The 57,171-nt window shown below is 61.3% G+C and carries 49 protein-coding genes (1 of these 49 only partly in view); 27 read left to right on the plus strand and 22 right to left on the minus strand.

Translation table 11 applies throughout. The annotated features are described in order from the left end of the window. Window positions 1-226 precede the first annotated feature (226 nt). The gene (locus GQX66_RS01355; RefSeq protein WP_240865455.1) at window positions 227-2,077 is read left to right on the plus strand and encodes a hypothetical protein; all 1,851 of its coding nucleotides are present in this window, start codon (window positions 227-229) and stop codon (window positions 2,075-2,077) included. A 91-nt stretch (window positions 2,078-2,168) separates the two neighbouring features. On the opposite strand, the gene GQX66_RS01360 is transcribed toward GQX66_RS01355, so the two are convergent. Both GQX66_RS01360 and GQX66_RS01365 read right to left on the minus strand, forming a co-directional pair. Beyond that, a complete protein-coding gene (locus GQX66_RS01360; protein ID WP_240865462.1) occupies window positions 2,169-3,002 on the minus strand; it encodes an AraC family transcriptional regulator in 834 nt (277 codons plus the stop codon). Between the two features lie 35 nt (window positions 3,003-3,037). Beyond that, on the minus strand, window positions 3,038-3,541 hold the full coding sequence (locus GQX66_RS01365) for a VOC family protein (RefSeq protein ID WP_240865464.1): 504 nt from the start codon (window positions 3,539-3,541) through the stop codon (window positions 3,038-3,040). Window positions 3,542-3,689: 148 nt separating this feature from the next. Here GQX66_RS01365 and GQX66_RS01370 point away from each other — a divergent pair, with 148 nt between their 5' ends. From GQX66_RS01370 to GQX66_RS01380, 3 genes are all read left to right on the plus strand, one after another. Next, window positions 3,690-5,036, plus strand: coding sequence for an FG-GAP repeat protein (locus tag GQX66_RS01370; RefSeq protein WP_129973679.1), 1,347 nt, complete (start codon window positions 3,690-3,692; stop codon window positions 5,034-5,036). A 165-nt stretch (window positions 5,037-5,201) separates the two neighbouring features. Continuing rightward, window positions 5,202-5,450: a transmembrane sensor/regulator PpyR gene (locus GQX66_RS01375; protein ID WP_085748410.1), complete on the plus strand. Its 249-nt coding sequence runs from the start codon at window positions 5,202-5,204 to the stop codon at window positions 5,448-5,450. A 2-nt stretch (window positions 5,451-5,452) separates the two neighbouring features. Next, window positions 5,453-6,607, plus strand: a complete 1,155-nt coding sequence (locus tag GQX66_RS01380) for an NnrS family protein (protein WP_129973680.1) — start codon at window positions 5,453-5,455, stop codon at window positions 6,605-6,607. 5 nt (window positions 6,608-6,612) lie between these two features. Here GQX66_RS01380 and GQX66_RS01385 read toward each other — a convergent pair whose 3' ends face one another. Beyond that, window positions 6,613-7,284 carry a class I SAM-dependent methyltransferase gene (locus GQX66_RS01385; protein WP_085748408.1) on the minus strand — a complete coding sequence of 224 codons (672 nt, stop codon included), beginning with the start codon at window positions 7,282-7,284 and terminating at the stop codon, window positions 6,613-6,615. Window positions 7,285-7,322: 38 nt separating this feature from the next. Beyond that, window positions 7,323-8,471, minus strand: a complete 1,149-nt coding sequence (locus tag GQX66_RS01390; RefSeq protein ID WP_240865467.1) for a GGDEF domain-containing protein — start codon at window positions 8,469-8,471, stop codon at window positions 7,323-7,325. A gap of 109 nt (window positions 8,472-8,580) precedes the next feature. On the opposite strand from GQX66_RS01390, the gene GQX66_RS01395 reads away from it, so the two are divergent. Further along, window positions 8,581-8,973, plus strand: a complete 393-nt coding sequence (locus tag GQX66_RS01395; RefSeq protein ID WP_240865469.1) for a GFA family protein — start codon at window positions 8,581-8,583, stop codon at window positions 8,971-8,973. Between the two features lie 35 nt (window positions 8,974-9,008). Here the strand turns inward: GQX66_RS01395 and GQX66_RS01400 are convergent, their stop codons facing one another. Continuing rightward, window positions 9,009-9,839, minus strand: a complete 831-nt coding sequence (locus tag GQX66_RS01400; protein WP_240865482.1) for an alpha/beta hydrolase — start codon at window positions 9,837-9,839, stop codon at window positions 9,009-9,011. 239 nt (window positions 9,840-10,078) lie between these two features. Here GQX66_RS01400 and GQX66_RS01405 point away from each other — a divergent pair, with 239 nt between their 5' ends. From GQX66_RS01405 to GQX66_RS01420, 4 genes are all read left to right on the plus strand, one after another. Continuing rightward, window positions 10,079-10,534 (plus strand): (2Fe-2S)-binding protein, encoded by a 456-nt coding sequence (locus tag GQX66_RS01405; protein WP_007956954.1) that lies wholly within the window; start codon window positions 10,079-10,081, stop codon window positions 10,532-10,534. Window positions 10,535-10,551: 17 nt separating this feature from the next. Continuing rightward, window positions 10,552-12,714 (plus strand): xanthine dehydrogenase family protein molybdopterin-binding subunit, encoded by a 2,163-nt coding sequence (locus GQX66_RS01410; protein ID WP_085748404.1) that lies wholly within the window; start codon window positions 10,552-10,554, stop codon window positions 12,712-12,714. 1 nt (window position 12,715) lies between these two features. Beyond that, window positions 12,716-13,294 (plus strand): hypothetical protein, encoded by a 579-nt coding sequence (locus GQX66_RS01415; protein WP_085748403.1) that lies wholly within the window; start codon window positions 12,716-12,718, stop codon window positions 13,292-13,294. A 61-nt stretch (window positions 13,295-13,355) separates the two neighbouring features. Next, entirely contained in the window at window positions 13,356-14,321 is a 966-nt protein-coding gene (locus GQX66_RS01420) for a sensor domain-containing diguanylate cyclase (protein WP_085748402.1), read from the plus strand. Between the two features lie 113 nt (window positions 14,322-14,434). Here the strand turns inward: GQX66_RS01420 and fabI are convergent, their stop codons facing one another. From fabI to gloB, 8 genes are all read right to left on the minus strand, one after another. Then, window positions 14,435-15,229, minus strand: a complete 795-nt coding sequence (gene fabI, locus GQX66_RS01425) for an enoyl-ACP reductase FabI (protein ID WP_007956947.1) — start codon at window positions 15,227-15,229, stop codon at window positions 14,435-14,437. 19 nt (window positions 15,230-15,248) lie between these two features. Beyond that, on the minus strand, window positions 15,249-16,859 hold the full coding sequence (locus GQX66_RS01430) for an ABC transporter ATP-binding protein (RefSeq protein ID WP_007956946.1): 1,611 nt from the start codon (window positions 16,857-16,859) through the stop codon (window positions 15,249-15,251). 1 nt (window position 16,860) lies between these two features. Further along, window positions 16,861-17,880, minus strand: a complete 1,020-nt coding sequence (locus tag GQX66_RS01435; protein ID WP_085698849.1) for an ABC transporter permease — start codon at window positions 17,878-17,880, stop codon at window positions 16,861-16,863. 1 nt (window position 17,881) lies between these two features. Then, window positions 17,882-18,955, minus strand: a complete 1,074-nt coding sequence (locus GQX66_RS01440; protein ID WP_007956943.1) for a microcin C ABC transporter permease YejB — start codon at window positions 18,953-18,955, stop codon at window positions 17,882-17,884. Window positions 18,956-18,959: 4 nt separating this feature from the next. Continuing rightward, entirely contained in the window at window positions 18,960-20,801 is a 1,842-nt protein-coding gene (locus GQX66_RS01445; RefSeq protein ID WP_129973682.1) for an extracellular solute-binding protein, read from the minus strand. Beyond that, a complete protein-coding gene (locus GQX66_RS01450; protein WP_102717737.1) occupies window positions 20,798-22,630 on the minus strand; it encodes an extracellular solute-binding protein in 1,833 nt (610 codons plus the stop codon). The genes GQX66_RS01445 and GQX66_RS01450 overlap by 4 nt, the downstream gene beginning before the upstream one ends. 176 nt (window positions 22,631-22,806) lie before the next feature. Next, window positions 22,807-24,285, minus strand: a complete 1,479-nt coding sequence (locus GQX66_RS01455) for a transglycosylase SLT domain-containing protein (RefSeq protein ID WP_102687409.1) — start codon at window positions 24,283-24,285, stop codon at window positions 22,807-22,809. 99 nt (window positions 24,286-24,384) lie between these two features. Continuing rightward, the gene (gloB, locus tag GQX66_RS01460) at window positions 24,385-25,152 is read right to left on the minus strand and encodes a hydroxyacylglutathione hydrolase (RefSeq protein WP_240865491.1); all 768 of its coding nucleotides are present in this window, start codon (window positions 25,150-25,152) and stop codon (window positions 24,385-24,387) included. A 65-nt stretch (window positions 25,153-25,217) separates the two neighbouring features. On the opposite strand from gloB, the gene GQX66_RS01465 reads away from it, so the two are divergent. From GQX66_RS01465 to GQX66_RS01485, 5 genes are all read left to right on the plus strand, one after another. After that, on the plus strand, window positions 25,218-25,976 hold the full coding sequence (locus GQX66_RS01465; RefSeq protein ID WP_102687410.1) for a methyltransferase domain-containing protein: 759 nt from the start codon (window positions 25,218-25,220) through the stop codon (window positions 25,974-25,976). A gap of 91 nt (window positions 25,977-26,067) precedes the next feature. After that, a complete protein-coding gene (rnhA, locus tag GQX66_RS01470) occupies window positions 26,068-26,529 on the plus strand; it encodes a ribonuclease HI (RefSeq protein ID WP_003224162.1) in 462 nt (153 codons plus the stop codon). A gap of 83 nt (window positions 26,530-26,612) precedes the next feature. Next, window positions 26,613-27,371: a DNA polymerase III subunit epsilon gene (gene dnaQ / locus GQX66_RS01475; protein ID WP_102687411.1), complete on the plus strand. Its 759-nt coding sequence runs from the start codon at window positions 26,613-26,615 to the stop codon at window positions 27,369-27,371. A 155-nt stretch (window positions 27,372-27,526) separates the two neighbouring features. After that, complete coding sequence (locus GQX66_RS01480) at window positions 27,527-29,782, plus strand: Orn/Lys/Arg decarboxylase N-terminal domain-containing protein (RefSeq protein ID WP_102717735.1); 2,256 nt, start codon at window positions 27,527-27,529, stop codon at window positions 29,780-29,782. 14 nt (window positions 29,783-29,796) lie between these two features. Further along, complete coding sequence (locus tag GQX66_RS01485) at window positions 29,797-30,411, plus strand: GNAT family N-acetyltransferase (protein WP_102687412.1); 615 nt, start codon at window positions 29,797-29,799, stop codon at window positions 30,409-30,411. On the opposite strand, the gene GQX66_RS01490 is transcribed toward GQX66_RS01485, so the two are convergent. Together GQX66_RS01490 and GQX66_RS01495 are read right to left on the minus strand one after the other, a co-directional pair. Then, window positions 30,377-31,270, minus strand: a complete 894-nt coding sequence (locus GQX66_RS01490) for a LysR family transcriptional regulator (protein ID WP_129973684.1) — start codon at window positions 31,268-31,270, stop codon at window positions 30,377-30,379. The two genes, GQX66_RS01485 and GQX66_RS01490, sit on opposite strands and share 35 nt — an antisense overlap. Window positions 31,271-31,355: 85 nt before the next feature. Next, window positions 31,356-31,592, minus strand: coding sequence for a hypothetical protein (locus GQX66_RS01495; RefSeq protein ID WP_007956926.1), 237 nt, complete (start codon window positions 31,590-31,592; stop codon window positions 31,356-31,358). Between the two features lie 185 nt (window positions 31,593-31,777). Between GQX66_RS01495 and GQX66_RS01500 the strand changes: the two genes are divergently transcribed. Continuing rightward, window positions 31,778-32,335, plus strand: coding sequence for an NADPH-dependent FMN reductase (locus tag GQX66_RS01500; protein ID WP_007956924.1), 558 nt, complete (start codon window positions 31,778-31,780; stop codon window positions 32,333-32,335). Window positions 32,336-32,504: 169 nt separating this feature from the next. Next, on the plus strand, window positions 32,505-33,788 hold the full coding sequence (locus GQX66_RS01505; RefSeq protein WP_102687414.1) for an arsenic transporter: 1,284 nt from the start codon (window positions 32,505-32,507) through the stop codon (window positions 33,786-33,788). Here GQX66_RS01505 and GQX66_RS01510 read toward each other — a convergent pair. Next, window positions 33,785-34,735 carry a DUF1853 family protein gene (locus tag GQX66_RS01510; RefSeq protein ID WP_134022844.1) on the minus strand — a complete coding sequence of 317 codons (951 nt, stop codon included), beginning with the start codon at window positions 34,733-34,735 and terminating at the stop codon, window positions 33,785-33,787. The genes GQX66_RS01505 and GQX66_RS01510 overlap by 4 nt on opposite strands. A gap of 114 nt (window positions 34,736-34,849) precedes the next feature. Here GQX66_RS01510 and GQX66_RS01515 point away from each other — a divergent pair, with 114 nt between their 5' ends. The 6 genes from GQX66_RS01515 to pepN are packed head-to-tail and all read left to right on the plus strand — an operon-like array spanning window position 34,850 to window position 41,363. Beyond that, window positions 34,850-35,740, plus strand: coding sequence for an NAD(+) kinase (locus GQX66_RS01515; RefSeq protein WP_007956919.1), 891 nt, complete (start codon window positions 34,850-34,852; stop codon window positions 35,738-35,740). Then, window positions 35,737-36,711: a metallophosphoesterase gene (locus GQX66_RS01520; RefSeq protein WP_169432621.1), complete on the plus strand. Its 975-nt coding sequence runs from the start codon at window positions 35,737-35,739 to the stop codon at window positions 36,709-36,711. The genes GQX66_RS01515 and GQX66_RS01520 overlap by 4 nt, the downstream gene beginning before the upstream one ends. Then, complete coding sequence (locus GQX66_RS01525) at window positions 36,708-37,577, plus strand: rhomboid family intramembrane serine protease (protein ID WP_240865517.1); 870 nt, start codon at window positions 36,708-36,710, stop codon at window positions 37,575-37,577. The genes GQX66_RS01520 and GQX66_RS01525 overlap by 4 nt, the downstream gene beginning before the upstream one ends. Window positions 37,578-37,607: 30 nt before the next feature. Continuing rightward, window positions 37,608-37,868, plus strand: a complete 261-nt coding sequence (locus GQX66_RS01530; protein ID WP_007956913.1) for a DUF1315 family protein — start codon at window positions 37,608-37,610, stop codon at window positions 37,866-37,868. After that, complete coding sequence (locus tag GQX66_RS01535) at window positions 37,865-38,695, plus strand: DUF2797 domain-containing protein (RefSeq protein WP_240865523.1); 831 nt, start codon at window positions 37,865-37,867, stop codon at window positions 38,693-38,695. The genes GQX66_RS01530 and GQX66_RS01535 overlap by 4 nt, the downstream gene beginning before the upstream one ends. A 10-nt stretch (window positions 38,696-38,705) precedes the next feature. Continuing rightward, the gene (gene pepN / locus GQX66_RS01540) at window positions 38,706-41,363 is read left to right on the plus strand and encodes an aminopeptidase N (protein WP_240865525.1); all 2,658 of its coding nucleotides are present in this window, start codon (window positions 38,706-38,708) and stop codon (window positions 41,361-41,363) included. 322 nt (window positions 41,364-41,685) lie between these two features. Here the strand turns inward: pepN and katG are convergent, their stop codons facing one another. Beyond that, window positions 41,686-43,953 (minus strand): catalase/peroxidase HPI, encoded by a 2,268-nt coding sequence (katG, locus tag GQX66_RS01545; RefSeq protein ID WP_240865529.1) that lies wholly within the window; start codon window positions 43,951-43,953, stop codon window positions 41,686-41,688. A gap of 326 nt (window positions 43,954-44,279) precedes the next feature. Here katG and GQX66_RS01550 point away from each other — a divergent pair, with 326 nt between their 5' ends. Further along, window positions 44,280-46,316, plus strand: coding sequence for a TonB-dependent receptor (locus GQX66_RS01550; RefSeq protein ID WP_240865555.1), 2,037 nt, complete (start codon window positions 44,280-44,282; stop codon window positions 46,314-46,316). A gap of 49 nt (window positions 46,317-46,365) precedes the next feature. Here the strand turns inward: GQX66_RS01550 and GQX66_RS01555 are convergent, their stop codons facing one another. Then, entirely contained in the window at window positions 46,366-48,576 is a 2,211-nt protein-coding gene (locus GQX66_RS01555) for an LTA synthase family protein (protein ID WP_240865558.1), read from the minus strand. Between the two features lie 287 nt (window positions 48,577-48,863). Between GQX66_RS01555 and GQX66_RS01560 the strand changes: the two genes are divergently transcribed. From GQX66_RS01560 to GQX66_RS01570, 3 genes are all read left to right on the plus strand, one after another. Then, the gene (locus GQX66_RS01560; RefSeq protein ID WP_240865573.1) at window positions 48,864-49,895 is read left to right on the plus strand and encodes a sterol desaturase family protein; all 1,032 of its coding nucleotides are present in this window, start codon (window positions 48,864-48,866) and stop codon (window positions 49,893-49,895) included. Between the two features lie 142 nt (window positions 49,896-50,037). Continuing rightward, the gene (locus tag GQX66_RS01565; RefSeq protein WP_240865586.1) at window positions 50,038-51,051 is read left to right on the plus strand and encodes an ABC transporter substrate-binding protein; all 1,014 of its coding nucleotides are present in this window, start codon (window positions 50,038-50,040) and stop codon (window positions 51,049-51,051) included. Window positions 51,052-51,209: 158 nt separating this feature from the next. Further along, entirely contained in the window at window positions 51,210-51,626 is a 417-nt protein-coding gene (locus tag GQX66_RS01570) for an organic hydroperoxide resistance protein (RefSeq protein WP_007956881.1), read from the plus strand. An 83-nt stretch (window positions 51,627-51,709) separates the two neighbouring features. Here the strand turns inward: GQX66_RS01570 and GQX66_RS01575 are convergent, their stop codons facing one another. The 4 genes from GQX66_RS01575 to GQX66_RS01590 form a co-directional block, all read right to left on the minus strand. Beyond that, a complete protein-coding gene (locus tag GQX66_RS01575; RefSeq protein WP_085748386.1) occupies window positions 51,710-52,186 on the minus strand; it encodes a copper chaperone PCu(A)C in 477 nt (158 codons plus the stop codon). Next, window positions 52,186-52,791, minus strand: coding sequence for an SCO family protein (locus GQX66_RS01580; protein ID WP_039770777.1), 606 nt, complete (start codon window positions 52,789-52,791; stop codon window positions 52,186-52,188). The genes GQX66_RS01575 and GQX66_RS01580 overlap by 1 nt, the downstream gene beginning before the upstream one ends. A 151-nt stretch (window positions 52,792-52,942) precedes the next feature. Further along, entirely contained in the window at window positions 52,943-54,361 is a 1,419-nt protein-coding gene (adeC, locus tag GQX66_RS01585) for an AdeC/AdeK/OprM family multidrug efflux complex outer membrane factor (RefSeq protein WP_240865587.1), read from the minus strand. A gap of 62 nt (window positions 54,362-54,423) precedes the next feature. Then, complete coding sequence (locus tag GQX66_RS01590) at window positions 54,424-55,218, minus strand: LuxR C-terminal-related transcriptional regulator (protein WP_240865590.1); 795 nt, start codon at window positions 55,216-55,218, stop codon at window positions 54,424-54,426. Between the two features lie 490 nt (window positions 55,219-55,708). Between GQX66_RS01590 and GQX66_RS01595 the strand changes: the two genes are divergently transcribed. After that, on the plus strand, window positions 55,709-57,171 hold the beginning of the coding sequence (locus tag GQX66_RS01595; protein WP_240865606.1) for a non-ribosomal peptide synthetase. The gene runs 4,948 nt beyond the window's last position; only the first 1,463 of its 6,411 coding nucleotides appear in the window; it begins with the start codon at window positions 55,709-55,711; the stop codon falls past the right edge of the window.

Below are 57,171 nucleotides of genomic sequence, written 5' to 3' on the forward strand. Positions count from 1 at the left end.
GCGCTGGATAATCTTGAGGTGGCGGCTGAGCCGCGCGTCTGAGTGCTGAAACCAAAACGGCCCCTTTACGGGGCCGTTTTTGCGTCTGCAGGAAACCGTTTACCGATGACCATTCGTCTTGAAATCACGCTCACCTGTCAGATCTGACAGGTGACGATGCCCCTCTTTCGCGGTGTCATGAACTTCGTCCCGAAGATGGCTATTTATCGCACGCCAGGAGAGCAACATGAGCATCAACGTCAATTCGACACAGATCACCGCCTTGCTCCAGCTGTATCCGATGGCAATCCCGGGCGCAGAAGAAAACCTGCAACCGCCGAAAACCTACGATCTCGGCATTTCCCAGAGCATTTATTCGCCAACCATCAATCTCTTCATTGTGATCGACGCGGTCAGGTTGTTTTCCACCTCCTTTACAGCAGGTGACTCCGTAAGGCTGTGGGTCAACAGCCTGGCGACATCCGTGATCAAGCTTATCAAGCCGGGCGAAGAGAACGACCGCATTTTTATGGACGCTCCTTGGGGAGTGTTCAAGGATGGCCTCAATACGCTGTACTACGAAGTCACCCGGGTCAGCGGTAATAAAGATCAATCCACCCCGATACTGAATGTGCTGTTCAACAACCCGGTCTCCGGTATCACGGTCAGCCATCCGCCCAGCATTGTTCCGGGGCAGTCGCCTACCGTCACTTTAACCCGGAGCGACCCGCGCCAATTTGACGAAATGGGACTGACCATAGGCTCATGGAGTAAAACCATTCCCTATGTCCATCCTGCCAACCCGGTCACCTACAACCTGACGACCCTTGACCTCCAGCAGATCGGTGACGGTACTCGTACAGTGAGCGCCACCATAAAAGATCAACTGAACAACCTCAGAGTGTCGCCTACGACCTCCATCGTTATCACCGCCAACACACTTGTTTTACTGCCCCCCTCCGTCACGGGGCAGACAGGCAACAACTTCAATCCGACCTTGCAGAATGTCGAGGTAGTGGTGCCTGTGGGCACTTTGCTGCCCAGCGACAGGATCCGTGTCAAATGGGAGGGCGCGATCAGTGCGACCGGGGCCTCATTCAACAGTGCGCAACAGCTGGTCAGTGCGGGCCTGAAGTTTCAGGTACCACGCTCGGTGCTGGCCTACAGTTTGCGTAAAATGGTCAAGGTCACCTATGTAATCGAGCGCAACGGTGTTGAGACCTCATCGCAAGTCTTGCCACTAAATATCCTGCCATTGCCCGCCACGGCGCTGATCCCGCCAAAAATTCTGGAAGCGGATGCGAACAACGTGCTGGACGTTATCGCGCTGGGTACCCAGAACGCCAGGATTCACGCTTTGCTCTGGACACTGATTGCAGACGGCATGCCGTGCTGGCTATCACTGGAAGGCAAGGACCCGAACGGTAATGTGGTTATTCTGCCCTTGTGGAATGGTTTGCCGGCGCGAGTCAATCCGACTTGGGTCAGTCAGGGTTTCTGGCTTCAAACGTTGGTGAACAGCTTCCTCAAGCAACTCGGAAATGCCACCACACTGCTCGTGAAGTTTGCAGTGTCGATGGACATGACCAATGTCAGGGCGACGGCAGAGGAATTTCCGGATAGGGTCTATACGATCAAGGCAGTGGCGCAATCACTTATCGAAGACTTTGAGGCTGTACCGCGACAGTTCATAGGTTTTGGGCAAACGATTCAAACGCCATTAATGACAATCAAGCATATCGGGGGAGCAGGGACTGCGGGTGTGACATCAGTAAGCGATGGTTTTTTGACTATTCCTGGAAAAACAGAAGGGAACGCTTTGCATGTTGGGTATCAAGATGCAGTTGCGCAGCGCATTTCGTTGACCCTTGCATTTCCGTGCGCTCATGTGTCGTTCTGGTATGGGGCTACAAATACCAGCACCAACAAGGTGTACTTTTACGGTCAAAACGGCCTCCTCGGACAGAGAAATCTGCAACTGACCTTGAACAACGTATTCGAGCTTGTTTTCGCTGCAGCGGGAATCATCCGAATTGAGATCGAGAACTCTCCGGGTGACTGGCTTGTGATAGACAACATTTCATTGCGACGGGACTAAAAGGGGACGCATTTATTTACCTGCGGCAAAGCCATGACCAATGGCTTCGCCCATTACCCTCACGGCCCGCAACGATGCGGGCCGTTTTTCTTCACCCCCGATACTGCCCCGGCGTAGCCGCCAGATGCTGCTTGAACGCCCGCTGAAAATGCGCCTGATCGGCAAACCCCGCCTCCAGCGCCACATCCGCAATCAACTGCCCGCGCCTCAGACACTCTCGGGCAAACTGAATGCGCTGGTTGACCAAAAACGCATGGGGCGTCATGCCGAAATGCTGTTTGAAGGCGCGAATCAAATAGGACGGTGACAGCTCGGCGGCGGCGCAAATGTCGTCGAGGCTGAGCAGGTCGGTGCAATGCTGGCGAATGAATTCGGCGGCACGTTCGAGTTTGAAGTTCGGTTCGCGCAACGGTGGTTCGACAGGATTCAGGCGCAGTTGCAGGTCGCTGAAAAACTCCACGGCGGCGCTCTGTTTGCGCAGCACGTCTTGCTGTTCGTCGACCAGCACGCCGTACAACGCATTCAAGTCGCGAAACAGGTGGGCGTCATTCAAATGGGTATCGGCAAACCGCCGAAACTCAAGCTCCGCGCTGAACCCCAGCTGATGCTGCAGATCCGTCAGCCAGGGCGTTTCCACATACAACATCAAATACGACCACGGCTGGTCATCGATCGGGTTGCACGCGTGCACGTCCCCCGGATTTATCAGCACCACGGTGCCGGCCGTCACTTCGAAAGATGATTGCTCATGCACGTAAGTGCTGCGCCCGGCGGTGATCGCGCCGATGGAAAAGTGCGCGTGGGAGTGCCGTGAATAGCAGACCTCGCGCCCATCGGCGATGGCCCGCGCTTCGATGAAGGGCAGGGCGTCGTCGCGCCAGAAGCGCGGGGCTTGTTCGGGGTTCTTGGCGGCAGCGTGTTTCATTGTTGGGGTTCTCGGCAGGCCAGTGCCCGAGTGTATTAGCTCTGGCCGGCGAAGGCTCGCTCGAGTTCGGCGATGTCGATTTTTTTCATCCCGAACATGGCCTGCATCGCCCGTTGGACCTTGGTCTGGTCGGGGTCGGTCATCATGTGCATGAAGGGCACCGGCACGATCTGCCATGACACGCCGAACTTGTCCTTGAGCCAGCCGCATTGCTGGGCTTCCACCGGCCCGCCGGCGCTGAGGTTGCCCCAGAAGTGGTCGACTTCTTCCTGGTTCTGGCAATTGACCTGAAACGAGATCGCCTCATTGAACTTGAACATCGGCCCGCCATTGAGCCCGGTGAAGGTATGGCCGTCGAGTTCGAAACTGACGGTCATCACCGAGCCCTCCGGGCGCCCGTGGAATTCCTGGCCGACCTTGCTGTAGTGGGTGAGGGCGGTGATTTTCGAGTGATCGAAGATCGAGCAGTAAAACTTCGCCGCAGCTTCCGCCTGATCGTCGAACCACAGGCACGGGGTCAGCTTTTGAAAGCGTTGCATGGCAGTCATCCTCGGCAGGTTAGACACGCTGGATTAAAAGCGTAGTCAGTCCGAAGCGGGTCGTAGGCGCCATAGATCGACAAGTGCGCCCAAAAACGTTTGTCGTTAGACTTGCCGCCCCGATTTTGCCGCAAGGACGCTCTGCATCATGGTTGCCTCTCGTACATGGATTTTTTTCTGCCTGTTTGCCGCCGCGTCGGCCAGTGCCGAACCTTTGAGCTGTCAGCTCTTGGATCCGGCAAACAGGTACAGCGTCGATGTGACCATCGAGCATCCACCGACGCAGAACTTCGAACCAGTGGCGGCACAAGTCATCCTGCGCGACAAGTCCAGTGGCGAAGTGTTGCAACGAATCGACACGGCCGATGCCGTCGACCTGGTTCCGCTCAACGATTCAGCCAAGGCCTTGCGATGCGACGAGCAACGTCTGGTGGTGTTTGGCGACTTCAATTTCGATGGACACCAGGATCTGGCGCTCCGTAACGGTAACGACGGTGGCTACGGCGCGGCATCCTACGACGTCTATCTGTTTAAGCCGTCGAGCCCGGTGCTGGTGCCGAACAAGGCTTTGTCGGCGCTGACTCGCGAACCGTATCTGGGGTTGTTTGAAGTCGATGGCGCCGCTCGCCACCTTGTCACACACGCGAAGAGCGGTTGCTGCTGGCGCCAGAGCAGTACCTGGCAGGTGAAGGACAATTCGCCGGTCAAGGTGACCGAAATCATCGAGGTGGCACAGCGGCCGTCGGAAGGCAGCCCGCTGATGCCGGCGGGTTATACCGACGTCACGCAGCGGGAATTGAAGGAAGGCAAATGGCGGGAACAGCGTCGCCTTGAAGGGCCCGTGGGTGAAGCGCCGGTGATGCTGCGGGGCAAGCTCGATGGCAAGATCCCATTCGAGCTGTGGTGGCAGATGCTGGGTGGCGTCTACATTGGCGAGGTTCGTTACACGAAAACGGGCAATGGCCAACCGATCCGACTGGTGGGCGAGACCTACGATGACGGAGCTGTGTTGCTGCATGAGCTGGACGCCCAGGGCCGTGTCACCGGCGACTGGTATGTGGCGGGTGAGCCTGATGAGCACGGTTTCCAGGGCGGGACATGGCACGACGGCGACAAGTCTCTGATCTTCGAAGCGCGACCGACGGCGTTCCGGGTTGCACCGCAAAAGTTTCAGACGCCCACGGGCGATCAGCGTGAAGGACGTTACGTGATGATGGCGCCGGACGAGCGATCGGCGTGGCTGACGATCAAAATCGTGCCGGCCACCGAGAAGGGTGCGGGTGAGCAGGCGTTGATCCAGATGGCCGTGACGCAACCGGGCAAACCACCCCGCCAGGAGACTCGGCAGTGGCCGTTGCAGGCGGGCAATCTGGTGATCGGTCAGGATCAGATCGCCGAGCCACTTTATCGATTGCGACTGCTCGACGGAGCGGTGCAAGTGGAGGGTGCCGGTGAGTTCTCTGATTTCAGAGGGGCTTACGCAAAGCAACCCTGAAGGCGATTGTTGTCTTTATGACTATCACTGAAGTCGATGTGACTCTTTCTGGGTCGAGTCATATTGACTTCTTATGGCTTATCTAGCTGATCTTTAAAGATAAAAAATCTGGCACACGAATTGATACATCAATCGTACAAACTGATCCGCTCAGGAGTACGAAACATGTTCACTTTCTTCGAGAATCCGCTGAACGTTCTGCACCTGTCGAGCAAAGTGCTCGTCGCCGGTCTGGTCATGTTGCTGGCCGGGATCTACGGCGCTTATCTGTATCAGGGCCACATGCCGATTGCGTTGCTGGTGGCGATGCATGCCATGACCATCGTTGGCCCGACGCTGATCAAGATCGGCTATGTGATGCGGCTCCTGTCTCAATATCGGCTGGGCCCACATCACGCCGCCGTGGTGGTTTGAACATGCGCAGACTCGCCGATGCGCCGCTGTTCAGCCTGGGCTTTCGGCCGCTGTTTCTGGCCGGGGCCGGATTCGCCGCGCTGGCGATCCTGATCTGGGGTCTGTGGCTTTACGGACATTGGTTCGATCTGCAACCGGCGGGCGGCATGCTTGCGTGGCATCGACATGAAATGCCCTTCGGTTTCGCGGCGGCGATCGTTGCCGGGTTTCTGCTGACGGCGGTGCCCAACTGGACCGGCATTCCCGGAGTGCGCGGCGGGGCGCTGATCGCTCTGGTGTCGGTCTGGCTGCTCGGACGTGTGGCCTGGTGGCTGCCGTTGCCGACCGGGCTGATTCTTGCGCTGCAATGGGGTTTTCTGCCGCTGCTGGCGGTGATGCTGGCGCGGGACCTGATCGCCGCGCGCAAACGCGACAATTACCCGATTGTGCTGGTGCTCGGGTTGATGGCGGGTTGTCAGGCGCTGACTTTGATTGGCCTGTACAACGACGACGCCGGCCTGCAACGCCAGGGTGTTCTGGGCGCTTTGTGGCTGGTGGCAGCGCTGATGACCGTGATCGGTGGGCGGGTGATTCCGTTCTTCATCCAGCGCGGCTTGAACCGTCCACCGGCGCCGGCCGCCAACCCACTGCCAACCCGCTTGCTGTTGATCGGCAGCCTGCTGACCGCAGTCACTTTTGCGGCAGGCCTCAATGATTCACCCCGGCTGTGGCTGGCAGGCTTGTTTGTGCTGACCGGCAGTTTGCAGTTGATGCGGCTGATCCGCTGGCATGATCGCGGGATGTGGCGGGTGCCGCTGCTCTGGTCGTTGTATCTGGCTTACGGCTGGATGGCGTTGGCAACCTGGGCCATGGCGCTGTGGCATCTGGGTTTGATCGGCCAGCAAAGCCTGGCGACTCATGCGCTGGCGGTCGGCGGGGTGGGTGGGTTGATTCTGGCGATGATCGCGCGGGTCAGCCTTGGGCATACCGGCCGGTTGTTACAGCCTTCCAAAGGCATGGTGTTGGGCTTTGCGCTGGTGCTGATCGCTGCGGGTTGCCGGGTGTTGCTGGTGCCGTTTTCCAGTCTGGGGCTGGGGCTGTCCGTGGTGCTCTGGTGCGCGGGGTTCGCGCTGTTTTTGCGGCATTACACCGGGATCCTGCTTAAGCCGAGGCTCTAGGGTTTTTATCCGCGACGCTCGGCAATCATCAACAACGACTGCGGCATCGGGCTTTGCGGATGCTGCGGCTCGCGCAGGCCGGTCAACTGCAGGCCGGCCATGTCCAGCGCATTCAGCCAACTGGACAAGGTGCGGAAATACCACGGCATCGGTTGCCACTCGCCCTGAAAACCGTCGAAGGTTTCTTCCCGCCATCCATCCTGATAATCACCGGTCGCGACCGACCACGGATGCAGCGTCTGGATCACCAGCGCACCGCCGGGCACGAGCAGGGCATTCATCGCCGCGAGCAGCGGAATGATGTCCTGATGCAGCAGGGAAAAGTTGGCGCAGATCAGGTCGTAGTCGCGGCCAATGTCGACCTTCGCCTCAACCAGATCTTCGTAACTGGCGACATGCACGGGCGATGAACCTGCCACCCGCGCGGCCTCGACCAGCGTCGCATCGCCGTCGACGCCGACCGCATCGAATCCTCGCTCGGCCAGCGCCCGCAATAGCCAGCCTTCGCCGCATCCCAGATCGAGCACGCGCTCCGGCTGGCGCCCCATCACCGCCAGCAGAATGGCCTGATCGGTGACCTGCCGGCGACTCTCGATGGCGCCGCTGCGCACGGCTTCGGTCCAGGCCCGGGCGTTGTGATGCCAGCTCTGGAGGAGGGTGGATTCAGGCGAGGACATGACGGGCTCCGGGATCGCGGGATGCAGGCAAGGATAGGTCAGGTGTAGTCGGCCAGTTGAATCCGGTTGCGACCGCCGCGCTTGGATTCGTAGAGCGCGCTGTCACCTTGCTCGATCAACGCCGCGAGGCTGAGCGGCGGCTGATCGAACACCTTGGCACCGATGCTCAGGGTGACCGCTTGCGGGGTGGTGTAGGTCTGGGAAGTCATCTGCTGAAACTGTTCGCGCAGCGCGCTGCCCAGCACCATGATCTGTGCGTGCGACGCATCGCCCAGCAGCATCACGAATTCGTCACCGCCCAGCCGTGCTGCCAGCGCATCTTTGGGCAGTACCGCGCGGATCATTTCGCTGAGGGCGATGAGCAAGCGGTCGCCGGCGGTGTGGCCGTACAGATCGTTGATCAGTTTGAAGTTGTCGATGTCGATCAGCAGCAGCGCGCCGGGGCGGGCGCTGGACACTTCATCAAGCAGGCGCGGTGCGCGGACTTCCAGGGCGCGGCGGTTGTACAGCGCGGTCAGCGGATCCCGGGCGGCCAGTTCGGCAATCTGCTTTTCACGCCGGTAGCGCTCGGTGCCGGTCATCGACAGCGCGATCAGCATGATCGCCATCGCACCCTCGACCAGGGAAATCTGAATGATTTCGCCGCGCAGCGACGCCAGATCGATCAGCGTGCCGGGAATCACCGCGATGATCGCCTTGGCGAAATAGAACGCGCCGTGGATCAGCAGCACATAACGCAACTGCACTGCGCCGACGCTCAACGATTTGCCGTGCGGACGCAGCAACAGGCTGGCCCGCAGCATCAGCGCGGCCACCAGCAGCGAGTTGGCCATCAGCATGATCTTCGACCACGACGGATCTTCCGGTAGCAGCAGCAACGCCAGCCAGAGCAGGAACATCAAGTACCAGGCGCGTGACAAGCGCTGCTGGGTAAACCGCGCGACCCCAAGCAGAAACAGCCAGTGCGCGACCACCAGCAGGCCGTTGGCGAACCAGATGCCGATCAGCGGATAACCATTGGCGCGCAACAGGGCCAGGCTCGAACCGACGGTGATGGTGGCGAAACCGGCGCTCCAGAACAGCAGGGAAGGTTCGCGGATGCTGCGCCATTCGACCGCCAGATACAGGGCGGCCGCCGCGGCCAGGGCGGTGGAAATGGTGAGCATCGTGAGAGGATCGAGCGCCATGAAAGGACAGGTCTGCCTGGATAGTGTTAATGAGCCACGATTGTAAGCGTTCCCCCAATGGGCTGCTATTTTCACTCACCGGATATTCCATTTTCAGGCGAGGTGTCCCATGGACCGATTGACCGGCGGTTGTCTGTGCGGCGAAGTGCGGATCGAGACGTCGGGGCGACCCTACAGGGTTGGCGTTTGCCATTGTCTGGATTGCCGCAAACACCATGGCGCGCTGTTTGCCGCGTCGGCGATCTTTCCCGAGGACGCGGTGACGATCAGCGGCGAGACCCGTGACTATGCCGGGCGACATTTCTGTCCGCGTTGTGGCTCGTCGGTGTTTGGCCGCAGTGGCGATGAAGTCGAAGTGAATCTGGGCGCGCTGGATGCGCCGGATCAATTCCAGCCCACCTATGAGCTGTGGACGGTGCGTCGCGAGTCGTGGCTGCCGGCCTTCCCATTGGCCCGACACTACGTGCGTGATCGCGAGAGAACGGGGCGAACCGAAGAGTAACCGGGGTCAGGCAGGGCGCCTGACCCCGGCCACTATTAGCCGCGAATGAACGCCAGCAGATCCGCGTTGATCGTCGGCGCCTCGGTGGTCGGCATCCCGTGGGGGAAGCCCGGATAGATCTTCAGCGTGCTGTTTTTCAGCAGCTTCGCCGACAGCACACCGGCGTTTTCATAGGGCACGATCTGGTCGTCGTCGCCGTGCATCACCAGCACCGGGATCGAGATGCTTTTCAGGTCGGCGGTGAAGTCGGTCTGTGAGAAGGCAACGATGCCGTCGTAGTGCGCCTTGGCGCCGCCCATCATGCCCTGACGCCACCAGTTCGCAATGATCCCTTCCGATGGCTTGGCGCCAGGGCGGTTGTAGCCGTAAAACGGCCCACTGGGCACGTCGCGATAGAACTGCGCACGATTGGCCGCCAGTTGCGCCTGAAGATCGTCGAACACTGACTTGGGCAAACCGCCGGGGCTGCTCTCGGTTTTCACCATCAGCGGCGGCACGGCGCTGATGATCGCGGCTTTCGATACCCGATCCTCGCCATGCCGGGCGATGTAGTGAATCACCTCGCCGCCACCGGTGGAGTGGCCGACGTGCACGGCTCTCTGCGTCCCCAGATGATTGACCACCGCCGCCACATCGTCGGCGTAGTGATCCATGTCGTGGCCGTCCCAGACCTGGCTCGAGCGCCCGTGACCCCGTCGGTCATGGGCCACGACCCGGAAGCCCTGCGCGAGGAAGAACAGCATCTGCGCATCCCAGTCGTCCGCGCTGAGCGGCCAGCCGTGGTGGAAGTGGATCACCGGGGCGTCTTTCGGGCCCCAGTCCTTGTAGAAGATTTCGACGCCGTCTTTCGTTGTGACATATCCCATGTTCGCGACTCCTGGAAAGTGTGAAGGGGCAGGTCTTGCGATGACAACCGGATCAACTGTAGGAGCAAAGTCGGCACTTTGATCGAAGAATTCCCGAACGGTGCTGCATGACCGGTGGTCGCAGCGGCTGGTCGTCGGGTCAAAATGCGCTTAGCTGAAAGGGATAAGCCGAGGCGCGCACGGCCATCGAGAGCTGTAGCAGCGCCCTTCAGAACACCGTGAGTCTGAGGAAGTCCCCGATGCTGACCTTGAACATCAATGGCAAGGATCAGGAGCTCGATGTCCCCGCGGACATGCCGTTGCTCTGGGTCCTGCGCGATGTCGCGCACCTGACCGGTACCAAATTCGGATGCGGCATGGCCCAGTGCGGTGCCTGCACCGTGCACGTCGATGGCGCACCGCTGCGCTCCTGCATCACCCCGGCCACGGCCGTCGCCCATGGCCAGAAGATCCTCACCATCGAAGGCCTGTCGAGCGACGGTTCGCACCCGGTGCAGCAGGCCTGGGCCGAACTGGACGTGGTGCAATGCGGCTACTGCCAGTCCGGGCAGATCATGTCCGCCGCCGCGTTGCTGGCGAAAATCCCCAAACCCACCGACAGCGATATCGATCAGGCGCTCTCCGGCAATATCTGCCGCTGCGGCACGTACCCAAGAATCCGCGCGGCGGTCAAACGTGCCGCCGACATCGGCTGAGCGAGGGGAGGTGAGTGATGAACAGTCCTGTATCCCGTCGCGGATTTCTCAAGGGCAGCGCCGTGCTTGGCGGTGGTCTGGTGGTGGCGTTCGTGGTGCCCGGCGGCAATCGCTTTGCCAAGGCAGCCGAGAACGAAGGCAAGGTGTTTGCGCCGAACGCGTTCCTGCGGATTGCAGCGGACAACAGCGTGACCGTGCTGCTCGGCCATTCGGAAATGGGCCAGGGCATCTGGACCGGGCTGACCATGTTGATCGCCGAAGAGCTGGACGCCGACTGGTCGAAGATCCGCGTCGAGCACTCGCCAGCTTCGGCAGCCGATTACGGCATGCCCGGTTTTGGCGGGATGCAGATTACCGGCGGATCGACTTCAACCTGGATGGAGTTCGACCGCTACCGCCTCGCTGGTGCCACCGCGCGGCAGATGCTGATCGAAGCGGCGGCCAAGCGTTTCAACGTGGCACCGTCGACGATCCGCACCGAGTCCGGCGTGGTGATTGCCGGCGACAACCGCGCCACATACGGCGAACTGGCGGACGCCGCCGGGCAACTGCCGGTGCCGGATCCGAAGTCGATCACCTTTAAAGAAGCCAAGGACTGGAAAGTCATCGGCAAACCCACCAAACGCCTCGACACCCCGGAGAAAATCACCGGTCGCGCCAAGTTCGGCATGGACGTGCAGTTCGACGGATTGATGACGGCGATGGTGGCGCGGGCGCCGGCGTTCGGCGCCACGGTAAAATCCTTCGAAGGCGCTGAGGCGTTGGCGATCCCCGGCGTGCACAAAGTGGTGCAAGTGCCGACCGGTGTGGCGGTGGTCGCCGAGCATTACTGGGCGGCAAAACTCGGTCGCGATGCGTTGAAGGTCGATTGGGACCTGGGGCCGAACGCTGATCTGAGCAGTGAAAAGCTGTTGGCGAGTTTCCGCAAACTGGCGGCCACGCCGGGCACTTCGGCGGCGCAGGCCGGCGATGCCAAGGGCAACTTCGGCAAGGCAGCGAAGAAAATCGATGTTGAATACAGCGTGCCATACCTGGCCCACGCGCCGATGGAGCCGCTCAACTGCACGGTGAAGATCAGCGCCGACAAGTGCGAGATCTGGACCGGCACCCAGTTCCAGACGCTGGATCAGATGGTTGCCGGCAAGATCACCGGGCTCAAGCCGGAGCAGGTGGAGATTCACACCGAATTTCTCGGTGGTGGTTTCGGCCGGCGGGCCAACCCGACCTCGGACTTTGTCGCCGAAGCGGTGCAAGTGGCCAAGGCTGCGGCGATGCCGGTGAAAACCGTGTGGTCGCGCGAAGACGATATTCGCGGTGGCTACTACCGCTCGATGTTTCTGCATCAGGCGAAGATCGGCCTCGGCGCCGACGGCCTGCCGCTGGCCTGGCAGCATGTGCTGGTCGGGCAATCGATCATGGCCGGCACCATGCTCGAGAAAACCATGGTCAAGAACGGCGTCGACCAGACGTCGGTCGAAGGCGTTTCGGACAGCCCGTACATCAAGGGCCTGGCCCATCATCAGGTCGATCTGCACTCGCCGACCACCGGGATCAACGTGCTGTGGCTGCGTTCGGTGGGTCATAGCCACACCGCGTTTGTCATGGAGTCGCTGATCGATGAAATGGCCACGGCGGCGGGCAAGGACCCGGTGGAGTACCGAAGAACGCTGCTCAAGGATCATGCCCGGCATCTCGGCGTGTTGAATCTGGCGGTGGAGAAGGCCAACTGGAAAGCCCCGCTGCCGGACGGCCATGCGCTGGGCGTGGCGGTGCACGAATCGTTCGGCAGTTACGTGGCGCAGGTGGCGGAGGTGTCACAGGACAATCTGGCGATCCGCGTGCATCGCGTGGTCTGCGCGGTGGACTGCGGGATTGCGGTCAACCCGCAGAGCATCGCTGCGCAGATGGAATCGTGCATCACCTTCGGCCTGGGCATGGCGCTGCACAGCAAACTGACGCTCAAGGACGGCCATGTCGTGCAGTCCAACTATCACGACTATCAGGTGTTGCGGCTCAATGAAATGCCGCTGGTCGAGGTGCACATCGTGCCCAGCAGCGAGAAACCCGGCGGCATCGGCGAGGCCGGTGTACCGCCCACGGCGCCGGCGGTGGCCAACGCGGTATTCGCCCTGACCGGGCAGCGCCTGCGGGAAATGCCGCTGCAATTGTCGGGGGTGTGAGATGAAACGACATTTGTTGTTGGGCACGGTGATTCTGCTTGGGCTGGGCGGTTACGCGTCGGATCTGTTCGCTGACGATCAGGAAGCCTTGAAGGCCTTCAGCACGGTGCAGAAAGTCTTCCAGAGCCCGCGCTGCCAGAACTGTCACATTCCCGGCGATTCGCCGTTGCAGTTCGACGCCGGCATCCCCCACGCGATGAACGTGGTACGCGGCATGGACGGCAAGGGCGCCGCCGGTTTGCCCTGCGCCACCTGTCACGCCGAAAGCAATCCGCCGGCCAGTTATGGCCCCCATGCGCCACCGGGCGCGCCGCACTGGAGCCTGCCGCCTGCCGCCCACAAGATGGCCTGGATCGGTCTGCCGCCGGATCGCTTGTGCGCAATGATCAAGGACCGCGCCAGCAACGGCGACCGGGACTTCGCCGCGCTGATCAAACACGTCAGCGAGGACAAACTGGTGCTCTGGGGCTGGAGTCCCGGGGCAGGGCGCGCGCCGGTGCCGGTGCCGCACGATATCTTCGTGACCCAGTTCAAACTCTGGGCCGATGCGGGCGGGCCGTGTCCGGTGGCCGGTGGATGAGAAGTTGAGTCATTGCTGATTCGGGCTACGCTCAACTGCATCGACGACAAAGGAGTGTGTGATGCTGGTACCCGGCAAACCCGCTAATGAAGTTGCGCGCATTCAAGCGCTGCAGGACCTGAAGCTGCTCGACACCGCACCGGAGGAGCGCTTCGACCGGCTGACGCGACTGGCCAAGCGTCTGTTCAACGTGCCGATCGCGCTGGTCACGCTGGTGGACAAGGAGCGGCAATGGTTCAAGTCGTGCGTGGGTCTGGACACGGCCGAAACGCCACGCTCTGTTTCATTCTGTGGCCATGCGATTCTCAAGGACGAGCTCATGCTGGTACCTGACGCCCGAGAGGACGAGCGTTTCCACGACAACCCTTTGGTTACCGGGGAGCCGAAAATCCGGTTCTACGCCGGTTATCCGCTGACCGTACCCAGCGGCAACAAGATGGGCACCTTGTGCCTGATCGACACCAAACCCCGCGATCTCGACGACGAGGAGCGCGCCCTGCTGCGCGATCTGGCCGGCATGGCCGAGCAGGAACTGATGGCCGTGCAGATGGCGAGCATGGACGAGCTGACGCTGCTGTCCAATCGTCGCGGCTTCAAGATGCTGGCCCAGCACGCGCTCGACGCCTGCGCACGCCTGGAAAAACCGGCGACGCTGCTGTTTTTCGACCTCAATGATTTCAAGCAGATCAACGACCTTTATGGGCACGCCGAGGGCGACAGCGCGCTCAAGACCTTCGCCGATGTGCTGCGCATCGCCTTTCGCGAGAGCGATGTGGTCGGGCGGCTGGGCGGCGATGAATTCGTGGCGCTGCTGACCGGCTCAAGCCATGTCGAAACCACGGCGATCATGGCGCGACTCAAGGAAATTCTCGAAGAGCGCAATGCCACGTTGCACCGGGGTTACGCGATTCGCTTCAGCGTCGGCCAGATCGAATACAACCCGCAGCGCCATGACACCGTGGACAAGTTACTGGCGGATGCGGATGCAGCGATGTATGAGCACAAGCAAGCGTTGAAGCGTTGTTGATTCTGGCCTTATCGCCAGCAGGCTGGCTCCCACAGAAAAAGACGATGTTAACGAAATCGCAGGCATGAAAAAGCCCGCCTGAATAGGCGGGCTTTTTATCGGCAGCGCGAAGATTACTCTTCGATGTTGCCCATGGCGGTGGTGTTGAAGCCGCCGTCCACGTACATGATTTCACCGCTGATGCCCGACGCCAGGTCGGAGCACAGGAAGGCGCCGGCGTTGCCGACTTCTTCGATGGTGACGTTGCGGCGCAGCGGGGTTTGCGCTTCGTTGGCGGCCAGCATCTTGCGGAAGTTCTTGATGCCCGAAGCTGCCAGGGTACGGATCGGACCGGCCGATACGCAGTTGACGCGGGTGCCGTCCGGGCCCAGGGAGCCGGCCAGGTAACGTACGCCGGCTTCCAGCGAAGCCTTGGCCATGCCCATCACGTTGTAGTTCGGCATGGTGCGCTCGGCGCCCAGGTACGACAGGGTCAGCAGGCTGCCGTTGCGGCCTTTCATCATTTCACGGCCAGCTTTGGCCAGGGCCACGAAGCTGTAGGCGCTGATGTCGTGAGCGATGCGGAAACCGTCACGGGTGGTGGCTTCGGTGAAGTCGCCGTCCAGTTGGTCGCCCGGGGCGAAGCCGACGGAGTGCACGATGCAGTCCAGGCCGTCCCACTTTTTGCTCAGTTCTTCGAAGACCTTGGCGATTTCTTCATCGCTGGCCACGTCGCACGGGAAGCACAGCTCAGGGCTCGAACCCCAGCCCTGTGCGAACTCTTCGACGCGACCTTTCAGTTTGTCGTTCTGATAAGTGAAGGCAAGCTCAGCGCCCTCGCGATGCATGGCGGCAGCGATGCCGGATGCGATGGACAGCTTGCTGGCGACACCGACGATCAGTACGCGCTTACCGGCGAGAAAACCCATGTGTTGCTCCTCTTTCAGGTTATTGCGCAGTGGCTGGTGCCAGGAAAGCGGCCTCCAGCAACTGCTGTGTATACGGATGTTGGGGGGCGGCAAAGATACTTTGCGCGTCTCCCTGTTCGACCACTTGGCCATGTTTGACCACCATCAGTTGGTGGCTCAGCGCTTTGACGACAGCCAGGTCATGGCTGATGAACAAATACGTCAGGTTGTACTTGGCTTGCAGTGAACGCAACAGCTCCACCACTTGCCGCTGCACCGTCCGGTCGAGCGCCGAAGTCGGCTCGTCCAGCAGAATCAGCGCCGGCTTGAGCACCAAGGCCCGGGCTATGGCAATTCGCTGCCGTTGCCCACCGGAAAATTCGTGGGGGTAGCGGTGCCGGGTTTCCGGATCCAGACCTACCTCCTTCAATGCCGCAATAATCGCCGCTTCCTGCTCGGCGGCGGTGCCCATCTTGTGGATCCGCAGGCCTTCGCCAACGATGTCATTCACGCACATCCGCGGGCTCAGGCTGCCAAACGGATCCTGAAACACCACCTGCATCTCCCGGCGCAGCGGCCGGACTTCGCTTTGCGTCAGGCAGTCTAGCTGCTTGCCCTCAAAACGGATCGCACCTTTGCTGCCGATCAACCGCAGGATCGCCAGACCCAGGGTGGATTTGCCGGAACCGCTTTCCCCCACGATCCCCAGAGTCTGACCCTGAGGCAGGCTGAAATTGATGCCGTCCACTGCCTTGACGTGATCCACCGTGCGCTTGAGCAGGCCTTTCTTGATCGGGAACCAGACTTTCAGATCCTCGACTTCAAGCAGCGGCGCCCCGATTTTATTGCTCGCCGGGCCTCCGCTGGGCTCCGCGCCAAGCAGTTCCCGAGTGTACGGATGCTGCGGCGAACGGAACAGCTCTTCGCACGATGCCTGTTCGACGATGCAACCGCGCTGCATGACACATACACGATGCGCAATTCTTCGCACGAGGTTCAAATCGTGACTGATCAGTAACAGCGCCATGCCCAATCGAGCCTGCAATTCCTTGAGCAGGTCGAGGATTTTCAGCTGAACGGTCACGTCCAGCGCAGTGGTCGGTTCGTCGGCGATCAGCAGTTCCGGCTCGTTGGCCAAGGCCATGGCGATCATCACCCGCTGGCGCTGGCCGCCGGACAATTCGTGGGGCAGGGCCTTGAGGCGCTTGTGCGGCTCGGGGATGCCGACCATCTCCAGCAACTCCAGCGTGCGCTTGGTCGCGACCTTGCCGGTCAGGCCCTTGTGGATGCCCAGCACCTCGTTGATCTGCTTCTCGATCGAGTGCAGCGGGTTGAGCGAGGTCATCGGCTCCTGAAAGATCATCGCGATCCGGTTGCCACGAATGTGACGGATGGTCTTTTCGCCCAGCTCCAGCAGGTTCTGCCCGGAATAATTGATGCTGCCGGCCGGATGCCGCGCCAGCGGATAGGGCAGCAGGCGCAGGATCGAATGCGCCGTCACCGACTTGCCCGAGCCTGACTCGCCGACCAGCGCCAGGGTTTCGCCGCGCTTGATGTCGAAACTCACGCCTTCGACCACCCGTTGCACGCGATCACCGATGCCGAACTCGACGGCCAGGTCGCGGATTTCGATCAGATTGTCCTGATTCATGTCACTTCCTCGGGTCGAAGGCATCGCGAGCGGACTCGCCGATGAACACCAGCAAACTCAACATCAGCGCCAGCACCGCAAACGCGCTCATGCCCAGCCACGGCGCCTGCAGGTTGGATTTGCCCTGGGCCACCAGCTCACCCAGCGACGGACTGCCGGCCGGCAAGCCGAAACCGAGGAAGTCCAGGGCGGTGAGGGTGCCGATGGCGCCGGTCAGGATGAACGGCATGAAGGTCATGGTCGAAACCATGGCGTTGGGCAGAATGTGGCGGAACATGATCGCGCCGTTCTGCATGCCCAGCGCCCGGGCTGCGCGCACGTATTCGAGGTTACGCCCGCGCAGGAACTCGGCGCGCACCACGTCCACCAGGCTCATCCACGAGAACAGCAGCATGATCCCCAGCAGCCACCAGAAATTCGGCTGGACGAAACTGGCGAGGATGATCAGCAAGTACAACACCGGCAAGCCCGACCAGATCTCCAGAAAGCGCTGGCCGGCCAGATCGACCCAGCCGCCGTAGAAACCCTGCAAGGCGCCGGCAATGACGCCGATAATCGAGCTGAGCACGGTCAGGGTCAGGGCGAACAGCACGGAGATACGGAAGCCGTAGATCACCCGCGCCAGCACATCGCGGCCCTGATCGTCGGTACCCAGCAGGTTGTCCGCCGATGGCGGGGCGGGGGCCGGGACTTTCAGGTCGTAGTTGATGCTCTGGTAGCTGAACGGAATCGGCGCCCACAGCACCCACGCGTCCTTGGCCTTGAGCAGCTCGCGGATGTACGGGCTCTTGTAGTTGGCTTCCAGCGGAAATTCGCCGCCGAAGGTGGTTTCCGGGTAGCGCTTGATCGCCGGGAAATACCAGTTGTTGTCGTAATGCACCACCAGCGGCTTGTCGTTGGCGATCAGCTCGGCGCCGAGGCTCAGGCCGAACAGGATCAGAAACAGCCACAGCGACCACCAGCCACGCTTGTTGGCCTTGAACAGTTCGAAGCGCCGGCGGTTGAGAGGGGACAGGTTCATCTCAATGCTCCCGGCTGGCAAAGTCGATGCGCGGATCGACAAGGGTGTAGGTGAGGTCGCCGATCAGTTTCACCACCAGCCCCAGCAGGGTGAAGATGAACAGGGTGCCGAACACCACCGGGTAATCGCGGTTGATCGCCGCTTCAAAGCTCATCAGGCCGAGGCCATCGAGGGAGAAGATCACTTCCACCAGCAACGAGCCGGTGAAGAAGATGCCGATGAACGCCGACGGAAACCCGGCAATCACCAGCAGCATCGCATTGCGGAACACATGGCCGTAGAGCACGCGGTGGCGGGTCAGGCCCTTGGCCTTGGCGGTGACCACGTATTGCTTGTTGATCTCGTCGAGGAAGCTGTTTTTGGTCAGCAGGGTCATGGTTGCGAAGTTGCCGATCACCAGCGCCGTCACCGGCAGTGCCAGGTGCCAGAAGTAATCGAGTACCTTGCCGCCCAGGCTCAGCTCATCGAAGTTGTTCGAGGTCAGGCCGCGTAGAGGAAACCAGTCCAGATAACTGCCGCCGGCAAACACCACGATCAGCAGAATCGCAAACAGGAACGCCGGGATCGCATAACCGACGATGATCGCCGAACTGGTCCATACGTCGAAATGACTGCCGTGCCGCGTGGCCTTGGCGATCCCCAGCGGAATCGACACCAGGTACATGATCAACGTGCTCCACAGCCCGAGGGAGATCGACACCGGCATCTTTTCCTTGATCAAGTCGATGACCTTGGCATCGCGGAAAAAACTGTCGCCGAAATCCAGCCGGGCGTAGTTCTTGACCATGATCCACAGACGTTCCGGGGCCGATTTGTCGAACCCGTACATCTTCTCGATTTCCTTGATCAGCGCCGGGTCCAGCCCTTGCGCACCGCGATAGGAGGAGCCGGCCACCGACACTTCGGCACCGCCGCCGGCGATGCGGCTGGTGGCGCCTTCGAAGCCTTCGAGCTTGGCGATCATCTGTTCCACCGGCCCGCCGGGCGCGGCCTGGATGATCACGAAGTTGATCAGCAGAATGCCGAACAGGGTCGGGATGATCAGCAGCAGTCGCCGAAAAATGTACGCCAGCATCTGATTACTCCGTGCCCACAGGGTCGGCTTGCAGTTGGGTTTCGACTTCTACCGCCGGCTTCGCATCGGGTTTGACCCACCAGGTGTTAATGCCGATGTCGTATTTGGGGGAGACTTTCGGGTGGCCGATGTGGTTCCAGTACGCCACGCGCCAGGTCTTGATGTGCCAGTTGGGGATCACGTAGTAGCCCCATTGCAGCACACGGTCGAGGGCACGGGCGTGGGCCACCAGGCTTTTGCGCGAGTCGGCGTTGATCAGGTTCTCCACCAGGTGATCGACCACCGGGTCCTTGAGGCCGATCGAATTTCGGCTGCTGGACTTGTCGGCGGCGGCGCTCATCCAGAATTCGCGCTGCTCGTTGCCGGGCGAGTTGGACTGCGGAAAGCTGCCGACCATCATGTCGAAGTCTCGCGAGCGCACGCGATTGACGTATTGCGAGACGTCGACGCGGCGGATCACCAGGTCGATGCCGAGGTCGCTGAGATTGCGCTTGAACGGCAACAACACGCGTTCGAATTCGGTCTGCGCCAGGAGGAACTCGATGACCACCGGTTTGCCGGTCGCGTCGACCATTTTGTCGTCGACGATTTTCCAGCCAGCCTCTTGCAGCAACTGATACGCCTCGCGCTGCTGCGTGCGGATCATGCCGCTGGCGTCGGTTTTCGGATTTTCGAAGGCTTCGCTGAACACCTGCGCCGGCAGCTGGCTGCGGAACGGATCGAGGATCGCCACCTGTTCTGCATCAGGCAGGCCGGTGGCGGCCATTTCCGAGTTTTCGAAGTAACTGCGGGTGCGCGCATAAGCGCCGTTGAACAATTGCTTGTTGGTCCATTCGAAGTCGAACAGCAGGCCGAGGGCCTGGCGCACCCGCACGTCCTGAAACACCGGGCGGCGCAAATTGAAGACGAAGCCCTGCATGCCGGTCGGATTGCTGTTGGCAATCTGTTCCTTGATCAGGCGCCCTTCGGTCACTGCCGGCACGTTGTAGGCGTTGGCCCAGTTTTTCGCGGCCATTTCCAGCCAGTAATCGAACTGCCCGGCTTTCAACGCTTCCAGCGCGACGGTGTTGTCGCGGTAGTAGTCGGTGGTCATCACGTCGAAGTTGTAGAAGCCACGATTGACCGGCAGATCCTTGCCCCAATAGTCCTTGACCCGCTCGTAACGCACCGAACGCCCGGCCTTCACTTGCGTAACCTTGTACGGGCCGCTGCCCAGCGGGATTTCCAGGTTGCCCTTGTTGAAATCACGCTCGGCCCACCAGTGTTTCGGCAGCACCGGCAACTGACCGAGGATCAGCGGCAATTCGCGGTTGTTGGTGTGCTTGAACTTGAACAGCACCTTGAGCGGATCTTCGGCGATCACTTCCTCGATGTCGGCGTAGTAGCCGCGATACATCGGTGCGCCTTCCTTGGTCAGCGTCTGGAAGCTGAACACCACATCGTCGGCGCGTACCGGGTGGCCGTCGTGAAACTTCGCTTCGGGACGCAGGTAGAAGCGCACCCAGCTGTTGTCCGGGGCCTTTTCGATCTTGCTGGCGATCAGGCCGTATTCGGTGAATGGCTCGTCCAGACCCTGTTTGGCCAGGGTGTCGTAGATCAGGCCGATATCGTCCGCCGGCACGCCTTTGCTGATGAACGGATTGAGGCTGTCGAAGCCGCCGAAGCCGGCCTGGCGGAAGATCCCGCCCTTGGGCGCATCAGGGTTTACATAGTCGAAGTGCTTGAAGTCGGCGGGGTACTTCGGCGGCTCGTTGTACAGGGTCACGGCGTGTTGCGGGGCGGCCAAGGCCAGCCCGGTGAACAACAGACCGCTGGCCTGCACGAGCAGGGCGCGGATAGGCTTCATCGATCTTTCTCCGAAGATTTCAGCCACCACGCGCTCAGGCCCAGGGTGTAGGGCGGCGTGGTGACGAAGGCGAACCGGTTGCGGTACGCCAGACGGTGATAATTGAGGTACCAGTTGGGAATGCTGTAGTGCTGCCAGAGCAGCACGCGGTCCAGTGCCTTGCCGGCAGCGACTTGTTCGTCGCGGGTTTGCGCGGCGAGCAAGTGTTCAAGCAGATGATCAACCACCGGATTGGCGATGCCCGCGTAATTCTTGCTGCCCTTGACCCCGACCTGGCTGGAGTGGAAGTACTGCCACTGTTCCAGCCCCGGGCTGAGGGTCTGGTTGAGGGTCATCAGGATCATGTCGAAATCGAACTGATCCAGACGCTGTTTGTACTGGGCACGATCCACGGTGCGCAGGCGCGCGTCGATGCCGATGCTGTTGAGGTTTTCAATGTACGGCTGGAGGATCCGCTCCAGGTTCGGATTGACCAGCAGCAGCTCGAAACGCAGCGGCTGGCCGGCGGTGTTCTGCAAGCGCTGGCCATTGAGCTTCCAGCCGGCCTCGGCCAGCAGCGCCAGGGCTTTGCGCATTGTTTCCCGAGGGATGCCGCGACCGTCGGTCTGCGGCAGCGTGAACGGTTCGGTGAAGAGGCGCGCCGGCAGTTGATCCTTGTACGGCTTGAGCATCAGCCATTCATGGCCGACCGGCAGGCCGACGGCGCTGAACTCGCTGTTGGGGTAGTAGCTGGTGGTGCGCTTGTAGGCATCGCTGAACAGCGCGCGGTTGGTCCATTCGAAGTCGAACATCAGGCCGAGGGCTTCGCGGGTCTTGACGTCAGCGAAGGTCGCGCGCCGGGTGTTCATGAACAAGCCCTGGCTCTGGGTCGGGATCTGGTGCGGTATCTGCGCCTTTATCACGTCGCCGCGACGGATCGCCGGGAAGTTGTAACCGTTGGCCCAGTTCTTCGCCTGATGCTCGATATAAATGTCGAACTCGCCGGCCTTGAATGCTTCGAAGGCCACATCGCTGTCGCGGTAGAACTCGACTTCCATGCGATCGAAGTTGTATTTGCCGCGGTTGACTGGCAGGTCCTTGCCCCAGTAGTCCTTGACCCGCTCGAAAATCAACTGCCGCCCCGGCGTGACCGAGGTGATGCGGTACGGCCCGCTGCCCAGCGGCGGCTCGAAGGTGGTGGCCTTGAAGTCGCGACCTTTCCAGTAATGCTGGGGCAGTACCGGCAACTCACCCAGACGCAGGATCAGCAACGGATTGCCGCTGCGCTTGAGTACAAAGCGGATGCGCTGCGGGTTGAGGATATCAACCCGCAGCACTTCCTGAAGGGCGGTGCGGTACAGCGGATGACCTTCCTTGAGCAGCAGGCGATAGGAGAACGCCACGTCGTACGCGGTAATCGGCGTGCCGTCGTGGAAGCGCGCTTGCGGGCGCAGATTGAACACCACCCAGCTGCGATCTTCGCTGTACTCCACCGATTGGGCGATCAAGCCGTAACTGGACGCCGGTTCGTCACCGGACGGTGCGTATTGCCCAGTGCCGACCATCAGCGGCTCGTTCAGCTCGTTGATGCCGTATTGCAGGAAATTCGCCGTGGTGACCGGGCTGGTGCCCTTGAAGGTGTAGGGGTTGAGCGTATCGAAGGTGCCAAACGCCATCACCCGCAAGGTGCCGCCCTTGGGCGCTTGCGGGTTGACCCAGTCGAAGTGGGTAAATCTGGCCGGGTACTTGAGCGTGCCGAACTGCGCATAACCGTGGCTTTCGGTGATCGCCGCGCTGACGGGGGAGCTCAAGGCCAGGCTGATCAGGAGCAGGAGGAGGGGACGCTTCAAGTCAGATCCGATCCAGGCGGCTTGGGCTTTGTGGGCCGTACAGTAACAGCTTGTATGGACAGGAAAAAGACAGGTGCTTAATGCGCGGTTAATTGTGGGGGCTGTCTGCGCCGATCTATGGAAATATCAAAAAAATGACAGGCGAAAAAAAGCCCCTGAAATTCAGGGGCTCTTTGTCAGTGCGGCTGGTAGACCGTGAGCATCTGCCCAGGCTTGAGCGCCTTGCCGGCGCCCGGATTCCAGCGCTTGAGATGTTGCATCTCGACGTTGAAGCGCTTGGCCACGACGTACAGCGTGTCGCCACGTTTGACCTTGTATTGGGTCTGCTGCTTGCTGTCGTCCTGGGCTTTAGCTTTGCTGCTGGTCTTGCTGTTGGCAGCGACGACCGTATTGATGCGTCCGCCACTCTTGCGGGTAGGCGTGCGCTGGGTAGTGTCGCGCATGACCAGGGTCTGGCCGACCTTGAGGTTCTTGCCGGTCAGCTTGTTCCAGCGTTGCAGGTCCTTGACCTCGACCTTGTTGGCCTTGGCGATGGAACCGAGGTTGTCGCCACGCTTGACCCGATAAGCGCGCTTGGCCTGTGCGATCTCGCTCGGGTCGGCGCCTTCGAACACCGGTTTCAGCGAACGCGGGCTGATCAGCTCTTCAGGACGCATGGTCTGCAGGCTGGCGGTCAGCAGTTGCGCCTTCGAGGTCGGCACCAGCAGGTGCTGCGGGCCGTCGATGGTGGTGCGCTGCTTGAACGCCGGGTTGAGCTGGAACAGCTCGTCTTCGTCGATGTTGGCCACCGCTGCGACCTTGGACAGGTCCATGCGCTGGTTGATTTCGACGACCTGGAAATACGGTTCGTTGGCGATCGGGTTGAGGTTTACGCCATAAGCTTCAGGCGTCAGTACCACTTGCGAGAGCGCCAGCAGTTTCGGCACGTAAGCCTGGGTTTCCGCCGGCAGCGGCAGGTTCCAGTAGTCGGTCGGCAGGCCGAGCTTTTCGTTGCGCTCGATAGCGCGGCTGACCGTGCCTTCACCGGCGTTGTACGCGGCCAGGGCCAGCAGCCAGTCACCGTTGAACATGTCGTGCAGGCGGGTCAGGTAGTCCATCGCTGCCGTGGTCGAGGCAGTAATGTCGCGACGGCCATCGTAGAAACGGGTCTGGCGCAGGTTGAAGTAGCGCCCGGTGGACGGGATGAACTGCCAGAGGCCCACCGCGTCGGCCCGGGAATAGGCCATCGGGTTGTAGGCGCTTTCGATGACCGGCAGCAGCGCCAGCTCCAGCGGCATGTTGCGTTCTTCGAGGCGCTCGACGATGTAATGAATGTAGAGGCTGCCGCGTTCGCCGGCGTTCTCGAGGAAGGAAGGGTTACTGGCGAACCACAGGCGCTGTTGCTCGATGCGCGGGTTCACGCCCAGACCTTCCTGCAGCTGGAAACCACTGCGCATGCGCTCCCAGATGTCCTGAGGCACCTGCGGGCTGGGCTTTTCGGACAACCAGATAGGCTTCTGCTTGGCTCGCGCAGCAATGTTCGGCGTATGTGTCGCTTCAGTCTGCGGAGCATGGCTGGAACAGCCCGCCAGTGTGGCGGACACAGCCACCGCGATGGCTTGCGCCAGGCGGGTCAAAGCATCTGAATTGACGGACTTACGTATGGATGACGACATTGGCTGGAAGTAAGTTCCGGGCAAAAATGTCGGGCGATTCTAGAAAGCGCACCCCCTGCGGTCAACCATTCAGAATTTTTGTACCAAGCGGTGAGCCACTTAGAACGTATCTTTCCATGCCCGCAGAGCCGCAAAAACCTCACTCGGCGCCCGGTTTTGAGGGCCGTTCCGTTCGTCCACTTTTTGTGTAACTAATATTTCACCGGTGCGCAAAAAGGGGTTTGTGAGCTTTTCCAGCGCGAGAGTCGAGGGCAGGGTCATCACACCGTTGTCACGTTGCTGGCTGACTTTTTCCAGACGGGCGGCGATGTCCCGGTTGCCCGGCTCCACGGCGGCGGCAAATTTCAGGTTGCTCAGGGTGTATTCGTGGGTGCAGTAGACAAGCGTGTCTTCCGGCAGCGCCGCCAGACGGCTCAACGACTGGTGCAACTGTTGCGGCGTGCCTTCGAACAGGCGGCCGCAACCGGCAGCGAACAGGGTGTCGCCACAGAACAGCAGGCCATGATGGTAGTAGGCGATGTGTCCCAGGGTGTGGCCAGGCACGGCGTAGACGTCGAAGTCCCAGCCGAGCACGCGCACCGTGTCGTTGTCCTTGAGGGCCACGTCACGCCCCGGGATGCTTTCGCTGGCCGGCCCGTAGACCGTGGCGCCGGTAGCCTTTTTCAGCGTCTCGACGCCGCCGACATGGTCGTGGTGATGGTGGGTGATGAGGATGTCGCCGAGCACCCAGCCCGGATGCGCGTCGAGCCACGCCTGCACGGGGGCGGCATCCCCCGGATCGACCACTGCGCAACGCTGGGTGGCATGATCCTGTAACAACCAGATGTAGTTGTCGGTGAAGGCGGGCAGGGCACTGATCTGTATCATCGTCGAATTCGCCAAGCGGGTAACATTGGCGCATCTTAGAGGTTCCTGGCGTGTTGGAGAATGCAATGATCGATAAAGCGTTCGCTCAGGCCGATCCTGACTGGCTCGCGCTGATCGGTGCAGCCCGTGAATGGCTGTCCGGCCCCCTCGGGCAATTTCTGCTGGACGAAGAACGGCGCATGCTCGAAGACGAGCTGGGCCGGTTCTTTGGCGGCTATCTGGTGCATTACGGCCCGTCCGCCGAAACACCGCCGTCGGCGCCGCAGGTGCAGCGCAACGTGCGGCTTGGCGCGCCGTTGCCGGGCGTGGAGATCGTCTGCGAAGAACAGGCCTGGCCGTTGAGCGAGCACGCCGCCGACGTGGTGGTGTTGCAGCACGGCCTGGATTTCTGCCTGTCGCCCCACGGACTTTTGCGCGAAGCGGCCAGCAGCGTGCGCCCCGGCGGGCATCTGCTGATCGTCGGCATCAACCCCTGGAGCACCTGGGGGCTGCGCCATGTATTCGCCCATGATGCGTTGCGTCAGGCGCGCTGCATCTCGCCGTCACGGGTGGCCGACTGGCTCAACCTGCTGGGCTTCGCGCTGGAGAAACGCCGCTTCGGGTGCTATCGTCCGCCGCTCGCGTCACCCAAGTGGCAGGCCCGTCTGGCCGGCTGGGAACGCAAGGCTGGCGACTGGCAACTGTCGGGCGGCGGCTTCTATCTGCTGGTTGCGCGCAAGATCGTGGTCGGCCTGCGTCCGGTGCGTCAGGAACGCCGCGAGCCGATGGGCAAGCTGATTCCGCTGCCGATGGCCAAGGTCAACCGCCGGCGCGTCGAACCGTAAACCTTCTTTTATTTATGGCCGGGTGTATCCCGGCCTCGGCCATTGTCGATCCGTGATCGGCGAGGCCACGTATTTTTCTGGAAAGACTGGCATGAGCGAAAGCGTCGATAGCGTAGAACTGTTCACTGACGGCGCCTGCAAGGGCAACCCCGGCCCGGGCGGCTGGGGCGCCTTGCTGGTGTGCAAGGGCGTTGAAAAGGAACTGTGGGGCGGCGAAGCCAATACCACCAACAACCGCATGGAGCTGCTCGGTGCGATTCGCGGCCTGGAAGCCCTCAAGCGTCCGTGCGAAGTGCTGCTGGTGACCGACTCGCAATACGTGATGAAAGGCATCAACGAGTGGATGGCCAACTGGAAGAAACGCGGCTGGAAAACCGCCGCCAAGGAGCCAGTGAAAAACGCCGACCTGTGGAAAGAGCTCGACGAGCAGGTCAACCGCCACAAGGTCACCTGGAAATGGGTCCGCGGCCACATCGGCCACCACGGCAACGAACGCGCCGACCAGCTGGCCAACCGCGGGGTGGATGAGGTTCGCGGTTACAAGCAGAGCTGAATCCTTCCCACTGAAACACTCCCGGCGAGCGTGTTAACATCGCCGCTTTTGCACGATTGACCCCCGTTGAGAGCTGAACACTGATGGCCACCAGATCCGTTGTACTCGATACCGAAACCACCGGCATGCCGGTGACCGACGGCCACCGGATTATCGAAATCGGTTGTGTCGAGCTGATCGGTCGACGCCTGACGGGTCGGCACTTTCACGTTTACCTGCAACCGGATCGCGAGAGTGATGAAGGCGCGATTGCCGTTCACGGCATCACCAACGAATTCCTGGTCGGCAAGCCGCGTTTCGCCGAAGTGGCCGACGAGTTTTTCGAGTTCATCAACGGCGCGCAGCTGATCATCCATAACGCGGCGTTCGACGTTGGCTTCATCAACAACGAATTCGCCCTGATGGGCCAGCAGGATCGCGCGGACATCACGCAGCACTGCACGATCCTCGACACCCTGATGATGGCCCGGGAACGTCACCCGGGTCAGCGCAATAGCCTCGATGCCTTGTGCAAACGCTACGGCGTCGACAACTCCGGCCGTGAGCTGCACGGCGCATTGCTCGACTCGGAGATTCTCGCCGACGTCTACCTGACCATGACCGGTGGCCAGACCAGCCTGTCCCTGGCCGGCAACGCCTCCGATGGCAACGGAACCGGCAATGGTGCGGACAACTCCGCCACCGAAATCCGTCGTCTGCCGGCAGATCGTCAGCCGGGGCGAATCATTCGCGCTACCGAGGCCGAGCTGGCCGAACACCAGGTGCGTCTGGAAATCATCGCCAAGTCGGCCGGCGCCCCGGCGCTGTGGACCCAGCTGCTGGAAGCCGAAGCCCAGGCGTAAGACAAAAAAGGATCGTCCGGACACTCAAGCCGTGTCCGGACGATCCTTTGTTTTTGGCAGTACTGACAACTGGCCACCCTCGCCACATCGGCTCCGACCCTCTACCCTGAGGACATTGGCAGATCACTCTCCGCCGCCTCAGGACACTGAGCCCCATGTACAAAGATCTGAAGTTCCCGGTATTGATCGTCCACCGCGACATCAAGGCCGACACGGTTGCCGGTGACCGCATCCGCGGAATCGCCCGAGAGCTGGAGCTGGAAGGTTTCAGTATCGTTTCGGCCACGGACTACACCGAAGGCCGGCTGGTGGCGTCGACCCACCATGGTCTGGCGTGCATGCTGATCGCCGCCGAAGATGCCAGCACCAATTCCCATCTGTTGCAGAACATGGCCGAACTGATCGGTCTGGCCCGGGTGCGGGCGCCGGATCTGCCGATCTTTGCCCTTGGCGAGCAAGTCACCCTGGAAAACGCCCCGGCCGATGCCATGGCCGAGCTCAACCAGTTGCGCGGCATTCTCTACCTGTTCGAAGACACGGTGCCGTTTCTCGCCCGGCAAGTGGCGCGGGCGGCGCGCAAATACCTGGACGGGCTGTTGCCGCCATTCTTCAAGGCGCTGGTGCAGCATACGGCCGATTCCAATTATTCCTGGCACACCCCCGGTCATGGCGGTGGTGTGGCGTATCACAAGAGTCCGGTGGGGCAGGCGTTTCACCAGTTCTTCGGGGAAAACACCCTGCGCTCCGATTTATCGGTGTCGGTGCCGGAGCTGGGTTCCTTGCTCGACCACACCGGGCCACTCGCCGAGGCGGAAGCGCGAGCCGCGCGCAATTTCGGCGCCGATCACACCTTTTTCGTGATCAATGGCACCTCGACCGCCAACAAGATCGTCTGGCATTCGATGGTCGGGCGCGATGATCTGGTGCTGGTGGATCGCAACTGTCACAAGTCGGTGTTGCACGCGATCATCATGACCGGCGCGATTCCACTGTACCTGTGCCCGGAGCGCAATGAGCTGGGGATCATTGGTCCGATTCCGCTCAGTGAATTCAGTCGCGAATCGATTCAGGCCAAGATCGATGCCAGCCCGCTGACCAAGGGCCGCGAGCCGAAAGTCAAACTGGCGGTGATCACCAACTCGACCTACGACGGCCTCTGTTACAACGCCGAGCTGATCAAGCAGAGTCTGGGCAACAGCGTCGAAGTCCTGCATTTCGACGAAGCCTGGTACGCCTACGCGGCGTTTCACGAATTTTTTGCCGGCCGTTACGGCATGGCCACCTCGCGCAGCGAGGACAGTCCGCTGGTGTTCACCACCCATTCCACCCACAAACTGCTGGCGGCGTTCAGCCAGGCCTCGATGATTCATGTGCAGGACGGCGGCGCGCGGCAACTGGATCGCGACCGGTTCAACGAAGCGTTCATGATGCACATCTCGACGTCGCCGCAGTACAGCATCATTGCTTCGCTGGACGTCGCCTCGGCGATGATGGAAGGCCCGGCCGGACGCTCGCTGCTGCAGGAAACCTTCGACGAAGCCCTGAGCTTTCGCCGGGCCCTGGCCAATCTGCGTCAGCACATCGCCGCTGACGATTGGTGGTTCTCGATCTGGCAGCCACCGGGTGTCGAGGGCATCGACCGGGTGCAGACCGAGGACTGGCTGCTGCAACCGGATGCGGACTGGCACGGTTTCGGCGAGGTCAGCGACGACTACGTACTGCTCGACCCGATCAAGGTCACTTTGGTCATGCCGGGCCTGACTGCTGGCGGCGCTTTGAGCGACAAGGGCATTCCGGCAGCCGTGGTCAGCCGTTTCCTCTGGGAGCGCGGGCTGGTGGTGGAGAAAACCGGTCTGTATTCATTTCTGGTGCTGTTCTCCATGGGCATCACCAAAGGCAAGTGGAGCACGCTGTTGACCGAACTGCTGGAGTTCAAGCGCAGCTACGACGCCAACGTCAGCCTCGATACCTGCCTCAAGTGCGTCGCCCAGGAAGATCCTGTGCGCTATCGCGGCATGGGCCTGCGCGATCTGTGCGATCAGCTCCACGCCTGCTACCGCAGCAACGCCACCGCCAGACACCTCAAGCGCATGTACACCGTGCTGCCGGAAATCGCCATGAAACCGGCCCATGCTTACGACCAACTGGTGCGCGGCGAGGTCGAGGCGGTGCCGATCGACGAGCTGGAAGGTCGGGTGGCGGCGGTGATGCTGGTGCCATACCCGCCGGGGATTCCGCTGATCATGCCCGGCGAACGTTTTACCGAATCCACGCGCTCGATTATCGAATACCTCAGGTTTGCCCGCACGTTCGACGCAACGTTTCCGGGCTTCGTGGTCGATGTGCACGGTCTGCAACATGAAGATGAGGGCAATGGGCGGCAATACACCGTCGATTGCGTCAAGGAGTGAGGGCTTTTCCGAGTATGCAACCGGTCATGAATCCGAAATACCCGGGGCTGTCGGTGCGGGTCGCCGACGAGGGTTTCGCCGAATATATCTGGGGCAGCGATTTCAGTTTCGAGGTGGCCGCCTACGGCGCGGCAGAAATCGGCAAGCCTGTGGCGCAATGGGCCGTGACCGCCATCGTGCCGTATCGCAAGTGCTACGGCATCGATCCGGAGGAGTTCAGCAGTTTTCGCGACGCCGCCGACAGCGCGATCTTCATGGCGTATCTGGAGGACGAGCCGGTCGGTCATCTGGTGATCAGCACCAACTGGAACGGCTTCGCCCATATCGATGAACTGGCGGTGCACGCCCCGGCGCGGCGCCATGGTGTGGCCAAGGCCTTGCTCGACGTGGCGCAGTTCTGGAGCCGCAAGAAAAAGCTGCCGGGAATCATGCTGGAAACCCAGAACAACAACCTCGGCGCCTGCCGTCTGTATGAGCGTTGTGGCTATGTGATCGGCGGCATCGACCACCTGCGCTATCGCGGCATCGATCCGAACACCGCCGAAGTGGCGTTGTTCTGGTATCGATTGTTCGATAACCCGCTGGAACATCCGATCAGTTCGCCAGCATCGCCTCGGCTTGTTCCGTGACGATCCCGAGCAGCGTCTGAATCGCCGCTGACGGCGTGGCGTGTTTGAAGGTCAGGGCATAGAGGCTGACTGGTACCGCCGGCGACAGCGGGCAAACATCGAGACCGCCCGCCCGTGCACCGAGGGCGGTGAACGGGTCGACGATCGCCAGGCCTTCGCCGGCCTCGACCATGCTGCGCATCATCTGGTGGGTCTGCACCCGGGTCTGGATGGTCGGCGCCGGGCGCAGGGCCTGGAGCTTGTTTTCCAGGGCCGGACTCAACGGGTCCTGACCTTCGAGGCCGACCATCGCCTGACCGGCCAGATCCTGCAGGGAAATGTACTTCTGCTTCGGCTGCAGCCAGCCGTGGGGCGCAAGCAATTGCAACTTGCCCTGGGCCATTGGCTGGCAATGGATATCGGGGTGTTGTGGATCGTGCAGGCTCAGGCCCAGATCGCTGTCGCGCAGCAGCAGGTGGCGGACGATGTCGCGGGTCGGTTCACTGAGCAGGGTGCAGGGCACGTCGGGCAGGCGCCGGCGCAGGGCGGCGAGGCTTTGCGGCAGCAGTTGCTGGGCCAGCGGCGGGGTGCCGATGATCCGCAGGGGTGGGGCGAGGTATTGCTTGAGACTGCTGGCCAGCCGTTGCACCGGTTCCAGCGCTTCATAGATGTGGCCGATCTCGACTTGCAGCGCCCGGGCCTCCGGGGTTGGCTGAAGTCGTCCGCGTACGCTGGCGAACAGCATGAACCCGAGCTGACTCTCGGCTTCGCGCAAACGCTCCTCGACCTCGGGCGCCGCTAGTTGCAGCCATTCGGCGGCGGTGCCCACGTGACCGGTCTGCAAAAGCGCCTGAATCACCTCGATATGACGTAAACGCATGCGTGAAGTCCATGTCCGGCCGTTGGGGTCAGTGGCTGAATCCTACCCCAACTCGGCGCGGATGACTTCTGCTCATAACGATCGGTTATGAAGCGACCGATGGCTCGGGTTCGCGGATCAGGGTGATGCCCGACTGAACCAGCAGAAACTCGTTGTCGTCGATCTTGTTGACGCGGTCGCCAATCGCCAGTTTGTAGGTGGTAACGGGCTCCGTGCCGGTGAAACCGTCTGCCGACGGGTTGGATTCCTGGAACTCATGCACGGAATAAACGCGGCCTTCCGCATCTCTTGCATGGAACTGACCGACGAGTACTGCTGCCATCTGCTTAGAACCTCTGGAGATAAAACGCTTGATTTGCGGCTTGGTAGACCTTCATCGAGCTTGGTAAGTTTTCCTACAGGAAAAAAATAATCCAGACGCGGGAAATAACCTTCGGCGTCTGGTGAAATCGTCACCGGATCATCTATAACTAGTGGCTCCTCCCACGGACAGTCGAGAGTCTTCCAATGAGCAATGTCTATAACGTCGCAGTAGTGGTCGGCAGCCTGCGCAAGGCGTCCATCAACCGCAAGGTCGCCCTGGCGCTGGCGGAACTGGCACCGGCCAATCTCAAGCTGAACATTGTCGAAATTGGCGATCTGCCACTCTACAACGAAGACATCGACGGCGATTCACCGCCGGCAGCCTACAGCACTTTCCGGCAAAAAGTGGGTTCATCCGACGCTCTGCTGTTTGTCACCCCGGAGTACAACCGCTCGGTGCCGGCGCCTTTGAAGAACGCGATCGATGTCGGTTCGCGGCCATATGGCAAGAGTGTCTGGAGCGGCAAACCGGGGGCGGTGATCAGCGTTTCGCCGGGTGCCATCGGCGGTTTCGGTGCCAACCAGCATCTGCGTCAGTCCTTCGTTTTCCTCAACGTGCCTTGCATGCAGCAGCCGGAAGCCTACCTGGGCGGCGCGGGCACGGCGTTCGACGAGGCGGGCAAACTGAACGAGTCGGTGAAGCCGTTTCTGCAAAGTTTCATCAATGCCTTTGGTGAGTGGGTGGCGCAGCACAAGAAGTGATCCACTGATTTTTCTGACAAGATATCGACCCTGTGGGAGCGAGCCTGCTCGCGATGGCGGTGTATCAGCTGGCACATCAGTTGAATGACACATCGCAATCGCGAGCAGGCTCGCTCCCACAGGTTTTTGTTGTGGCTTGTTTTCTTAACCTGACTGAAGGCTGTCGCGAATGCTCGCTGCGTCACTGATTTTCCTGCTGACCATTACCCTGGTGATCTGGCAACCCAAAGGCCTCGGGGTCGGCTGGAGTGCAACGTTCGGCGCCATCATTGCGCTGATTTTCGGCGTGGTGCACCTGAGCGATATCCCGCTGGTGTGGCAAATCATCTGGAACGCCACCGGCACGTTCGTGGCGCTGATCATCATCAGCCTGCTGCTCGACGAAGCGGGATTCTTCGCCTGGGCCGCCTTGCACGTAGCGCGCTGGGGGCGGGGCAGCGGGCGCAAGCTGTTTGCTTTCATGGTGCTGCTCGGCGCGCTGGTGTCGGCGCTGTTCGCCAATGACGGCGCGGCGCTGATCCTCACACCAATCGTGATTTCCATGCTGCTGGCCCTGCGTTTTTCCCCGGCGGCGACTTTGGCGTTCGTCATGGGCGCGGGCTTCATTGCCGACACCGCGAGCCTGCCGCTGGTGGTGTCGAACCTGGTGAACATCGTCTCGGCCGACTTTTTCCACATCGGTTTCAACCGCTATGCGGCGGTGATGGTGCCGGTCAACTTCGTCAGCGTCGCGGCCACGCTGGGCATGCTGCTGTGGTTCTTCCGCCGTGATATTCCCAAGAGCTACGACCCGGAACAGCTTGAACACCCGGAAACCGCCATCCACGACAAGGCCACGTTCTACGCCGGTTGGGCGGTGTTGCTGATTCTGTTGATTGGCTGTTTCGCGCTGGAACCGCTGGGCATTCCGATCAGTGCGATCTCGGCGGTGTGCGCGGCCTTGTTGCTGGCGATTGCCGCGCGCGGGCACAAGATCTCCACGCGCAAGGTCATGAAAGAGGCGCCGTGGCAGATCGTGATTTTCTCGCTCGGCATGTACCTGGTGGTCTACGGACTGCGCAATGCCGGGCTCACCGATTATCTGGCCGGGTGGCTCGATGTGTTCGCCGTTCACGGCGTATGGGGTGCGGCGATGGGCACCGGGGTGCTGACGGCCTTGTTGTCATCGATCATGAACAACCTGCCGACGGTGCTGGTCGGCTTGCTGTCGATCGATGCCAGTCAGGCCAGCGGTGTGGTGAAGGAGGCGATGATCTACGCCAACGTGATCGGCAGTGACCTGGGGCCGAAAATCACCCCGATCGGCAGTCTCGCGACCTTGCTCTGGCTGCATGTGCTGGAGCGCAAGAACATCCGGATCGGCTGGGGTTATTACTTCAAGGTCGGGATCGTACTGACGGTGCCGGTGTTGCTGGTGACGCTGGCCGCACTGGCGGTGCGGTTGTCGGTTTAATTCTGCCCCGGCACGTTCGGCCACAGATCCGACACCAGAAACAGCCGCTCGGCTTCTTCCCACTCGCCCCGGGCATTTTCGGTCAGGCGCACCATCAGTTGCGCCGGGGCCAGCGGTTCGAGTTCATCGAGCCAGGCCTGCAAGTGCCCGTTGCTCCAGGTCTGGTCCGCCGGGTAGTGCGCCGGCGCCAGCCAGGCGTGGCGGGGCAGGGGTTGCCAGCGTCCGTCCGGGCGCTGGGCGACAAACGCCGGCCAGTCTTTCTGATGCAGCCAACTGCCACGCAAATGCTGCGGGTGGGCGCCGCTGGGCGGCACGGACTGACCGGGCCACGGATACAGCAAGTATCCGCCCAGCCACAGTTGCGCGCTGAACGACCTGACATCCAGCGCCGCCAGCACTTCGCGGCTTTCCGGGCGCGCGGAGATCGGCAGCTGATGTTCGCTCAAATGCGCCAGTTTGCGATCCAGTCGATCATGACAACCCGGCCCCAGCCACGACGCCGGATCATGACCGTCGCCGTTCTGCGGTCCGAGGTAGAGCTTGATGGCCAGTTCCAGGTGGTGCACGCCGTCGCGATCGCGCAGCAGCATGTCCAGCTCGCCGAGGGTGTGGCCTTCGCGGCGGATCGGCAGGTTGGCGGCGATCAGTTCGATGCCCGGCGCGTGTTTCACCGCAAATTGCCACAACCGCTCGTAATACAGGCCCAGGCGCCGGGTGCGGGCCTGGGACAGCCAGTGCAGCAGGCCGTAACTGTCGCGGTCGAGCTGGCGCAACCAGTGTTCCAGGCGTTCGGGGTCGCTGACCCAGTCGCTGCCCGCCAGCGGATGGCGCTGCGGCCATGGGGTTGCGGCGAGCATCGGCGGGGCGAGGATCACCCACGCCAGATCGCGCACCTCGGGGTGGCGTAACTGGTGGGGCAGCTGAAGCAAATCGGAAAATAGGATCATCTTGCGAGCATAGCCTCAAACACAGGCGCATCCTCGGGGCTGAAAGGATTTTGTCTATCCGGCGCTTTCGCCCATAATCGTGCTTTTCGCCGTCTCAGTCCCCGCAGGAGTCCCATGGAGCAATTTCGTAATATCGGCATCATCGGTCGCCTGGGCAGCTCCCAGGTGCTGGATACCGTCCGCCGACTGAAACGCTTCCTGCTCGATCGTCACCTGCACGTGATTCTCGAAGACACCATCGCCGAAGTCCTGCCGGGCCATGGCCTGCAAACTTCGTCACGCAAGATGCTCGGCGAAGTCTGCGACATGGTCATCGTGGTCGGCGGTGACGGCAGCCTGCTCGGCGCCGCGCGGGCCCTGGCCAAGCACAATATTCCGGTGCTCGGGATCAACCGTGGCAGCCTCGGTTTTCTCACCGACATCCGCCCCGACGAGCTGGAAATCAAGGTTGCCGAAGTGCTCGACGGCCATTATCTGGTGGAAAACCGCTTCCTGCTGCAGGCCGAAGTCCGTCGTCACGCCGAGGCCATCGGCCAGGGCGATGCGCTGAACGACGTGGTGCTGCACCCGGGCAAATCGACGCGGATGATCGAGTTCGAGCTGTACATCGATGGCCAGTTCGTCTGCAGCCAGAAGGCCGACGGCCTGATCGTGTCGACCCCGACCGGTTCTACCGCATACGCGCTGTCCGCCGGCGGCCCGATCATGCATCCCAAGCTTGACGCTATTGTGATTGTGCCGATGTACCCCCATACCTTGTCGGGCAGACCGATCGTGGTCGATGGCAACAGTGAGCTGAAAATCGTCGTGTCCAAAGATATGCAGATCTACCCGCAGGTCTCCTGCGACGGGCAGAACCACTTCACCTGCGCGCCGGGCGACACCATCACCGTCAGCAAGAAAGCGCAGAAGCTGCGGCTGATCCATCCGCTCGACCACAACTACTACGAAGTCTGCCGGACCAAGCTCGGCTGGGGCAGCAAGTTGGGTGGTGGAGGCGACTGATGCTCGATCCCGCGCGCAGTTATGACCTGATTGGTGACGTGCACGGATGCGCCCTGACCCTGGAACACTTGCTGGACCGTCTCGGATACCACAAGCAGGGCGGGGTCTGGCGGCATCCGTCGCGCATGGCCGTGTTTGTCGGCGACATCATCGACCGCGGCCCGCGGATTCGCGAGGCGCTGCACATCGTCCACGACATGGTCGAGGCCGGTCAGGCGTTGTGCATCATGGGCAACCACGAGTTCAACGCCCTCGGCTGGAGCACCCCGGCGCCTCCGGGCAGCGGCAAGCAGTTCGTGCGTGAACACACCCCGCGCCATGCCCGATTGCTGCACGAAACCCTGACCCAGTTCGAAGACCATCCGGGCGACTGGCACGACTTCCAGCAGTGGTTCTACCAACTGCCGCTGTTCGTCGATGCCGGACGTTTCCGCGTGGTGCATGCCTGCTGGGATGCCGGGCTGATCGAGCCGCTGCGCGCGCTGTTTCCCGATGGCTGCATCGATGAACACTTCCTCCAGGCCTCGGCCGTACCGGGCAGTTTCGCCTGTACCGTGTTCGATCGCCTGCTGCGCGGCACCGACATGCGCCTGCCGGATGGCCTGACCATGACCAGCGGCGATGGCCTGGTGCGCTCGTTCTTCCGCACCAAGTTCTGGGAAGACGATCCGCAGACCTACGGCGACATCGTGTTCCAGCCCGACGCACTGCCGGAACCGGTGGCGCAAAAGCCGCTGACCTCCAGCGAAAAGAATTCCCTGCTGCGCTACGGCGTCGATGAGCCGTTGCTGTTCGTCGGCCACTACTGGCGCAGCGGCAAACCGGCGCCGATCCGCCCGAACCTCGCGTGCCTGGATTACAGCGCGGTGCTGTACGGCAAACTGGTCGCCTATCGTCTGGATCAGGAAACCCGCCTCGATCCGCATAAATTTGTCTGGGTCGACGTCGAGCGGCCGGAGGTGCTGCGATGAGTGCCATAGCGGTCTTGCGTGTGCCGTTGGCGGCGGACCTGAGTGGTTTCGTCAAACTGCTGCAACGCATGCAAGTGCCCCATCGTGTCAGCGAAGAGGCGGGCGAGCAGGTATTGTGGGTGCCCTCGGAAATCAGCGACGACGTACGTTCGCTGTACGAGCGTTTCCCGGCGGGGGACCCCGATCAGCAGCTGGAAATCCCGGTGGCGCCGACGTTCAAGCGCCCGAGCTTCGCCGAGCAACTGAAACATGCCAAGGCCACCGGGTTCATTCTGCTGCTGAGCCTGATCGTCGGCGGATTGACGTTCCTTGGCGATAACCTCGACACCATGCGTTGGCTGACCTTCCTCGATTTCCGCGTGGTCGGCGACTACATCCACTTCACACCATTGGCCGACAGCCTGGCAGCGGGGCAGTGGTGGCGCCTGTTTACGCCGATGCTGATCCACTTCGGCATCCTGCACCTGGCCATGAACGGCATGTGGTACTGGGAGCTGGGGCGGCGCATCGAGTCGCGCCAGGGCAGCGTCAACCTGATCGGCCTGACGCTGCTGTTCGGCCTCGTTTCCAACTATGCGCAGTTCGCGTGGGGCGGCCCGAGCCTGTTCGGCGGCCTGTCCGGCGTACTTTACGGATTGCTCGGTCACTGCTGGATCTTCCAGTTGCTGGCGCCGAACCCGGCCTATCGCCTGCCGCGCGGCGTGCTGGTGATGATGCTGGTGTGGCTGGTGATCTGCATGTCCGGGCTGATCTCGATGATCGGTTTCGGCGAAATCGCCAACGCTGCCCACGTCAGCGGGTTACTCATCGGATGCTTCACCGGTTTGTTGGGCGGTTTGTACAACCGCCGTAAACTGGCCGCCTGAATTTTTTGAATAAAGAGCACGGAGACCCTGATGTCCTCTTTTAACGATTTGATCAAGAACATCACCCCCGACATCTACCAGAGCCTGAAACTGGCGGTAGAAATCGGCAAATGGTCGGACGGTGGCAAGCTCACCGCCGAGCAGCGTGAACTGTCGTTGCAGGCGATGATCGCCTGGGAAATGCAGAACCTGCCCGAGGAAGAGCGCACCGGTTACATGGGCCCGCAGGAATGTGCGTCGAAGTCGATCGAAGTGCCGAACATCCTGTTCAAGTCGGACGCCATCCATTGATCGAGATCGGCCGCGGTGCAATCAGCAAAATGTCGGCGCGCCTGGACGGGCCGAACGTGCAGTACGCGTTTCGTCTGGATGACGTCGAGGTGCCGGTCAACCCGTTGATCGGCAGCACGGTGCGTCTGGAATACCTGGGGGCGATTCACTGCACCCATTGCGGGCGCAGGACCAAGACCAGTTTCAGTCAGGGTTACTGCTACCCGTGCATGACCAAACTGGCTCAGTGCGACATCTGCATCATGAGCCCGGAGCGCTGCCACTTCGAGGCCGGCACCTGCCGTGAGCCGGAGTGGGGCGAGAAGTTCTGCATGACCGACCACGTCGTCTACCTGGCCAATTCGTCGGGGATCAAGGTCGGCATCACCCGCGCCACCCAGTTGCCGACCCGCTGGCTCGACCAGGGCGCCAGTCAGGCGTTGCCGATCATGCGCGTGTCCACGCGGCAGCAGTCGGGTTTCGTCGAAGACCTGTTCCGCAGTCAGGTGGCAGACAAGACCAACTGGCGCGCCTTGCTCAAGGGCGATGCGGCGGCGGTGGATCTGGCGCAGGTGCGTGATCAGTTGTTCGAAAGCTGCGCCGAAGGCCTGCAAGGCTTGCAGGAGCGTTTCGGGCTCCAGGCCATTCAGACCATCGCCGATGTCGAGCCGCTGGAAATCCGCTACCCGGTCGAGCAGTACCCGGCCAAGATCGTCAGCTTCAACCTGGACAAGAACCCGATTGCCGAAGGCACGCTGCTGGGGATCAAGGGCCAGTACCTGATCTTCGACACCGGCGTGATCAACATTCGCAAGTACACGGCCTATCAGCTCGCCGTGCATCAATAAGGACTTCAGCATGCGCACCGAACAACCGAAGATGATTTACCTGAAGGACTATCAGGCGCCCGAGTACCTGATCGATGAAACACACCTGACCTTCGAGTTGTTCGAGGACCACAGTCTGGTCCACGCGCAACTGGTGATGCGCCGCAACCCGGCTCGTGGCCCGGGCCTGCCGCCGCTGGTGCTCGACGGCCAGCAGCTGGAATTGCTCTCGGTGACCCTGGCAGACCAGGAACTGAGCGCGAGCGATTACCAACTGACTGAAAACCACCTGACCCTGCAACCGGCCAGCGAAACCTTCACGGTCGACACCAGCGTCAGGATCCACCCGGAAACCAACACCGCACTGGAAGGCCTGTACAAGTCCGGCACGATGTTCTGCACCCAGTGCGAGGCCGAAGGCTTCCGCAAGATCACCTATTACCTCGACCGCCCGGACGTGATGAGCAAGTTCACCACCACCGTGGTCGCCGAGCAGCACAGCTATCCGGTGCTGCTGTCCAACGGCAACCCGATCGCCAGCGGCCCCGGCGAAGACGGCCGGCACTGGGCGACCTGGGAAGACCCGTTCATGAAACCGGCGTACCTGTTTGCGCTGGTGGCCGGTGACTTGTGGTGCGTTGAAGACAGCTTCACCACCATGACCAACCGCAACGTGGCGCTGCGCATTTACGTCGAGCCGGAAAACATCGACAAGTGCCAGCACGCCATGAACAGCCTGAAGAAGTCGATGCGCTGGGACGAAGAGGTCTACGGTCGCGAGTACGATCTGGACATTTTCATGATCGTCGCCGTGAACGACTTCAACATGGGCGCGATGGAGAACAAGGGCCTCAACATCTTCAACTCCAGCGCCGTGCTGGCCCGTGCCGAAACCGCTACCGACGCCGCGCACCAGCGCGTTGAAGCGATCGTCGCTCACGAATACTTCCACAACTGGTCGGGCAACCGCGTGACCTGCCGCGACTGGTTCCAGCTGTCGCTCAAGGAAGGCTTCACGGTGTTCCGCGATGCCGGTTTCTCCTCTGACATGAACTCGGCCACGGTCAAGCGCATTCAGGACGTGGCGTACCTGCGTACCCACCAGTTCGCCGAAGATGCAGGTCCCATGGCCCACGCCGTGCGCCCGGACAGCTTCATCGAGATTTCCAACTTCTACACCCTGACCGTGTACGAAAAGGGCTCGGAAGTGGTCGGCATGATCCATACCCTGCTGGGCGCCGAAGGCTTCCGCAAAGGCAGCGACCTGTACTTTGAACGCCATGACGGCCAGGCCGTGACCTGCGATGACTTCATCAAGGCCATGGAAGATGCCAACGGCGTCGACCTGACCCAGTTCAAGCGCTGGTACAGCCAGGCCGGCACACCACGTCTGGCGGTGAGCGAGTCTTACGACGCCGCTGCGAAAACCTACAGCCTGACCTTCCGCCAGAGCTGCCCGGAAACGCCGGACAAGGTTGAAAAACTGCCGTTCGTGATCCCGGTGGAGCTGGGCTTGCTCGACAGTCAGGGCAACGAGATTGCCCTGCGTCTGGCCGGCGAAGCCTCGGCCCAGGGCACTAGCCGAGTGATCTCGGTGACCGAAGCCGAGCAGACATTCACCTTCGTCGACATCGCCGAACAACCGCTGCCGTCCTTGCTGCGTGGCTTCTCGGCGCCGGTGAAACTGAGCTTCCCGTACAACCGCGATCAGTTGATGTTCCTGATGCAGCACGACAGCGACGGTTTCAACCGCTGGGATGCCGGCCAGCAACTGTCGGTGCAGGTGCTGCAAGAGTTGATCGGTCAGCAGCAGAAGGGCGAAAGCCTGGTGCTCGACCCACGTCTGGTTTCCGCGCTGCGTACCGTGCTGTCGGACGAGTCGCTGGATCAGGCGATGGTCGCGGAAATGCTCTCGCTGCCAAGCGAAGCCTACCTGACCGAAATCAGCGAAGTCGCCGACGTGGACGCGATCCACACCGCCCGCGAATTCGCCCGTCAGCAACTGGCGGACAATCTGTTCGAGGCGCTGTGGCTGCGTTATCAGGCCAACCGCGACCTGTCGAAGCAAACCCCGTACGTGGCCGAGGCCGAGCACTTCGCCCGTCGCGCATTGCAGAACATCGCGCTGTCGTACCTGATGCTCAGCGGCAAGCCGGAAGTGCTGGCGGCAACGCTGGAACAGTTCGACAGCTGCGATAACATGACCGAGCGCCTGACCGCGCTGGCGGTGCTGGTCAACTCGCCGTTCGACGAGCAGAAAGCCAAGGCTCTGGCCAGTTTCGCCGAGCACTTCAAGGACAATTCGCTGGTCATGGATCAGTGGTTCAGCGTGCAGGCCGGCAGCACCTTGCCGGGCGGTCTGGAGCGGGTGAAAGCGCTGATGCAGCACCCGGCGTTCAACATCAAGAACCCGAACAAGGTGCGTGCGCTGGTCGGTGCGTTCGCCGGGCAGAACCTGATCAACTTCCACGCGGCGGACGGTTCGGGTTATCGCTTCCTGGCGGATCTGGTGATCGAACTGAACGGCTTCAACCCGCAGATCGCGTCGCGTCAATTGGCGCCGCTGACGCGCTGGCGCAAGTATGACGGTGCTCGTCAGGCGCTGATGAAGGCGGAGCTGGAGCGGATTCTGGCTTCGGGGCAGCTGTCTAGTGATGTTTATGAGGTGGTTAGCAAGAGCTTGGCTTGAGGCTGGTCGTTTGGGGTTGGTCTTGAGATGGTGTTTCAACTTTAGATCCAGCCCTCACCCTAACCCTCTCCCGGAGGGAGAGGGGACTGATTGCGGGATGCTTCAGATTTACGCCGACCTGATCCTGCTTTACCGAATCTATAATCGACTCGATTCTTCAGGTCGATGTATCGCGCAATACACCTCGGTCGGCTCCCTCTCCCTCGGGGAGAGGGCTGGGGTGAGGGGGTTGGGTTTCAGCTCCACCGCATTACTTCCGCAGAACCGGCTATAAAAAACGCCGCTCGATGAGCGGCGTTTTTTGTGGGTGGATGAAAAAGGTTTATTGGCGCAAATCAAACCGATCCAGATCCATCACCTTCGCCCAAGCGGCAACGAAGTCGTTGACGAACTTTTCCTTCGCATCGGAGCTGGCATACACCTCTGCCAGCGCCCGCAGCACCGAGTTGGAACCGAACACCAGATCGACCCGGGTCGCCGTCCACTTCACGCTGCCGGTTTTACGGTCGCGGCCTTCGAACTCGGTTTTCGACGTCGGTTTCCATTCCACGCCCATGTCCAGCAGGTTGCGGAAGAAATCGTTGGTCAAGGTGCCGGGTTTGTCGGTGAACACGCCGTGTTTCGTTTTACCGACGTTGGTGTCCAGCACCCGCAGGCCGCCGATCAGTACGGTCATTTCCGGCGCCGAAAGGGTCAGCAGTTGCGCCTTGTCGATTAGCAACGCTTCGGCCGGCACGCGGTAGGTGTTGGCGGCGTAGTTGCGGAAGCCGTCGGTGTGCGGTTCAAGGAAACCGAACGACTCGACGTCGGTTTGCTCCTGAGTCGCATCGGTGCGCCCCGGATTGAACGGCACGGTCACCGTGTGCCCGGCGTTTTTCGCCGCTTGTTCGACACCGGCATTACCCGCCAGCACGATCAGGTCCGCCAGCGAGACTTGCTTGCCTGCCGCCCCGGCGTTGAACTCGTTCTGAATGCCTTCGAGGACTTTCAGCACCTTGTCCAGTTGCTCCGGCTGGTTGGCCTGCCAGAACTTTTGCGGTGCCAGACGCAGACGACCGCCATTGGCGCCGCCGCGTTTGTCCGAGCCCCGGAAGGTCGATGCGGCCGCCCAGGCAGTGGAAACCAGTTCCGAAACGGACAGCCCCGACGCCAGTATTTTGCCTTTCAGCGCCCTGATATCGCTGTCGTCCACCAGTGGATGCGTGGCCTCGGGAATCGGGTCTTGCCAAAGCAATTCTTCTTGAGGAAATTCCGGGCCGAGGTAGCGCGACAGCGGACCCATGTCACGGTGAATCAGCTTGTACCAGGCGCGGGCGAAGGCATCGGCCAGTTGATCGGGATTGGCCAGGAAGCGCCGCGAAATCTTCTCGTAGGCCGGGTCGAAACGCAGGGCCAGGTCGGAGGTAAGCATGGTCGGGTCGATGCGTTTGCTCGGGTCGTGGGCGTGGGGAATGGTGCCGGCCCCGGCGCCGTTTTTCGGTTTCCACTGATGGGCACCGGCCGGGCTTTTGGTCAGTTCCCACTCGAAGCCGAACAGGTTTTCCAGGTAGTTGTTGCTCCACTTCGTCGGGGTGGTGGTCCAGGTCACTTCCAGGCCGCTGGTGATGGTGTCGGCGCCTTTGCCGGTGCCGAAGCTGTTTTTCCAGCCCAGGCCTTGTTCTTCGAGGCCGGCGGCTTCCGGTTCCGGGCCGACGTTATCGGCGGGGCCGGCGCCGTGGGTCTTGCCGAAGGCGTGGCCGCCGGCGATCAGGGCGACGGTTTCCTCGTCGTTCATGGCCATGCGGCCGAAGGTTTCGCGGATATCCTTGGCCGAGGCCACCGGGTCGGGATTGCCTTCCGGGCCTTCCGGGTTCACGTAGATCAGGCCCATCTGCACGGCGGCGAGCGGGTTCTCGAGGTTGCGTTCGCCCTGATTGGTGCGGCTTTCCTCATTGCCGTGTTCGGCAGGTTCAGCCACCAGTGTGCCTTCGCCCGGCGGCTGCATGGATTCCGGATCTTTGCCGTAGCGATTGTCGCCGCCCAGCCATTTGTTTTCCGAACCCCAGTACACATCTTCGTCCGGCTCCCAGACGTCCGCGCGGCCACCGGAGAAACCGAAGGTCTTGAAGCCCATGGATTCCAGCGCGACGTTGCCGGTGAGCACGATCAGGTCGGCCCAGGAAATGTTGCGGCCATACTTTTGCTTGATCGGCCACAGCAGGCGGCGGGCCTTGTCGAGGCTGACGTTGTCCGGCCAGCTGTTGAGCGGGGCGAAGCGTTGCTGGCCGGAGCCGGCGCCGCCCCGACCGTCAGCGGTGCGATAGGTGCCGGCGCTGTGCCAGGCCATGCGGATGAAGAGCGGGCCGTAGTGGCCGAAGTCCGCTGGCCACCACTCCTGGGAGTCGGTCATCAGCGCCGTCAGATCGCGTTTGAGAGCCTGGAAATCCAGGCTCTTGAAAGCCTTGGCGTAGTCGAAGTCCTTGCCCATCGGATCGGATGCGGGCGAGTGCTGACTCAGGATTTTCAGGTTCAGTTGATTCGGCCACCAATCGCGGTTCGTCGTGCCACCGCCGGCGGCGTGATTGAACGGGCATTTCGATTCATTTGCCATGTTCGGGTCCTTATCAGGTCTTCTGCGGCCGGCTCGTGCCGACTTCGGAGTAGTAAGGCTAGACCCGACTCGGCGAGTCAGCTAATAGGCCGACTATTGGAGCGTGATAGGCGCAGTCTCTTACGCGACGAGCCGGGAGCGTGGGCCGGGCAGGGCGCTGAAATGCCCGTGCTTGAGCGATGGTTTGCAATTGTGGGGAAGAAACGTGATGGCCATTGGAAATGTTATTGTATAACATAAAAATGATTTCATCTGATCGATGCCAGTAATACACCCTCTGTAGCGCCGGCATTGATCCTCACTTTTCTGCCTGACGGATTTCTGAAATGCCTTCCCGTTTCCACACCTTCCAACCCCGCCTGACGCTCATGGCCTCGGCGCTGCTGATCGCTTTGCCCGCATTCGCCGCCGACCCGCTGGAACTGCAACCGCAAGTCATCACCGGCAATCCGCTGGGCAGTCAGACCCTGGCCTCGCCTTCGACCGTGTTGAGCGGCGATGACCTGACGCTGCAGCAAAAGGGCAGCCTCGGCGAAACCCTGAACAAGCAGCCGGGTGTGTCGTCGTCCTACTTCGGCCCGGGTGCCAGTCGCCCGATCATTCGTGGGCAGGACGGCGACCGCATTCGCATCCTGCGCAACGGCGTCGGCGCGCTGGACGCCTCGTCGCTGTCCTACGATCACGCGGTGCCGCTGGATCCGGTCAACGTCGAGCGCATCGAAATCGTCCGTGGCCCGGCGGCCTTGCTGTACGGCGGCAGCGCCATCGGCGGGGTGGTCAACACCTTCGACAACCGCATCCCGACAGAAGCCATCGACGGCATTCACGGTGCCGGCGAGTTGCGCTACGGCGGCGCCGACACCACCCGCAGCAGCGCCGGTAAGCTCGAAGCCGGCAACGGCCAGTTCGCCTTGCACCTGGACGCCAGCGCCCGCGAATTCAATGACCTGAAAATCCCCGGCTACGCCAAGACCGGTCGTGAGCGGGCGAACGACGATGGCGATTCGAAGAAGCATCGGCTGGCCAACAGCGATGGTCGTCAGGACGGCGGTGCGGTGGGCGGGTCGTACACCTGGGATGACGGTTACGCGGGGCTGTCGTACAGCAATTACGATTCCAACTACGGCTCGCCGGCCGAAGACGATGTGCGGATCCGCATGGAGCAGGAGCACTACGCGTTTGCCTCGGAAATTCGCAACCTCGACGGCCCGTTCAGCTCGGTGAAGTTCGACGCCGGCTACACCGATTACCAGCACCGCGAAATCGAGGGCGGCGAGGTCGGCACCACGTTCAAGAACAAGGGCTACGAGGCGCGGGTCGAGGCCCGGCATCAGCCGTTGGGGCCGTTCAACGGGGTGATTGGTGCGCAGGTCAGTCGCAACGAATTCTCGGCGCTGGGCGAAGAAGCCTTCGTGCCGCACACCGATACCGATGCCGGTGCACTGTTCATTCTCGAAGAGCTGCAAGCCACGGATCGTCTGCTGTTCACCCTCGGCGGACGCCTCGAACACACCACGGTCGACCCGGACGCCAAAGGCAACGAGCGTTTCGCCAATGCCGATCGCTCCAGCAGTTTCACCGCCGGCAGCCTGTCATCCGGTGCGGTGTACACGCTGACGCCGGTCTGGTCGGTCGCCGCCACGCTCGGCTACACCGAACGCGCGCCGACGTTCTATGAGCTTTACGCCAACGGCGCCCACGTCGCCACCGGCACTTATGAAGTCGGGGACGCGGGGCTGTCGAAAGAGAAAGCCGTCTCCAGCGACCTGGCCCTGCGTTTCGACAACGGTACGCACAAGGGCAGCGTCGGCGTGTTCTACAGCCACTTCTCAAATTACATCGGATTGCTCAGCACCGGACGCACGCTGAATGACCAAGGGGAGGAGGACGCCGACGGCATCCCCGAATACACCTACTCCGGCGTGCGGGCGCGCTTCAGCGGTATCGAAGCGCAGGATCGCTGGACCCTTGGCGAAAATGCCTACGGCAAGTTTGCGCTGGAGCTGTCGGGCGACTACACCCGCGCCAAGAACCTCGACAACGGCCAGGACCTGCCGCGCATCGCACCACTGCGGTTGAACACCGGTCTGTTGTGGGAGCTGGATCGCTGGCAGGCACGGATCGATGTGGAACACGCCAGTTCCCAGCACCGGGTGCCGGACAATGAAAGCAGCACCGACGGCTACACCACGCTGGGGGCTAATGTGGGTTATCACTTTGATGTTGGCCAGAGCAAATGGCTGGCCTTCGTCAATGCCGAGAACCTGACCAACCAGACCGTGCGTTACGCCAGCTCGATCCTGCGCGATATTGCACCGGCAGAAGGGCGCAGCATTCAGGTCGGACTGCGTACCACCTTCTGATCGTTCACACCGGACGGGCGCCAGCGTCGTTGCGACGCTGGCGTCGACCTCAACTCGATTGAGCGGTGTCTTCTTCCGGGATCTCGTCCAGCAGATCCTGTTGCCCCGGCAGTTCGGTGATCACGCTGAAATCACTGACTTCCACGGCGCCCAGCCCATACCCCAACAAGTGAAACGAAAACGCCTTGCGCGGTTGCGGGTTGTCGAAACTGAAATCCATCTCCAGCGGCTGATCCGCCGTGGCGACCATCTCGGTCGGCAGGCCCAGTTGCACGTCCTGTTCGAACTCCTTGGCCTTGAGCTGAATGTACGCTGCCTGCTGCGGATCGACCGAACGCACGGTCAGGCGCACGCGGGTGTGGGAGCCCTTGGGCATTTCCAGGTATTGCGCGCCGATCAGGTTGTCTGCCCAGTCGTCCTTGATCTGCGCTTGCAGCGGGATGACGTTGGCGCTGCCGAACTGATAGCGCTGGTTCAGCGGGGTGCGCAGCAGCGACAGGTCCAGGGCCGAGGCGCGGGCGGCGATGTCCCGGGCGTTCTGGCCGCTGGCATTGCCCTTGAACGTGGCGCTTTCGGCGATGAACCCTTCGCTGGCGTAATTGCGGCAACGGCGCGGCATGTCGCATTCAGTCAGCAGGCCGCGACCGTCGTGATAGCGCAGCTTGCCGTTGGTGAACGACATGATTTCGCGGCCCGAATCGTAATCGCGAAACAGCGAGCGCCCGCTGAGGGCGGAAGGCACCGGAAAATCGAAGTAATCCAGAATCGACGCGCTCAGATCGACGTGACCGTAGACCCCGGCGTTCAGGCGCGGCAGTTGCGCCTGCTCCGGCGCGAGGGTCAGGTTGAAGCCCCAGGACGACGCGAGGCGTACGCCGTCGATGCCGTGGGACTCGTCCGAAGTGATCACCACCAGCGTGTCTTTCAGCACGCCCTGGCGTTCGAGGCCGCTGAGAAACTGCTCCAGCGCATCGTCCAGATAACCGACGGCGGCCTGCTTGGGCGTGTCGTAGCGTTGCAGGTAATCCTCCGGCGCGGAGTAGGGCTGGTGAGTGCCGACGGTCAGCAGCGTGAGCATCCACGGCTGTTTCTGCTTCTTCAGTTCGCCGACGTATTTCAGTGCGCCTTCGAAAAACGCCTTGTCATCCTTGCCCCACGGGAATTCCAGGTAGTTGGCGTTGGTGAACCATTCCAGGCCATGGGTCGCATCGAACCCGATGTGCGGCATGATCTTGTCTTTGGCCATGAACCGCAGCCCTGCGCCTTGCAAGTAATGCGTGGCAAAACCGTGCTGACGCAACTGGGCCGGCAGGCACGCCTGATTGCGTTCGCGCTGGGTCAGCATTTCCACGCCTTTGGGCGTGCCGTTGTCGAGCTTGTCGTAATCGCCGCAGAGCATGGCGTACAGACCGCGAATGGTCTGGTGGGTGTGCAGCACGTAATCCGGTGTGTTCATGCCGCGCTCGGCCCAGCGGCTGAGGTTGGGCATCAGGTCTTCCTGATAATGGCTGCCGATGGCCTGGCGATTGGCGCCGATGTAGGCGCCGGGAATGCCTTCGAGCGCGACGATCAGGACATTGCGCGCCTGGCCCTTGGCCGCCAGCAGCGGATGACCGTTCAGATCGACATCGGTGAGGCCGGCCATCGGTGGGGGAGCAACCTGAGTGTCGCCGTCCAGCCATTCTTCGGCCTGCATCTGCATGTCGGCGACCTGCGCGGCGAGCAGTTGGTGCGGCAGGTTGTACAGACGCCACGGGTCGGCATCGCTCGGATTCAGGTGCTGCGCGCCCCAGTACGCGGAGAACAGCAGCACCGGCGTCGCCCAGGCTGCGCGGGGCAGAGCGGGGACGGTTCTTCCGCGTCGAGTCCAATGACTCAGCAACCAAAAGGCCAGAGCCACCAGCAGCGCAACCGCCACACCGGGATGGGCGAATCCGCCGCCAGTGGAGTTTTCCACGAACTGCGGGTCGATCAGGTAATGCAGATCCGCCACGGTGGGCAGGCGCCCGACCGCGCTGACCAGTTCCGCGGTCGCCACCGCCAGCAATCCCCAGAACAGCAGCACCGGTAGCGCTAGCCACCAGGGACGACGATGCAACAGCACCACCAGCAGACTGCCGATGGACAGATCCGACAGATAACCGAACAGGCTCGACCAGCCGAGCGCCGCGCGAAGGCACACCGGCACGATCAGTACCAGGAAAACCAGAGAAAGAAGGCGGGCATCCAGGCGCCGCAGCCGTTGAAAAAGAGCGCTCACAAAAAAGACCTTCCAGCCATTAAACCGTCATAAAAGTGTGGGCGATGATACCAAGGGTGGGCTGTCTGATCGCCTTTTTAAACGGCTGGGTGATCCGGTCCCGGGAGGCACTCTCAGCCAACCGGATGAGCTGGGGCCTTGATCGGCGACTGTCCTGGCGGTTTTGCGGCTTAAGCGAGGCGGCGGTTTTATTGTTTCAGGCTGTTTAACCGGCCTTTGATCCGTTCCTGCTGCATTTGCGAACCAGTGCGATTTACAATGCGCGACTTCTGATGGAGTCGTTCGTCGTGGATTTACTCGCGCAACTTCACGCGCAGCTCAGCCGCTGGGTGATCGATCCGGTCACCGAACGGTTCCTTGGCCTGTTCGATTTGAACGGCCGCCTCGGTGTGGTGTTTCTGCTCACATCCTACGGCGTGGCATACGGCCTTTATCGCCACCGAAAATCCCGGCACCTGACGCAAGCCCGATCCTTCTGGCAATTTGTCGGCGGCGGTCGTGTTCACGGGCATCGTTCGGCCTGGCTGGATTACCGTTATTACTTCATCAAGGCGATTCTTCGGGTGACGCTGGTTTTGCCCGTGGTCGGCCTCGTCGATCCGCATATTCTGCGTTCGGGCGACTACGCACAGTTTTTCACTCAGCTGTGGGGCGCGCGCGAGCAAGTGCCGGAACACCCGTTGATCGCGTTGTTCTACGGACTGGGCGTGTTCCTGTTCAGGGATTTTCTGCATTACTGGATTCACCGCGCCTTCCATTCCCGCTATCTGTGGGAATTTCACAAGGTTCATCATTCGGCGCCGGTGCTGGTGCCGGCCACCGCCAGCCGGATTCACATTGCCGAATCGATCGTTGAACGAATCTTCATCACCGCCGGCCTCGGCGCGTTTGCCGGGGTGGTCTGGTACGCCTGCGGCGGTGAGGTCAGCCGCTACACGCTGTTCGGCGTGACCTGGCTGGCGCTGATCATCAACAGCCTGGGCTCCAATTTGCGCCACAGCCATGTCTGGCTGTCGTTCGGGCCCGCGGTCGAGCATGTGCTCAGCAGCCCGGCCCAGCACCAGATTCATCACAGCGACGCACCGCGCCATTTCAACAAGAATTTCGCGATCAATCTGTCACTGTGGGACTGGCTGTTCGGCACGCTGTACGTCACCACCTCAAAGCCCGAAGCCTTGCGCTTCGGCACGGGCGAGCAGGACCGCACGCGTTATCTGACGCTGTACAGCCTGACCGTCACCCCGTTCGTGGAAACCGCGAAGCGCCTGTCATTGAACGCCGACGGTCTTAGCACCCGGTTCAACCAGCGTACGCCTTGAACGTCGGTATCAGCCTATTCATCAGTTTTTCGAAGCTGGTTTTCCAGTGATATCAATATGCGATAACGGTATTTAAATTTCGTTTTTTATAGCGATAGAGTCCGGCCTCACAGATTTTCCTGGAAATCACTGCGAGGTTGTCATGGCCCTACCGTTCAAACGTTCTGCACTGACGCTGCTGGCCGCTTCGCTGGCTGGTTCGCTACTCGGCAACACCGCTCAGGCCGAAGGCAAGATCAGCATCGCCCAGCAATTCGGCATCGGTTATCTGATTCTGGATGTGGTACGCGATCAGCAATTGATCGAGAAGCACGGCAAGGCCCAGGGCCTGGACATCAAGGTCGACTGGAACAGCATTTCCGGCGCCACCGCCATGAACGAGGCGCTGCTCACCGGATCGCTGGACGTGGTCTCGGCCGGCGTGCCGCCGATGCTTACCGTGTGGGATCGCACCAAAGGCAAACAGAACGTCAAGGCCATCGCCTCGCTGGGTTCGATGCCCAACTACCTGCTGACCAACAACCCGAACGTGAAAACCCTCAAAGACTTCAGCGACAAGGATCGCATCGCCGTACCGGCGGCGGGTGTGGGCTTCCAGTCGCGCACGCTGCAGATCGAAACGGCCAAGGAATTCGGCAATGACCAATACAAGAAATTCGACGACATCTCCGTCAGCCTGCCGCACCCGGATGCGACGGCTGCACTGATCGCTGGCGGCTCGGAAATCAACGCGCATTTCTCAAGCCCACCGTTTCAGTACCAGGCATTGCAGAATCCCAACGTCCATAAAGTGCTGAGTTCCTACGACGTGCTCGGCGGCCAGGCCACATTCAACGTGCTCTACACCACGGAAAAATTCCACGACGAAAACCCGAAAACCTACAAGGCGTTCTACGACGCCCTGGCCGAGGCCGAGAAGATCATCAAAGCCGACAAGCCTGCGGCGGCTCAAGCTTACATTCGGGTTGAACAGTCGAAACTACCGCTGGCGCTGGTTGAGAAAATTGTCACCGACCCGGAAATCGATTTCACCGTGGTGCCGCAACGCACCTTTATCTATGCAGAGAAACTGCAGGAGCTGGGCGTGCTGAAAAACAAGGCGGACAGCTGGAAGGATTATTTCTTTGAAGAGGCGCATGGCGGGGCGGGGAGTTGAACACTCGTCTTTTCTGAACAGTCCGCACGTCCGTTCGCCGGGTGAGCGACAAACCCGTGTCTATAGTGAGAGGGCTGTGTGAAACGGGTGGCGCACCTCAAGGCTGCGACGGGAGGCGCCGAGTGAACAATCTGCTGTTTTTCATTCAGGAGATCGCCATGAGTCAGATCGAAAAAGTCCTCTACACCGCGAAAACCCACACCACCGGCGGACGTGACGGCGCATCGCGCAGTTCCGACGGGATCCTCGATGTAAAACTGTCGTCGCCCGGCTCCAGTGGCGGCGGGACCAATCCGGAACAATTGTTCGCCGCAGGCTGGTCGGCGTGTTTCATCGGCGCGATGAAAGCGGTGGCGGGGCAGCAGAAAATCAGCCTGCCAGCGGACCTGGCGGTGGATGCCGAAGTGGACCTGGGCACTAATTCGGGAGGGTATCTCCTGCAGGCGCGACTGAATGTAAGCCTGCCGGGCATGGAGCGCGGCGCGGCGCAGCAGCTGGTGGATGCGGCGCATCAGGTGTGCCCGTACTCCAAGGCCACGCGCAACAATATCGAGGTCGAATTGAAACTGGTCTGATATCCAGATGCAAAAGGGGCGGCATGATCGTCGATCATGCCGCCCCTTTTGTTTTTTGAGGCCGTAAATCTGTCCGTCGACGATCAATGCATCTTGCTGTGATCGTGGCCTTCCATGGTCAGCGCCTTGACCGGCGCTTTCACTTCAACGGTTTCCTTTTCGCCCTTGGCGTTTTCCACGGTCAGGGTCAGCGGCACGCTGTCGCCTTCTTTCAACTGAGCGGTCAGGCCCATCAGCATCACGTGGTAACCATTCGGGTCGAAGTTGACGGCCTTGCCCGCTGGCAGGTCGACCGATTTCACTGGGCCCATGCTCATCACGTCGTTCTTCATGGTCATTTCATGAATCTGCACGTCCTTGGCCGCAGGCGAGGCAACGCTGAGCAGCTTGCTGTCGCTGTCGGCGGTGACGGTCATGAACGCGCCGCTGGCCGACTGGTTCGGCACGGTCGCACGCACCCAGGCGTCGTCGACCCTGGTCTGAGCCGATACCTGGAAAGCCAGGCCCAGCAGGGACAGTCCCAGTGCGGCACGTTTGATGTGGTTCAGAAAAGGGTTCATCAGCAGACCTCCATGACGGTAAGCAAATCTTCCGTGCACTCTTGTGCAGAAAGCGATTGAGACAGGCCCACACGCAACGTGCCCCGGGTATCGTAGACATAGCTGGTGGCGGTGTGGGAGAGGGTATAGGTGTCGCCGGCCGGGACTTTTTCGTAGAACACGTCGAATTCCTTGGCGGTGGCCTTGGTTTCTTCGAGGGTGCCGTACAGCGCGACGAAGCTTGGATCGAAGGTCTTGACGTAGGCGTCGAGGATTTCCGGGGTGTCGCGTTCCGGGTCGAGGGTGATGAACACCACTTGCAGGATGTCGCCGTCCTTGCCCATCAGCTTCTTGATTTTCGCGGCGCGGGCCAGCGTCGTCGGGCAGATCGCCGGGCACTGGGTGAAACCGAAGAAGATCATCGGCATCAGGCCGCGAAAGCTCGAGAGCGTCACGGTGTTGCCTTCGGTGTCCTTGAGCTTGAAGGTGCGTCCGAGGATCTTGTCGCTCAGATCCTTGCCGTACTTGTACGACAGTTCGCCGCGGGTGTCGCAGCCGGCGAGCAGGCCGAGACCGAGTACGCCCATTCCCGCAAGCACCTTGCGGCGAGTCAACAAAGCCGTCATTTCATACCGCCCTTTGGAGCCCGCCAGTCGGCAGGACAGGCAGGCGGGTTAACCGTAAAAGCGGCGCATGATACCAAAATGATCCGCTGCGCCGGTTTTCGATCGCCGGGCAATGTGGGATCTGGCGACAAAAGGTGTAAGAAAAAATGACTCAGGGAGATGGCGGAAGCGGCTCGACCGGGCTCCAGCCACCGCCCAGCGCGGTGTACAGGTTCACTTGCGCGACCAGTTGCGCCAACCGGTCGGTAATCAGTCCTTGCTGGGAACTGAACAGCGAACGCTGGGCATCGAGGAACGTCAGGCTGCTGTCGACGCCGCTTCGATAGCGGTGCTGCGCCATGTCGTAATAATCCTGGGTCGCCTGCACCAGGTCGCGCTGGGCCTGGAGTTGCTGTTCGTAGGTCTGGCGCGCCGCGAGGCCGTCGGACACTTCCTGGAATGCCGTCTGAATGGTCTTTTCGTACTCGGCGATGGTGATGTCTTTTTGCAGCTTCGCGTAATCCAGGCTGGCGCGCAGACTGCCGGCATTGAAGATCGGAAGGTTGATCTGCGGCTGGAACGTCCAGGTCCCGGAGCCGCCCTTGAACAGCCCGGACAGATCACGGCTGGACGTCCCGGCATTGGCGGTCAGGCTGACACTCGGGAAAAACGCCGCCCGCGCCGCGCCGATGTTGGCATTGGCGGCGCGCAGCTTGTATTCGGCCTGGAGAATGTCCGGCCGACGTTGCAGCAGATCCGACGGCAACCCGGCCGGCACGGTTGCCACCAGATCACTGTCCAGCGGACGCGCCGGCAGGTGCTCGGGTACCGGCGCGCCCACCAGCAGCGTCAGGCTGTTCAAGTCCTGGGCGACTTGGCGCTGATAACGGGCCAGGCTCGCGCGGGTGCTGTCGACACTGGTCTGCGCCTGAATCTGATCCAGCGCCGAGGACTTGCCGGCCTCGCGGTTGCGGGTGGTCAGGTGCAGGCTTCGTTCGTCGGCGGCCAGTGTTTCCTGGGCCAGCGCCAGTAACTCCTGATCGGCGCGCCAGGTCAGGTAGGCGTTGGCGACGTTGGCCACCAGACTCAATTGCGCACTGCGCCGGGCCTCTTCGGTGGACAGCCAGCTCAGCAGCGCCTGCTCGCTGAGGCTGCGCACCCGGCCGAAGAAGTCCAGTTCATAGGCGCTGATGCCCAGATTCACCGAGTAGGTCGAGGTGATTGCCGCTTGGGTGCGAGTCACGCTGGACGGCAGCCGCTGACGCAGCTCGTTGGCGTTGGCCGACACCGCCGGCAGCAGGTCGGCGCGCTGGATGCGGTATTGCGCCTGAAACGCCTCGACATTCAGGGCAGCTACCCGCAGATCGCGATTGTTGACCAGCGCGCTTTCAATCAATTGCTGCAACGCCGGGTCATTGAACAGCGCGCGCCAGTCTTCCACCCGGGGCGTGACCGGGGATTGCGCGGCATACGCCGGACCTTGCGGATACTGCGCAGCGCTCGGCGATGCCGGTCGCTGGTAATCGGGAATCAACGAGCAACCGCCCAGCAGCAGCGCAGCGGACAGCAGGGAAATCGGCAATCTGAACATCAAACAGCCTCGTTCACGAATGAGAGCGGACGCCGGGCGCCCGTGATGAGAAAAACGCCGGATCAGGCCCCGGCCATCCATTTCGCCAGACCGTGTCGCCCGCTGACCCCAAGCTTGGCGGCCGCGCGCTTGAGGTAGGTCTCGATCGAGCTGTTCTTGACTCGCAGCTTTTCCGCCATCTGCGGCACGGTGCCGCCGGTCAGCAGACCCAGGCAGACTTCTTTCTCGCGCACCGACAATGTGATGTCGCCCAACGCCAGGCGTTCGTCGAACACCTGTTGCAACGGCGTCTGGGGTTGATCGGCTTGTGGCGCGCGGGGTTGGCGGGCGATGGCTTGTCGACTGATGTGCGCGTGGCGCTCGATCAAGGGCAACAGGGTGTCGGACAGGCGCTTGAGAAACGACAGCTCCGGCAGGGAAAACACCCGATGCGTGTGGGGACGGTAGAACGAAATGACGCAACGGCGATTGGACGTGCGAGACACCAGATTGCATTGGTGGACGCTGTGGTGCGGGTGTCGATGCTGGAGCGAGGCTTTCAGTTGAATCAGTAGCGAGTCGTTCATCTCGATCATCTGTTGCAGCAACGGGTGGTCGTCCGGGTGCTGCAACGGATCCGGGGGCGGAAAGGTGTCCGGCAAACCGGCACTGCCCAACGCCTTGATCTCGACCACGCTGGATTCCCGTTCATCCAGGGTCCACTCACTGAGATGGACGCGATTGACGGGTACGAGGTTGTCGACCAACTGGAACATATTCGTGGCAAAACCCTCGTTGCCGGTGCTGGCGATCAACTCCCCCAACTGCCAATAAAAGTGCGGATTTTCCATGTTGCGAAGACTGCCGGTCAGATTCATATCCTTGTCATCCCTGATTTAGAGCCATTGCCGAATCGTCTGCCGTGCATGCACCCCTGAAGCGCCCACCCAGTCTTTTCTCCTTGAAATCGTCTGGAGCGGGATTTAAGCCTATGCATTTGTCCTACGTCTGTAGGGGAAAACAGGGACACAAAGTGCCACCATTTCCGAAAAAATGGCGTCACGTTTCTGTCAGGTGAATGTGCAAGGTCGCGTAGTCCGTGACTGTACGGTCTAGTACGAACCCCGAAATCCGGGGATCGGACCGCCGCACCCGTCAGTGCGGGACGCTAGCGGGCAGGCAAGTGTGGCGATTGTCCTACAGGATTTTCAGTCATTTCTTTCCGAACTTTTAGGGAAATCGCTGACTTCTCAGGCCCTGTTGGCTCGCACAGCTGTACAAAGTGGGGAGGGTTGTCCGGGTTTTACGTGTCACGCGGGTTTCGGGGCCGATGCTTGAATACGCGCCAAATCACGTGAGATGGATCTTATGAACCAATTTGCTGCCGATGCGGCGGACGGTCTGTCCGCGATCTCCGAGGCCTTCCCGTTGACCGCTGCGCAGCGTGACATCTGGCTCGACCAACTGCGTCAGGGGAATTCGCCGATGTACAACATCGGTGGCTATGTCGAACTGACCGGGTCGCTGGATCCGGCGCTGATGCAGGCAGCGCTTGAAGGGCTCGTGGCCCGGCATGACGCGATGCGCACCAGCCTGCTGCCGGGGGCCGGCGATGATGGGCTGCCGTTGCAGCGTTTTGCCCGGTCCATGCCGGTGCCGATGCCGGTGCACGATTTACGCAGCCATCCCGATCCATACGCCGCAGCGCGCCAACTGACGCAGGAAAACATCGAGCAGTTGTTTACGCTGGACGGCGGGCCTTTGTTCCGGTTTCGTCTGCTCTGGCTCGATGATAACTGCCATTGGCTGTCACTCCAGGCCCACCACCTGATCGTCGATGGCTGGGGTTTCGGCGAGATGCTCAAATCCCTCGACGAGATCTACAACGCGCTGGCGCTCGGGCAACAGCCGCTCGGTTCGGCGCCGTCCTATGTCGATTTCATCCGTGACGATGCGCGGTATTTTCAGTCCGACCGTTACGCCCGTGACCGGGCGTATTGGCTGGACAAATACCAACATCGGCCGGAGCCGCTGTTGTTGCCGCGCTATCAGGAACGCTTTGCCAGCGCTGCGGCACCGACCCGGATTTTCTCGCAAGTCTTTCCGGCTCTCTTGCACGAGCGCATGAAGCAGGTGGCCCGAGAGTACGGCGCGTCGGCGTTTCATGTGTTGCTGGCAGCGATCCATGTGTATTTCAGCCGAAGCGCCCAGCGTGACGAATGGGTGGTGGGCGTGCCGCTGCTCAACCGCTCCGGCGCCCGGTTCAAATCGACCCTGGGGCTGTTCACCCAGGTCAGCGCGGTGCGCATGGGATTTGGCCGCGAGTTGTCATTCAAGACGCTGGTCAAGGCGATTGGCGATGAGTTGAAACAGGATTTCCGCCATCAGCGTTTCCCCCTCAGCGAGATGAACCGTGCACTCGGTCTGCTGCGCGAGGATCGCTCGCAGCTGTTCGAAGTGACCGTGTCCTATGAGCGCGATGCGCATGAATACCGCTACGGCGAGGCGCAGGGGCGGGTGGTCAAAGTGTCGAACCACGCAGAGGGCACGCCGTTGTCGGTGCACCTGCTGAGCAGCCGTGGTGACTACGAGGACAGTTTGTACATGGTGTACAACGAGGCCTACTTTGACGCCGATGAAATCGCGGCGCTGAGCGGGCGCTTGCTGTGGGTGCTGGAGCAGGGGCTTGAAGACCCGGCGCTGATGGTGGGTGATTTCAGCCTGAGCCTGCCGACCGAATCGGCGCTCTTGCAGCAGTGGAACGACACACGCGCGCAATACCCTCAAAACCTGACCATTCACCAGCGCATCGAAACGCAAGCGGCGACACG

The sequence above is a fragment of the Pseudomonas sp. B707 genome (assembly GCF_022496685.1).
In the GTDB taxonomy this organism is placed as follows: Bacteria; Pseudomonadota; Gammaproteobacteria; order Pseudomonadales; family Pseudomonadaceae; genus Aquipseudomonas; species Aquipseudomonas paraglycinae.

What these genes read in the sequence shown, in the direction of transcription:
- GQX66_RS01355 (WP_240865455.1), top strand. Translation starts at nt 227, where the DNA reads ATGAGCATCAACGTCAATTCGACACAGATCACCGCCTTGCTCCAGCTG.
- GQX66_RS01360 (WP_240865462.1), bottom strand. Translation starts at nt 3,002, where the DNA reads ATGAAACACGCTGCCGCCAAGAACCCCGAACAAGCCCCGCGCTTCTGG.
- GQX66_RS01365 (WP_240865464.1), bottom strand. Translation starts at nt 3,541, where the DNA reads ATGCAACGCTTTCAAAAGCTGACCCCGTGCCTGTGGTTCGACGATCAG.
- GQX66_RS01370 (WP_129973679.1), top strand. Translation starts at nt 3,690, where the DNA reads ATGGTTGCCTCTCGTACATGGATTTTTTTCTGCCTGTTTGCCGCCGCG.
- GQX66_RS01375 (WP_085748410.1), top strand. Translation starts at nt 5,202, where the DNA reads ATGTTCACTTTCTTCGAGAATCCGCTGAACGTTCTGCACCTGTCGAGC.
- GQX66_RS01380 (WP_129973680.1), top strand. Translation starts at nt 5,453, where the DNA reads ATGCGCAGACTCGCCGATGCGCCGCTGTTCAGCCTGGGCTTTCGGCCG.
- GQX66_RS01385 (WP_085748408.1), bottom strand. Translation starts at nt 7,284, where the DNA reads ATGTCCTCGCCTGAATCCACCCTCCTCCAGAGCTGGCATCACAACGCC.
- GQX66_RS01390 (WP_240865467.1), bottom strand. Translation starts at nt 8,471, where the DNA reads ATGGCGCTCGATCCTCTCACGATGCTCACCATTTCCACCGCCCTGGCC.
- GQX66_RS01395 (WP_240865469.1), top strand. Translation starts at nt 8,581, where the DNA reads ATGGACCGATTGACCGGCGGTTGTCTGTGCGGCGAAGTGCGGATCGAG.
- GQX66_RS01400 (WP_240865482.1), bottom strand. Translation starts at nt 9,839, where the DNA reads ATGGGATATGTCACAACGAAAGACGGCGTCGAAATCTTCTACAAGGAC.
- GQX66_RS01405 (WP_007956954.1), top strand. Translation starts at nt 10,079, where the DNA reads ATGCTGACCTTGAACATCAATGGCAAGGATCAGGAGCTCGATGTCCCC.
- GQX66_RS01410 (WP_085748404.1), top strand. Translation starts at nt 10,552, where the DNA reads ATGAACAGTCCTGTATCCCGTCGCGGATTTCTCAAGGGCAGCGCCGTG.
- GQX66_RS01415 (WP_085748403.1), top strand. Translation starts at nt 12,716, where the DNA reads ATGAAACGACATTTGTTGTTGGGCACGGTGATTCTGCTTGGGCTGGGC.
- GQX66_RS01420 (WP_085748402.1), top strand. Translation starts at nt 13,356, where the DNA reads ATGCTGGTACCCGGCAAACCCGCTAATGAAGTTGCGCGCATTCAAGCG.
- fabI (WP_007956947.1), bottom strand. Translation starts at nt 15,229, where the DNA reads ATGGGTTTTCTCGCCGGTAAGCGCGTACTGATCGTCGGTGTCGCCAGC.
- GQX66_RS01430 (WP_007956946.1), bottom strand. Translation starts at nt 16,859, where the DNA reads ATGAATCAGGACAATCTGATCGAAATCCGCGACCTGGCCGTCGAGTTC.
- GQX66_RS01435 (WP_085698849.1), bottom strand. Translation starts at nt 17,880, where the DNA reads ATGAACCTGTCCCCTCTCAACCGCCGGCGCTTCGAACTGTTCAAGGCC.
- GQX66_RS01440 (WP_007956943.1), bottom strand. Translation starts at nt 18,955, where the DNA reads ATGCTGGCGTACATTTTTCGGCGACTGCTGCTGATCATCCCGACCCTG.
- GQX66_RS01445 (WP_129973682.1), bottom strand. Translation starts at nt 20,801, where the DNA reads ATGAAGCCTATCCGCGCCCTGCTCGTGCAGGCCAGCGGTCTGTTGTTC.
- GQX66_RS01455 (WP_102687409.1), bottom strand. Translation starts at nt 24,285, where the DNA reads ATGTCGTCATCCATACGTAAGTCCGTCAATTCAGATGCTTTGACCCGC.
- gloB (WP_240865491.1), bottom strand. Translation starts at nt 25,152, where the DNA reads ATGATACAGATCAGTGCCCTGCCCGCCTTCACCGACAACTACATCTGG.
- GQX66_RS01465 (WP_102687410.1), top strand. Translation starts at nt 25,218, where the DNA reads ATGATCGATAAAGCGTTCGCTCAGGCCGATCCTGACTGGCTCGCGCTG.
- rnhA (WP_003224162.1), top strand. Translation starts at nt 26,068, where the DNA reads ATGAGCGAAAGCGTCGATAGCGTAGAACTGTTCACTGACGGCGCCTGC.
- dnaQ (WP_102687411.1), top strand. Translation starts at nt 26,613, where the DNA reads ATGGCCACCAGATCCGTTGTACTCGATACCGAAACCACCGGCATGCCG.
- GQX66_RS01480 (WP_102717735.1), top strand. Translation starts at nt 27,527, where the DNA reads ATGTACAAAGATCTGAAGTTCCCGGTATTGATCGTCCACCGCGACATC.
- GQX66_RS01485 (WP_102687412.1), top strand. Translation starts at nt 29,797, where the DNA reads ATGCAACCGGTCATGAATCCGAAATACCCGGGGCTGTCGGTGCGGGTC.
- GQX66_RS01490 (WP_129973684.1), bottom strand. Translation starts at nt 31,270, where the DNA reads ATGCGTTTACGTCATATCGAGGTGATTCAGGCGCTTTTGCAGACCGGT.
- GQX66_RS01495 (WP_007956926.1), bottom strand. Translation starts at nt 31,592, where the DNA reads ATGGCAGCAGTACTCGTCGGTCAGTTCCATGCAAGAGATGCGGAAGGC.
- GQX66_RS01500 (WP_007956924.1), top strand. Translation starts at nt 31,778, where the DNA reads ATGAGCAATGTCTATAACGTCGCAGTAGTGGTCGGCAGCCTGCGCAAG.
- GQX66_RS01505 (WP_102687414.1), top strand. Translation starts at nt 32,505, where the DNA reads ATGCTCGCTGCGTCACTGATTTTCCTGCTGACCATTACCCTGGTGATC.
- GQX66_RS01510 (WP_134022844.1), bottom strand. Translation starts at nt 34,735, where the DNA reads ATGATCCTATTTTCCGATTTGCTTCAGCTGCCCCACCAGTTACGCCAC.
- GQX66_RS01515 (WP_007956919.1), top strand. Translation starts at nt 34,850, where the DNA reads ATGGAGCAATTTCGTAATATCGGCATCATCGGTCGCCTGGGCAGCTCC.
- GQX66_RS01525 (WP_240865517.1), top strand. Translation starts at nt 36,708, where the DNA reads ATGAGTGCCATAGCGGTCTTGCGTGTGCCGTTGGCGGCGGACCTGAGT.
- GQX66_RS01530 (WP_007956913.1), top strand. Translation starts at nt 37,608, where the DNA reads ATGTCCTCTTTTAACGATTTGATCAAGAACATCACCCCCGACATCTAC.
- pepN (WP_240865525.1), top strand. Translation starts at nt 38,706, where the DNA reads ATGCGCACCGAACAACCGAAGATGATTTACCTGAAGGACTATCAGGCG.
- katG (WP_240865529.1), bottom strand. Translation starts at nt 43,953, where the DNA reads ATGGCAAATGAATCGAAATGCCCGTTCAATCACGCCGCCGGCGGTGGC.
- GQX66_RS01550 (WP_240865555.1), top strand. Translation starts at nt 44,280, where the DNA reads ATGCCTTCCCGTTTCCACACCTTCCAACCCCGCCTGACGCTCATGGCC.
- GQX66_RS01565 (WP_240865586.1), top strand. Translation starts at nt 50,038, where the DNA reads ATGGCCCTACCGTTCAAACGTTCTGCACTGACGCTGCTGGCCGCTTCG.
- GQX66_RS01570 (WP_007956881.1), top strand. Translation starts at nt 51,210, where the DNA reads ATGAGTCAGATCGAAAAAGTCCTCTACACCGCGAAAACCCACACCACC.
- GQX66_RS01575 (WP_085748386.1), bottom strand. Translation starts at nt 52,186, where the DNA reads ATGAACCCTTTTCTGAACCACATCAAACGTGCCGCACTGGGACTGTCC.
- GQX66_RS01580 (WP_039770777.1), bottom strand. Translation starts at nt 52,791, where the DNA reads ATGACGGCTTTGTTGACTCGCCGCAAGGTGCTTGCGGGAATGGGCGTA.
- adeC (WP_240865587.1), bottom strand. Translation starts at nt 54,361, where the DNA reads ATGTTCAGATTGCCGATTTCCCTGCTGTCCGCTGCGCTGCTGCTGGGC.
- GQX66_RS01590 (WP_240865590.1), bottom strand. Translation starts at nt 55,218, where the DNA reads ATGAATCTGACCGGCAGTCTTCGCAACATGGAAAATCCGCACTTTTAT.